The sequence below is a fragment of the Rhizobium sp. BK418 genome, from assembly GCF_004341105.1.
In the GTDB taxonomy this organism is placed as follows: domain Bacteria; phylum Pseudomonadota; class Alphaproteobacteria; order Rhizobiales; family Rhizobiaceae; genus Rhizobium.
The window spans coordinates 647,908-704,176 of record NZ_SLZK01000002.1; the positions used below are offsets into that span (position 1 = coordinate 647,908).

The 56,269-nt window shown below is 60.1% G+C and carries 56 protein-coding genes, 1 tRNA gene and 1 pseudogene (2 of these 58 running past the window's edge); 27 read left to right on the forward strand and 31 right to left on the reverse strand.

Going from position 1 to position 56,269, the window contains the following annotated elements:
• Positions 1-971, forward strand: partial view of a glycosyltransferase family 39 protein gene (locus EV281_RS09185; protein ID WP_132653221.1) — the 3' portion only. Its footprint begins 538 nt before the window's first position; 971 of the gene's 1,509 nt are visible here — the last part of the coding sequence; the start codon falls outside the window, past its left edge; it ends in the stop codon at positions 969-971.
• Between the two features lie 33 nt (positions 972-1,004).
• Here the strand turns inward: EV281_RS09185 and EV281_RS09190 are convergent, their stop codons facing one another.
• Positions 1,005-1,508 carry a hypothetical protein gene (locus EV281_RS09190; protein WP_132652778.1) on the reverse strand — a complete coding sequence of 168 codons (504 nt, stop codon included), beginning with the start codon at positions 1,506-1,508 and terminating at the stop codon, positions 1,005-1,007.
• 78 nt (positions 1,509-1,586) lie between these two features.
• Positions 1,587-2,429: a glycosyl transferase gene (locus EV281_RS09195; RefSeq protein WP_132652779.1), complete on the reverse strand. Its 843-nt coding sequence runs from the start codon at positions 2,427-2,429 to the stop codon at positions 1,587-1,589.
• Positions 2,430-2,796: 367 nt separating this feature from the next.
• On the opposite strand from EV281_RS09195, the gene EV281_RS09200 reads away from it, so the two are divergent.
• Positions 2,797-4,287 (forward strand): MDR family MFS transporter, encoded by a 1,491-nt coding sequence (locus EV281_RS09200; RefSeq protein WP_132652780.1) that lies wholly within the window; start codon positions 2,797-2,799, stop codon positions 4,285-4,287.
• Positions 4,288-4,903: 616 nt separating this feature from the next.
• Here the strand turns inward: EV281_RS09200 and EV281_RS09210 are convergent.
• Complete coding sequence (locus tag EV281_RS09210) at positions 4,904-5,800, reverse strand: GntR family transcriptional regulator (protein WP_132652782.1); 897 nt, start codon at positions 5,798-5,800, stop codon at positions 4,904-4,906.
• A 260-nt stretch (positions 5,801-6,060) separates the two neighbouring features.
• Between EV281_RS09210 and EV281_RS09220 the strand changes: the two genes are divergently transcribed.
• The 7 genes from EV281_RS09220 to EV281_RS09250 all read left to right on the forward strand — a co-directional run bounded on the left by EV281_RS09220 (position 6,061) and on the right by EV281_RS09250 (position 14,012).
• Positions 6,061-7,563: an altronate dehydratase family protein gene (locus EV281_RS09220; RefSeq protein ID WP_132652784.1), complete on the forward strand. Its 1,503-nt coding sequence runs from the start codon at positions 6,061-6,063 to the stop codon at positions 7,561-7,563.
• A gap of 30 nt (positions 7,564-7,593) precedes the next feature.
• The gene (locus EV281_RS09225) at positions 7,594-8,613 is read left to right on the forward strand and encodes an aldo/keto reductase (protein WP_132652785.1); all 1,020 of its coding nucleotides are present in this window, start codon (positions 7,594-7,596) and stop codon (positions 8,611-8,613) included.
• A 9-nt stretch (positions 8,614-8,622) separates the two neighbouring features.
• Positions 8,623-9,069 carry an RbsD/FucU domain-containing protein gene (locus EV281_RS09230; RefSeq protein WP_132652786.1) on the forward strand — a complete coding sequence of 149 codons (447 nt, stop codon included), beginning with the start codon at positions 8,623-8,625 and terminating at the stop codon, positions 9,067-9,069.
• A 212-nt stretch (positions 9,070-9,281) separates the two neighbouring features.
• Positions 9,282-10,271 (forward strand): ABC transporter substrate-binding protein, encoded by a 990-nt coding sequence (locus EV281_RS09235; protein WP_132652787.1) that lies wholly within the window; start codon positions 9,282-9,284, stop codon positions 10,269-10,271.
• 101 nt (positions 10,272-10,372) lie between these two features.
• The gene (locus EV281_RS09240; RefSeq protein ID WP_132652788.1) at positions 10,373-11,926 is read left to right on the forward strand and encodes a sugar ABC transporter ATP-binding protein; all 1,554 of its coding nucleotides are present in this window, start codon (positions 10,373-10,375) and stop codon (positions 11,924-11,926) included.
• Positions 11,927-11,952: 26 nt separating this feature from the next.
• The gene (locus tag EV281_RS09245) at positions 11,953-12,927 is read left to right on the forward strand and encodes an ABC transporter permease (protein ID WP_132652789.1); all 975 of its coding nucleotides are present in this window, start codon (positions 11,953-11,955) and stop codon (positions 12,925-12,927) included.
• 65 nt (positions 12,928-12,992) lie between these two features.
• Positions 12,993-14,012, forward strand: a complete 1,020-nt coding sequence (locus tag EV281_RS09250) for a zinc-binding alcohol dehydrogenase family protein (protein WP_132652790.1) — start codon at positions 12,993-12,995, stop codon at positions 14,010-14,012.
• Here EV281_RS09250 and EV281_RS09255 read toward each other — a convergent pair.
• Both EV281_RS09255 and EV281_RS09260 read right to left on the reverse strand, forming a co-directional pair.
• Entirely contained in the window at positions 14,009-14,731 is a 723-nt protein-coding gene (locus tag EV281_RS09255; RefSeq protein WP_132652791.1) for a copper homeostasis protein CutC, read from the reverse strand. The two genes, EV281_RS09250 and EV281_RS09255, sit on opposite strands and share 4 nt — an antisense overlap.
• Positions 14,732-14,930: 199 nt before the next feature.
• A pseudogene (locus EV281_RS09260) lies at positions 14,931-15,059 on the reverse strand (arginase family protein); the annotation flags it as partial.
• Between the two features lie 88 nt (positions 15,060-15,147).
• On the opposite strand from EV281_RS09260, the gene EV281_RS09265 reads away from it, so the two are divergent.
• Positions 15,148-16,014 carry an alpha/beta hydrolase gene (locus EV281_RS09265; RefSeq protein ID WP_132653222.1) on the forward strand — a complete coding sequence of 289 codons (867 nt, stop codon included), beginning with the start codon at positions 15,148-15,150 and terminating at the stop codon, positions 16,012-16,014.
• A gap of 13 nt (positions 16,015-16,027) precedes the next feature.
• On the opposite strand, the gene EV281_RS09270 is transcribed toward EV281_RS09265, so the two are convergent.
• On the reverse strand, positions 16,028-17,278 hold the full coding sequence (locus EV281_RS09270; protein ID WP_132652792.1) for a LysR family transcriptional regulator: 1,251 nt from the start codon (positions 17,276-17,278) through the stop codon (positions 16,028-16,030).
• A 46-nt stretch (positions 17,279-17,324) separates the two neighbouring features.
• On the opposite strand from EV281_RS09270, the gene EV281_RS09275 reads away from it, so the two are divergent.
• The 7 genes from EV281_RS09275 to EV281_RS09305 all read left to right on the forward strand — a co-directional run bounded on the left by EV281_RS09275 (position 17,325) and on the right by EV281_RS09305 (position 24,646).
• Positions 17,325-17,513, forward strand: a complete 189-nt coding sequence (locus tag EV281_RS09275; protein ID WP_245508243.1) for an acetyltransferase — start codon at positions 17,325-17,327, stop codon at positions 17,511-17,513.
• A 200-nt stretch (positions 17,514-17,713) separates the two neighbouring features.
• Positions 17,714-18,622, forward strand: coding sequence for an ABC transporter substrate-binding protein (locus EV281_RS09280; protein ID WP_132652794.1), 909 nt, complete (start codon positions 17,714-17,716; stop codon positions 18,620-18,622).
• Between the two features lie 160 nt (positions 18,623-18,782).
• Positions 18,783-19,949, forward strand: a complete 1,167-nt coding sequence (locus tag EV281_RS09285) for an ABC transporter permease (protein ID WP_132652795.1) — start codon at positions 18,783-18,785, stop codon at positions 19,947-19,949.
• Positions 19,946-20,890, forward strand: a complete 945-nt coding sequence (locus EV281_RS09290; RefSeq protein ID WP_132652796.1) for an ABC transporter ATP-binding protein — start codon at positions 19,946-19,948, stop codon at positions 20,888-20,890. The genes EV281_RS09285 and EV281_RS09290 overlap by 4 nt, the downstream gene beginning before the upstream one ends.
• Positions 20,887-21,636 carry an ABC transporter permease gene (locus EV281_RS09295; RefSeq protein ID WP_132652797.1) on the forward strand — a complete coding sequence of 250 codons (750 nt, stop codon included), beginning with the start codon at positions 20,887-20,889 and terminating at the stop codon, positions 21,634-21,636. Before EV281_RS09290 ends, EV281_RS09295 begins: the two co-directional genes overlap by 4 nt.
• Positions 21,637-21,784: 148 nt before the next feature.
• Positions 21,785-22,180: a VOC family protein gene (locus EV281_RS09300; protein ID WP_132652798.1), complete on the forward strand. Its 396-nt coding sequence runs from the start codon at positions 21,785-21,787 to the stop codon at positions 22,178-22,180.
• A gap of 15 nt (positions 22,181-22,195) precedes the next feature.
• Positions 22,196-24,646, forward strand: a complete 2,451-nt coding sequence (locus EV281_RS09305) for a glycoside hydrolase family 2 protein (RefSeq protein WP_132652799.1) — start codon at positions 22,196-22,198, stop codon at positions 24,644-24,646.
• A gap of 49 nt (positions 24,647-24,695) precedes the next feature.
• Here the strand turns inward: EV281_RS09305 and EV281_RS09310 are convergent, their stop codons facing one another.
• Entirely contained in the window at positions 24,696-25,088 is a 393-nt protein-coding gene (locus EV281_RS09310; protein ID WP_132652800.1) for a PRC-barrel domain-containing protein, read from the reverse strand.
• 249 nt (positions 25,089-25,337) lie between these two features.
• Here EV281_RS09310 and EV281_RS09315 point away from each other — a divergent pair, with 249 nt between their 5' ends.
• The 3 genes from EV281_RS09315 to EV281_RS09325 all read left to right on the forward strand — a co-directional run bounded on the left by EV281_RS09315 (position 25,338) and on the right by EV281_RS09325 (position 29,726).
• Positions 25,338-27,038 carry a long-chain fatty acid--CoA ligase gene (locus tag EV281_RS09315; protein ID WP_132652801.1) on the forward strand — a complete coding sequence of 567 codons (1,701 nt, stop codon included), beginning with the start codon at positions 25,338-25,340 and terminating at the stop codon, positions 27,036-27,038.
• 140 nt (positions 27,039-27,178) lie between these two features.
• Positions 27,179-28,804, forward strand: a complete 1,626-nt coding sequence (gene pgi / locus EV281_RS09320) for a glucose-6-phosphate isomerase (protein WP_132652802.1) — start codon at positions 27,179-27,181, stop codon at positions 28,802-28,804.
• A 118-nt stretch (positions 28,805-28,922) separates the two neighbouring features.
• A complete protein-coding gene (locus EV281_RS09325) occupies positions 28,923-29,726 on the forward strand; it encodes an alpha/beta hydrolase (protein WP_132652803.1) in 804 nt (267 codons plus the stop codon).
• Between the two features lie 3 nt (positions 29,727-29,729).
• Here the strand turns inward: EV281_RS09325 and EV281_RS09330 are convergent, their stop codons facing one another.
• The 3 genes from EV281_RS09330 to EV281_RS09340 all read right to left on the reverse strand — a co-directional run bounded on the left by EV281_RS09330 (position 29,730) and on the right by EV281_RS09340 (position 32,142).
• Positions 29,730-30,656: a carbohydrate kinase gene (locus EV281_RS09330; protein ID WP_132652804.1), complete on the reverse strand. Its 927-nt coding sequence runs from the start codon at positions 30,654-30,656 to the stop codon at positions 29,730-29,732.
• A gap of 61 nt (positions 30,657-30,717) precedes the next feature.
• Positions 30,718-31,413: an orotate phosphoribosyltransferase gene (locus EV281_RS09335; protein ID WP_132652805.1), complete on the reverse strand. Its 696-nt coding sequence runs from the start codon at positions 31,411-31,413 to the stop codon at positions 30,718-30,720.
• A gap of 75 nt (positions 31,414-31,488) precedes the next feature.
• A complete protein-coding gene (locus EV281_RS09340) occupies positions 31,489-32,142 on the reverse strand; it encodes a TetR/AcrR family transcriptional regulator (RefSeq protein ID WP_132652806.1) in 654 nt (217 codons plus the stop codon).
• A gap of 102 nt (positions 32,143-32,244) precedes the next feature.
• Here EV281_RS09340 and EV281_RS09345 point away from each other — a divergent pair, with 102 nt between their 5' ends.
• The 3 genes from EV281_RS09345 (at position 32,245) to EV281_RS09355 (ending at position 34,292) form a co-directional block, all read left to right on the forward strand.
• Positions 32,245-33,069 carry an NmrA family NAD(P)-binding protein gene (locus EV281_RS09345; protein WP_132652807.1) on the forward strand — a complete coding sequence of 275 codons (825 nt, stop codon included), beginning with the start codon at positions 32,245-32,247 and terminating at the stop codon, positions 33,067-33,069.
• 2 nt (positions 33,070-33,071) lie between these two features.
• Positions 33,072-33,554 (forward strand): anthrone oxygenase family protein, encoded by a 483-nt coding sequence (locus tag EV281_RS09350; protein ID WP_132652808.1) that lies wholly within the window; start codon positions 33,072-33,074, stop codon positions 33,552-33,554.
• 96 nt (positions 33,555-33,650) lie between these two features.
• Positions 33,651-34,292 carry a glutathione S-transferase family protein gene (locus EV281_RS09355; protein WP_132652809.1) on the forward strand — a complete coding sequence of 214 codons (642 nt, stop codon included), beginning with the start codon at positions 33,651-33,653 and terminating at the stop codon, positions 34,290-34,292.
• A 1-nt stretch (position 34,293) separates the two neighbouring features.
• On the opposite strand, the gene EV281_RS09360 is transcribed toward EV281_RS09355, so the two are convergent.
• The 7 genes from EV281_RS09360 to EV281_RS09390 form a co-directional block, all read right to left on the reverse strand.
• Complete coding sequence (locus EV281_RS09360; protein ID WP_132652810.1) at positions 34,294-34,830, reverse strand: glyoxalase superfamily protein; 537 nt, start codon at positions 34,828-34,830, stop codon at positions 34,294-34,296.
• Between the two features lie 186 nt (positions 34,831-35,016).
• Positions 35,017-36,195, reverse strand: a complete 1,179-nt coding sequence (locus EV281_RS09365) for a GGDEF domain-containing protein (RefSeq protein WP_132652811.1) — start codon at positions 36,193-36,195, stop codon at positions 35,017-35,019.
• 178 nt (positions 36,196-36,373) lie between these two features.
• Positions 36,374-37,414, reverse strand: a complete 1,041-nt coding sequence (gene pyrC / locus EV281_RS09370; protein WP_132652812.1) for a dihydroorotase — start codon at positions 37,412-37,414, stop codon at positions 36,374-36,376.
• 63 nt (positions 37,415-37,477) lie between these two features.
• Positions 37,478-38,110, reverse strand: a complete 633-nt coding sequence (locus EV281_RS09375) for a nucleoside triphosphate hydrolase (RefSeq protein ID WP_132652813.1) — start codon at positions 38,108-38,110, stop codon at positions 37,478-37,480.
• A complete protein-coding gene (locus EV281_RS09380; protein ID WP_132652814.1) occupies positions 38,107-38,889 on the reverse strand; it encodes an ATP-binding cassette domain-containing protein in 783 nt (260 codons plus the stop codon). The genes EV281_RS09375 and EV281_RS09380 overlap by 4 nt, the downstream gene beginning before the upstream one ends.
• 2 nt (positions 38,890-38,891) lie before the next feature.
• Positions 38,892-39,956 (reverse strand): ABC transporter permease, encoded by a 1,065-nt coding sequence (locus EV281_RS09385; protein WP_132652815.1) that lies wholly within the window; start codon positions 39,954-39,956, stop codon positions 38,892-38,894.
• Between the two features lie 155 nt (positions 39,957-40,111).
• The gene (locus EV281_RS09390) at positions 40,112-41,131 is read right to left on the reverse strand and encodes a sugar ABC transporter substrate-binding protein (protein WP_132652816.1); all 1,020 of its coding nucleotides are present in this window, start codon (positions 41,129-41,131) and stop codon (positions 40,112-40,114) included.
• Between the two features lie 232 nt (positions 41,132-41,363).
• Between EV281_RS09390 and EV281_RS09395 the strand changes: the two genes are divergently transcribed.
• Together EV281_RS09395 and EV281_RS09400 are read left to right on the forward strand one after the other, a co-directional pair.
• On the forward strand, positions 41,364-42,611 hold the full coding sequence (locus tag EV281_RS09395) for an ROK family transcriptional regulator (protein WP_132652817.1): 1,248 nt from the start codon (positions 41,364-41,366) through the stop codon (positions 42,609-42,611).
• Positions 42,595-43,071 (forward strand): RbsD/FucU domain-containing protein, encoded by a 477-nt coding sequence (locus EV281_RS09400; protein WP_132652818.1) that lies wholly within the window; start codon positions 42,595-42,597, stop codon positions 43,069-43,071. Before EV281_RS09395 ends, EV281_RS09400 begins: the two co-directional genes overlap by 17 nt.
• Before the next feature lie 4 nt (positions 43,072-43,075).
• Here EV281_RS09400 and EV281_RS09405 read toward each other — a convergent pair whose 3' ends face one another.
• The 4 genes from EV281_RS09405 to EV281_RS09415 form a co-directional block, all read right to left on the reverse strand.
• Positions 43,076-44,113 (reverse strand): 4-hydroxyproline epimerase, encoded by a 1,038-nt coding sequence (locus EV281_RS09405; protein WP_132652819.1) that lies wholly within the window; start codon positions 44,111-44,113, stop codon positions 43,076-43,078.
• A gap of 85 nt (positions 44,114-44,198) precedes the next feature.
• The gene (locus EV281_RS09410; protein WP_132652820.1) at positions 44,199-45,449 is read right to left on the reverse strand and encodes an FAD-binding oxidoreductase; all 1,251 of its coding nucleotides are present in this window, start codon (positions 45,447-45,449) and stop codon (positions 44,199-44,201) included.
• 417 nt (positions 45,450-45,866) lie between these two features.
• A complete protein-coding gene (locus EV281_RS31575; protein ID WP_245508244.1) occupies positions 45,867-46,082 on the reverse strand; it encodes a hypothetical protein in 216 nt (71 codons plus the stop codon).
• 39 nt (positions 46,083-46,121) lie between these two features.
• On the reverse strand, positions 46,122-46,745 hold the full coding sequence (locus tag EV281_RS09415) for an SDR family oxidoreductase (protein WP_245508245.1): 624 nt from the start codon (positions 46,743-46,745) through the stop codon (positions 46,122-46,124).
• A gap of 107 nt (positions 46,746-46,852) precedes the next feature.
• Here EV281_RS09415 and EV281_RS09420 point away from each other — a divergent pair, with 107 nt between their 5' ends.
• Complete coding sequence (locus tag EV281_RS09420) at positions 46,853-47,770, forward strand: LysR family transcriptional regulator (protein ID WP_132652821.1); 918 nt, start codon at positions 46,853-46,855, stop codon at positions 47,768-47,770.
• A gap of 34 nt (positions 47,771-47,804) precedes the next feature.
• Here the strand turns inward: EV281_RS09420 and EV281_RS09425 are convergent, their stop codons facing one another.
• Positions 47,805-48,686 (reverse strand): aldo/keto reductase, encoded by an 882-nt coding sequence (locus EV281_RS09425; protein ID WP_132652822.1) that lies wholly within the window; start codon positions 48,684-48,686, stop codon positions 47,805-47,807.
• A 26-nt stretch (positions 48,687-48,712) separates the two neighbouring features.
• Positions 48,713-49,549 (reverse strand): oxidoreductase, encoded by an 837-nt coding sequence (locus tag EV281_RS09430; protein WP_132653223.1) that lies wholly within the window; start codon positions 49,547-49,549, stop codon positions 48,713-48,715.
• A 132-nt stretch (positions 49,550-49,681) separates the two neighbouring features.
• Here EV281_RS09430 and EV281_RS09435 point away from each other — a divergent pair, with 132 nt between their 5' ends.
• On the forward strand, positions 49,682-50,611 hold the full coding sequence (locus tag EV281_RS09435; RefSeq protein WP_132652823.1) for a LysR family transcriptional regulator: 930 nt from the start codon (positions 49,682-49,684) through the stop codon (positions 50,609-50,611).
• 11 nt (positions 50,612-50,622) lie between these two features.
• Here EV281_RS09435 and EV281_RS09440 read toward each other — a convergent pair whose 3' ends face one another.
• The 8 genes from EV281_RS09440 to EV281_RS09475 form a co-directional block, all read right to left on the reverse strand.
• On the reverse strand, positions 50,623-51,276 hold the full coding sequence (locus tag EV281_RS09440) for a TetR family transcriptional regulator (RefSeq protein ID WP_132653224.1): 654 nt from the start codon (positions 51,274-51,276) through the stop codon (positions 50,623-50,625).
• 16 nt (positions 51,277-51,292) lie between these two features.
• Positions 51,293-51,958, reverse strand: coding sequence for a methyltransferase domain-containing protein (locus EV281_RS09445; protein WP_132652824.1), 666 nt, complete (start codon positions 51,956-51,958; stop codon positions 51,293-51,295).
• A 311-nt stretch (positions 51,959-52,269) separates the two neighbouring features.
• A complete protein-coding gene (locus EV281_RS09450) occupies positions 52,270-52,545 on the reverse strand; it encodes a hypothetical protein (RefSeq protein WP_132652825.1) in 276 nt (91 codons plus the stop codon).
• 154 nt (positions 52,546-52,699) lie between these two features.
• Positions 52,700-53,071: a cell surface protein gene (locus EV281_RS09455; protein WP_132652826.1), complete on the reverse strand. Its 372-nt coding sequence runs from the start codon at positions 53,069-53,071 to the stop codon at positions 52,700-52,702.
• Positions 53,072-53,271: 200 nt separating this feature from the next.
• Positions 53,272-53,586 carry a hypothetical protein gene (locus EV281_RS09460; protein ID WP_132652827.1) on the reverse strand — a complete coding sequence of 105 codons (315 nt, stop codon included), beginning with the start codon at positions 53,584-53,586 and terminating at the stop codon, positions 53,272-53,274.
• 174 nt (positions 53,587-53,760) lie between these two features.
• A tRNA-Arg gene (locus tag EV281_RS09465) sits at positions 53,761-53,837 on the reverse strand.
• Positions 53,838-53,960: 123 nt separating this feature from the next.
• On the reverse strand, positions 53,961-55,481 hold the full coding sequence (locus EV281_RS09470; protein ID WP_132653225.1) for a HAMP domain-containing sensor histidine kinase: 1,521 nt from the start codon (positions 55,479-55,481) through the stop codon (positions 53,961-53,963).
• A gap of 154 nt (positions 55,482-55,635) precedes the next feature.
• Positions 55,636-56,269, reverse strand: partial view of a methyl-accepting chemotaxis protein gene (locus EV281_RS09475; RefSeq protein ID WP_132652828.1) — the final stretch only. Its footprint extends 1,358 nt past the window's final position; 634 of the gene's 1,992 nt are visible here — the last part of the coding sequence; the start codon falls outside the window, past its right edge — the gene reads right to left on this strand; the stop codon is at positions 55,636-55,638.

Sequence of the window (56,269 nt, forward strand, 5' to 3'; positions counted from 1 at the left end):
CTTTCCTTGCGGTATTGCCGGACAGCCAATGGCGCCGCCATCTTTTTGACTGGCGAATGCTGGTGGCGATTGCCGTCGCCATTCTCATCGTTCTGCCGCATGCGCTGTGGCTGCCCGACAACATCCAGAGCGCTTCAGCCGCAACTCTCGAGCGGATGGGCGCCAGGCACGAAGCGGGCAGCGCCATCCTGCGGATCGGCAAGGGGCTTGTCTCACTGCTCATTGCCGTCATTGGTTTCTCAGCACTGCCGATCGTCCTGTTTGCAGCCTGCTTCCGGCGCGATTTTTTCCGCGCGCTCAAGGCAACCAGCCCAATGATACGGCTGATCGAACGCATGATGGCAGCAAGCCTGCTTTCGGTCGTCATCGTGATCATCGGCGGCGCAAGTCATATTCACGAACGGTGGCTTGACCCGTTCCTTCTCGTCCTGCCGATCTACCTGTTCCTGAAAATGCAGGCCGCAGGCTTCGACATGTCGGCCGGGGTTCGCCGTTTTCTGCCGGTCGTGCCGGCGGCGATGGTGATAATAATGTCGGTGCTGACCCTCAGGATCGTCGGGGCCGGCTTTCTTGGAAGCTACCCGATCCTCAATGTGCCCATGGCGGAATTTGCATCAAAATTGGGTGAAAGCCGCAAGCCGGTTCTCGTGATTGCCTCCAGCAAATACCTGGCCGGCAATATTCGCTTGCAATGGCCTGATGTGCCCACCGTCTTGCCCGATTTTCCCGATCGTCAGACGAGCAGCTACGCGCGCGCCGACGGACCCGTGCTCATTGTCTGGCGCGGCCGCACGGCGAGCGATGCGACCATTCCACCAGAGTTTGCGGCCCGCCTGCAGGCAGCCGGCATCGAATTGCCCCAAACACAGGCCCTGACGCTGCCTTATCTCTTCGGGAATCCGAAACATGCCTTTTCCCTCGGTTATGCCTGGGTCGAGGGCCGGCTGTCGGATGGATATGCGGTGAAGTGATCGCCGGCGTCGATTGCGTGCCAATAATGGCAGTCACTGCCGCTGCAGATCGATGCGGCTCGTCACCACCGACTGGCCGGACGCCGGATCGCGATCGACGGTCTGCAGGCGAAGGCCGTTCTGCCCCACTTTTTGGATCATCATGTTTGCGCTCCGATCGCCATTGGTGACGCGCGCCCAGGTGACATTGAAGGTGAGGGCATCCCCTCGCCTGCTGCCGACAAGCCGGGAAGGCAGACCCGAGGGGCCTGTGTAATTGCCGGTATACCGTTGGCCGGATGCCTTCACATTTGCCGAAAAGCTTCTCGTGATGAAGGCGAGACCGCGACAGCTGCCATTCATGGCAACGGCCGAAGCGCTCGCATCGGATTTGAGATTGCACGATACATTGACCTTCGCGCCGCCGATCCTGGTCAGGACCATTCCGCCTCCGCTCCAGTCGCCCGCCAATGAATTGAGGAAATCCGCTTCGGACGCGTTGGCGCCGGCAGCGAGGCCCGTGAGCGAGAGCACTGTTGCGAAAAGAGCAGGACGCATGAGAGCACCCAGGGAGTTTTCCTGGGCTGACAACAGTCAAAGCGAGAAATTGTTCCGCCGAAATCGGAACTTCGGCCGTCACTCGTGCCAGTGCTCAGCCACCCAGGGGGTCGGGAGAATATAGTGGCGCAGGTAGCGGAAGGGCGGCTTGCCGTCGCGTTTGCTGATATCGAAGACGCCCCTGACATGCTCGAGCCTCGTTTCGGCCCGGCCTCTCGGGCCGAATTTCCCTTCGATGGCGTTCTGCGGGTGGAAGCCGCGCGGGAAGAGGACAACGCGAGCGCTGGATGGCAGGCGCGGGGCAAGAAAGTAGTTCAGCGGAAAGGCCCAGTGGCAATCCTGCCGGAAATGCAGTACCCACCGGCGCGGAAAGAATTTGACGCCTCCGGGCGCATTGCGGGTTACGAAGCGCTGCTCATACTTATATTCATCGGCCACTTTCTGCGGGTCGGCCCTGAACTTTTCCTGCAGCGGCACGAGCTTGCCGACCGGAAAGCGAAAGAGCGAGCTCTGGCCGAGCCTTTCGAAAGGCGTCGTCTGGTTGCGGGCCATGACGACATCATCAGGCCCCCCGACTTTGAAGAAGTCATCGAGGGAGGCAACGACGACCAGGTCGAGGTCCAGATAGAGGACAGGCCCGCTCAGGCTTCCGAGCTTCGGCCCCCAAAGCCTCGCCTTCGGCCAGATGCCCCGCGTATTGACCGGCATTTCGACGTCGAGCGGCGGCAGATCCTCGCACAGGATGCCGGGATGGAGATCGTCCCGGGAGTCGGTGAAGCATGTGAAGGTAAAGGGCGGCGTGATGTTGCGCGCCACCATCGCATACAGCCGGTTGACGAAAGTCGGTCCGTATTTTGTACCCCAGTTGATGCAAATTACCTGTTTAACGCCGCCGCTCGCAGCCAAAACATGCGCCATCATATCTCGCCATTTCCGTGCCCGGATCCGAACCCTTCGCATCCGCGATGGAGCGGTTCACAGGCCTGCATCAGGTTCCACTTGGGAATAACCTGGCGGAAATGCAATCCTGACATCCGAGAGCCCAGGCAGCCTGCCAGATCTCCATTTTCCGGCGGATAGCCACCGAAACTTCCTTCGCAAAACGCCTTGTATTTGAAATTTGCCGGCGCCGGAAGCGCTTTAAAGCGTCGACATCGAAGAAAGCTATGACTTGCGCTTTACCTGCTACCAGCAGGAGCATAAAAGACTGCCGACACCCCCCATTGCACCTGGCCCATCAGCACAAAGCCGTTTTTCCGTTTCGCTGAGAAAGCTCGAGAGGTCCATCATGTCCGCACCATCGAAGCAATCCAACCGCACGTTTGTCGTTGCCACCATCATGCTCGCGACCTTCATGGTGGCGATCGAGGCCACGATCGTTGCGACCGCGATGCCACGCATCGTCGGCCAGCTCGGCGGCTTTTCCTATTACAGCTGGGTCTTTTCCGCCTTCCTGCTGGCGCAGTCGACGACAACGGTCATCTACGGCAAGCTTTCCGACATTTTCGGCCGCAAGCCGGTGCTGATCGGCGGCATCCTGGTTTTCCTCGTCGGCTCGCTCTTCTGCGGGCTGGCCTGGTCGATGGCCTCGCTCATCATCTTCCGTCTGGTGCAGGGCCTTGGCGCCGGCGCAATCCAGCCGGTGACGATGACTGTTATCGGCGACCTGTTCACGCTGGAGGAGCGCGGCAAGGTACAGGGCGTGATGGCGACCGTCTGGGCAGCCTCGGCTGTCGTCGGACCGCTTGCCGGCGGTATCATCGTCGATACGATTTCCTGGGCCTGGATCTTCTGGATCAACCTGCCGATCGGCATCTTCTCGATCATCGCCTTCCTGATCTTCCTGAAGGAGGACGTGGCGCACAAGCAAGCGAAGATCGACTATCTCGGCGCCATCCTGTTTTCGATTTCCATCATCGCGCTCTTGACGATCCTGACGGAGACGACCGCACCGGCCTGGATCCTCATCGCGCTTGCCGTGGTCTTGATCGTGACCGGCATCCTTTTCGTGCTGCAGGAGAGGCGCGCGCCGGAACCGATCATTTCCATCGCGCTCTGGAGCCGGCGGCTCGTCGCGACCAGCAATGCCTGCATGCTGCTCGCCGGCATGGCGCTGATCGGCCTCTCGACGATCCTGCCGATGTATGTGCAGGGCGTGCTCGGCCGCTCGCCTGTTGTCGCCGGTTTCACGCTGACCATGCTCGTCGTCGGCTGGCCTCTGTCGGTGATGCTTTCGAGCCGCTTCTTCCGGGCATTCGGCATCCGCAATACGCTCAGGGTCGGCAGTTTCATGTTCCCCTTCGGCGCCTGCTTCCTGCTGTTCCTCACGCCGGAAAGCCACCCGGCGGTTGCGGGCGCCGGCTCCTTCTTCATGGGCTTTGGCATGGGCCTCATCAATCTCACCAGCATCGCGCTGGTGCAGGACAGCGTGGAGTGGTCGATGCGCGGCAGCGCCACAGCCTCGATCATCTTTGCCCGCAGCCTCGGCAATACGCTCGGCGCCACCGTGCTCGGCGCCATCCTCAATGCCGGGATCGACCACTATGCGACGGGTGAAGCGGCAAACAGCCTGCACAATGTCCTGAACGAGCCGACCGGTCTTTCGGAACTCGCCGGCGATGCGACGGTACGCGGCATTTTTGACGCCGCACTCCACTGGAGCTTCTGGGGCGTCGTCCTCGTGGCGGTACTGACCTTTGCGACGACCTGGCTCATTCCGATCGGCCGCGGCGTGAAGGCGCAGGGTGGGGGTGCGGCGAGCGAGGCAGCCTCCCATTAGACCTGATCTTTTTCCCGAAGTGCAAAAATGCAATAACAAAGGAATGACGCTCGCCCGGGTCATTTACAACCGCTCATTCCTTGGATAAGGCGAATTATAGCATCAATAAAACCGGGAGCTGAAATACTAATGATTGTTTCGGGATTTTTCAGACAAAGTCATATTTCAATTTTTGTGCTCTCTACAATGTTAGGTCTGTCGGGATGCGTCACAAATAATAATGGTATCCAGAATTCCGAAGATCATAGTCGAGCTCTAAGTGGAGAGCGGACAAAAATGGGCCAGTCTTACATGCTGAATCCAGATTGCAGCCCAAGAACAATGCCGAGTGTAAAACTAATGCAAGCCCCGGAGCACGGATCCGTCGAATTCGTGAGGGAAAATATTTTCGCTAACTATACGAACGCCCCGCAGAGCAGGTGCAATTCCAGGAAATCTCCCGGAGTATCCGAATACTATACTTCCAAGAGCGGCTATTCTGGAAAAGATATGTATAAAGTGAGAGTGTCTTACGGGGAAGGGACCATCAAGGACGTGACCGTCAACATCAACGTGATCAAGAATTAGAGAGGGACGAGCGTCGGCGGTCGCGTGAGCCGAGGCGTCGCTCGGCAGTTCACGCAGTCTCAGCCGCCTGCGGGATGGACTGCAGCAGCGTTTGGCGGGCCGAGCGAAGGTGGATGCGGCAGGCGGCCTCGATCCTTGCCTGATCGCGGGCTTCGAGTGCTGCGATATAATCGAGGTGTTCGTGGATGGCGCGCTCGTTGCGTTCGCGGGCGGCCGCCTTGTTCCACTGGTAATGATAGTGGAAGATGATGGCGATCGCGTCATAGAAATCGGCAATGAAGCGGTTCTTCGAGGCGCGGTGGATCAGGAGATGGAAACGCTCGTCGAGGGCCGAGAATTCCTTGAAGCGATTGTTGATATCGGAGAGCACCGAAACGTGCTCCTTCTTGATCGCCGCAAGATCGGCCCATGCCTGATGCCCGGCAGGCAGCTTGCCGAATTCGGCGGCCGAATGCAGCTCGAACATTTCGCGCACGTCGGCAAGCTCCAGCGCGAATTCGCGGGTAAAGCCCTTCAGCGTCCAGTGGCTGTTCGGGCGTTTTTCGATCAGGCCGAAACGCGAGAAGCGGATCAGGAATTCGCGCACGCTCGTCGTGCCCGTGCCGATCTCGCGGGCGAGCTCCAGCTCGTTGATCTGCATGCCGGGGGCGGCTTCATCCGACAGGATGCGCTGCATGAAACTGCGCTCGATGATGTCGTGCAGGGAATCGGTTTCTTCCGAGGGGAAGAAGTCGCGGTCGGTCGGCTGGCGCAGGACGATCTTCTGGCGCTTGTTCCAGCGGATGATGCCCTCGTCGCTGAGGCGGGTCAGGATAGCGCGTGCCGTGCTGCGGCTGACGCCGAGCTGGGCGGCAATCTCAGGCTCCGAAGGCAGCGCGGTATCCATGCGCAATGCTGCCGCATATCGATTGTAGGCTTCCTTGAAGACCGTATTCTGTCTTGCCATCAGACCCCGCTTTCCGCCCGACGATACGGCCCAAGAGACACGGCCATCATGCCCGCCGCCAAGAACGGGCCTAGCCGGACCAGGAGCCTCTTCAAGCGACCTTTATCTTATTTTCAGTCGCATGCGGCCGTTTGCCTCCCTCGTCCACAGGATCAATATTCCCGTTGACTTGAAAATGTTTATTGTAGATAAAAAACAAAATCAATGCGCAATTGAGGCAACAAGCGCCGATCAACGGACGCTTCCTCAGGGAGAAGAAATTGGACAGACAGCCTTGGATCATCCTGTCGGCAGGAGACAATGTCGCGGTCGCAACGGCACCGATCGCTGAAGGATCCGATGTCGCCAATGTGACGACGCGGCAGAAGATCGACGCCGGCCACAAGATCGCCATAACGGACATCCCGCAGGGCATGCCGGTGGTGAAATACGGCCAGGCGATTGGCCGTACCACGGCGGATGTGAAAGCCGGCGACCATGTTCACAGCCACAACCTGCATTTCGAAAACGACCGCCTCGCCGCAACGGCCAATTCCGCTCCCGAAGAAGCCAGTGCCGAAGACAGGGCGCGCACCTTCATGGGCTATCGCCGTGCCGACGGGCGGGCTGCGACGCGCAACTATATCGGCATCATTGCCAGCGTGAACTGTTCCACCACGGTCTGCAGGGCGATCGCCGACGAGGCCAACCGCACGATCCTGCCGCATTATGACGGGATCGACGGTTTCGTGCCGATCGTTCACGACCAGGGCTGCGGCATGAGCTCGACCGGCGACGGCATGAATGTGCTGCACCGCACGCTCGCCGGTTATACGCGGCATGTGAATTTCGGCGGGGTGCTGATGATCGGCCTCGGCTGCGAGGTCAACCAGCTGACGCTCTACGGCCAGAGCGGCGCGGGCGCCTCCAAGCGGCATTTCAACATTCAGGATGCCGGCGGTTCGCGCCGCGCGGTCGAGCGCGCCATGGGCGTACTGCGCGAAATCGCCGCCGATGTCGGCCGTGAAAAGCGCGTGCCGATGTCTGTCAGCGAGATCATCATCGGCCTGCAATGCGGCGGTTCCGACGGCTTTTCGGGCATCACCGCAAATCCGGCGCTCGGCGTTGCAGCAGACCTGCTGGCGGCCGCCGGCGGTACGGCGATCCTCTCGGAAACCTCCGAGATCTATGGCGCGGAGCATCTGCTGCGCAGCCGCGCCGTTAGCGAGGAAGTCGCAAAGAAGCTCGATGAGAAGATCGCCTGGTGGGAAGACTATGTCGCCCTGCACGGCGCCTCGCTCGATAACAATCCGTCGCCGGGCAACAAGCGCGGCGGCCTGACGACCATTCTCGAAAAGTCGCTCGGCGCTGTCGCCAAGGGCGGCCGCTCGCCGCTGACTGCCGTCTATGGTTATGCCGAGCGCGTCACGGCTCCCGGCCTCGTGTTCATGGACACGCCCGGCTACGATCCGGTCTCCGCCACCGGCCAGGTGGCCGGCGGCGCCAACATGATCGCGTTCACGACCGGCCGCGGCAGCTGCTTCGGCTGTCGCCCCGCCCCCTCGCTGAAGCTCGCCAGCAATTCGGCGCTCTATGCCTCGATGGAAGAGGACATGGATATCGATTGCGGCACCATCGTTACGGGTGACGCGACGATCAGCGCCAAGGGCCGCGAGATCTTCGATCTGATCGTCGAGACGGCCTCGGGCAAGAAGACGAAAAGCGAAATCTTCGGCTACGGCGATAACGAATTCGTTCCGTGGCATCTCGGCGCCACGCTCTAAGTGATATTAAGGTCTTCACGGGGAGGAATGATGAAGACGAGGAGAATCGGCAAGACGGCGCTTGAGGTGACCGAAATCAGCTTCGGCGCCGCGGCACTCGGCGGCCTTTACCGCGCCTGCCCGCGCGAGCAGGCGATGGAAACGCTGGAAACGGCGTGGAACCACGGCATCCGCTATTACGATGTGGCGCCGTGGTACGGCCTTGGGCTCGGCGAACGACATGTCGGCGATTTCCTGCGCGGCAAGCCGGAAAATGACTATGTGCTGTCCACCAAGGTCGGCCGCCTGCTGCGCCCGGTGCCGACCGGCAGCGTTCCGGATTACAGCTATGTCGATCCGCTCTCCTTCGATGCCGATTACGATTATTCCTATGACGGCATCATGCGGTCGGTCGATTTCAGCTATGCGCGGCTCGGCCTCAACCGCATCGATATTCTCTATGTCCACGATATCGGCGGCTATACGCACGGTGCTGCCAAGAATGCGGTTCATCTGAAGAATTTCCTCGACAGCGGCATCAAGGCTCTGGAGCAGCTGAAGTCATCTGGCGCGATCAAGGCGTTCGGTCTCGGCGTCAACGAAGTGCCTGTTTGCCTCGACGTGATGCGCAATGCCGATATCGACGTGATCCTGCTTGCCGGCCGCTACACGCTGCTCGACCGGTCGGCGGTTGCCGAGCTCATCCCGCTCTGCCGGCAGAAGGATACGTCGCTGGTCGTCGGCGGCGTTTTCAATTCCGGCATTCTGGCAACCGGTCCGGTGCCGGGATCGCATTTCGACTATATGCCGGCAAATGACGAGGTGCTCGGCAAGGTGGGCGCGATGGAAGCGGTGGCCAAGCGTCATGGCGTTCCGCTTGCCGCCCCCGCCCTGCAATTTCCGCTGCGCGATCCGATCGTCTCCTCGGTGCTGATCGGCACGGCAAGGCCTTCGAGCCTCGTGCGCAACATGGAAAATTTCGAACCGCAGCTTCCCGCCGATATCTATTCCGAATTCGAGCCCTACACGCTGGTCGCCGCACCGCTTGGCGAAGAAGCCGTCCGGGTCTGAGGAGACAACATGCTTAAAGGTATTCACCCGCTTCTCGGTCCCAATCTGCTCTATGCGCTGAAAAGCATGGGGCATGGCGACGATATCGTCATTGCCGATGCCAATTTCCCGGCGAGCAGCATGGGACCCGACGTCATCCGGGCCGATGGCGTCAGTGCCACCGATATGGCCGAGGCGATCCTCACCCATATGCCGCTCGATACATTCGTGCCGCAGTCGGCATGGCGGATGGAAGTGGTCGGCGATGCCAAGGCCGTGCCGGAAGTCTGCGCCGAATTCCAGGAGATCGTCACCCGGCGCGCCGGAAATTTTCCCATCGCATCTGTCGAGCGCTTCGCCTTCTACGAGATGGCGCGGAAGGCCGCTTATATCGTCGCGACCACCGAATTCCGGCTATACGGCAACCTTATTTTGAAGAAGGGCGTCGTGCATCCGCACGAGGTGCGATTCGACTAAAGACCTTATTTTAGGTCTTTATGTATTTGAAATAAAAACAAATGCTTGGAAGGCAATTTGATGGGCTACGAAGGCGAAATCAGCGCACTTGCAATTTGATCGCGCCTCGGCTAGCTTCTTCCTGCAAATGTTTTTTATCGATAAAAATCGTCCGCTCGCGTTCAGCGGTCTGGTTTCATTGGAGGAGAACGCACCTTGAGAGGAGAACCCTTATGAGCATCGTGAAAACCCTTCTGTCCCGCCGGGCCTTTACGGCACTTGCGGGCGCCGCCGTCATTGCGACGGCGATGCCGGTCACGTCCTTTGCTGCCGACGTGACGATCCCGATCATCGTCAAGGACACGACGTCCTTCTACTGGCAGATCGTTCTGGCCGGCGCTCGCCAGGCCGGCAAGGATCTCGGCGTGAAGGTACCGGAACTCGGCGCCCAGTCGGAATCCGACATCAACGGCCAGATCTCGATTCTGGAAAATGCCGTTGCCGGCAAGCCAGCCGCCGTCGTCATTTCGCCGACCGAATTCAAGGCACTCGGCAAGCCGATCGATGAAGCCGCCAAGTCCGTTCCGGTCATCGGTATCGATTCGGCAGCCGACTCCAAGGCATTCAAGTCGTTCCTGACGACGGATAACGTCCAGGGTGGCCGTATCGCTGCTGACGGCCTTGCCGCCGCCATCAAGGCCGCGACGGGCAAGGAAGAAGGCGAAATCGCCATCATCACCAGCCTGCCGGGCGTTGGCTCGCTCGACCAGCGTCGCCAGGGCTTCCTCGATGAAATCAAGTCGAAGTATCCGGGCCTCAAGGTGATCGCCGACAAGTATGCCGACGGCCAGGCAACCACCGGCCTCAACATGATGACCGACCTGATCACGGCAAACCCGAAACTCGTCGGCGTCTTTGCGTCGAACCTGATCATGGCACAGGGTGTTGGCCAGGCGATCGCTGAAAACAAGCTCGGCGACAAGATCAAGGTCATCGGCTTCGACAGCGACGACAAGACGGTCGGCTTCCTCAAGGACGGCGCACTCGCGGGCCTCGTCGTTCAGGACCCCTATCGCATGGGTTATGACGGCGTGAAGACGGCTCTTGCCGTTTCCAAGGGTGAAAAGGTCCCGGCAAATGTCGATACGGGTGCAAACCTCGTCACCAAGGCGAACATGAAAGAGCCGAAGATCGACGCGCTCCTGAACCCGAAGATCAAGTAATAACGACAGACGAGCCGCGCCGGCTTCAAAACCGGCGCGGCTTTTTCCATCCATGGTATGTTTGGGATGGAGAGCAGACGTGACAAGAGGAGGAGAGGTCCATGACCGGACTGGAAGAGGTCAGTCATCGCCACGATGACAGCGCGACGCTGAAAGAAGCCAATCGAATTCCCGCCGGATCGCCCATCCTCGAACTGAAAGGCTTGCAGAAGAATTACGGTCACGTGCAGGCGCTGAAGCCGGCGACGCTGACCTTCTTTGCCGGCGAAATCCACGCCATCGTCGGCGAAAATGGCGCCGGCAAATCGACGCTGATCAAATTGCTCACCGGCGTCATCACCCGCACGGCCGGCGAAGTGTTCTGGTGCGGCCATCCGGTGGGGCTGTCGACGCCGAACGAGGCGATCGCCCGCGGCATCAATGCCGTCCACCAGGAAGTCGTGCTCTGCCCGCACCTGACTGTTGCCGCCAATCTCTTCCTCGGCGACGAGGTCAATCGCTACGGCCTGATGCGCAAGAAGCAGATGGAGAAGATGGCGCAGTCTGTGCTCGACGATCTTGGCTTCGGCCTGCCAGCCGGTGCGCTGCTGAGCTCGCTGACGATCGGTCAGCAGCAGCTCGTCGCCACCGCGCGCGCGGCGATGCGCGGCACGCAGTTCCTGATCTTTGACGAGCCGACTGCCTATCTCACCCGCCAGGAATCCGCGCAGCTCTTCAAGCTGATCCGCCGGCTGCAAGGCGAAGGTGTTACCATCGTCTATATCAGCCATCGCATGGAAGAAGTCTTCGAACTGGCAGACCGCGTCTCGGTGCTGCGCGACGGCACGCATGTCGGCACGCGGCTGATCGGCGAGACCAACGAGGCCGAGCTCATCGCGCTGATGATCAACCGCACGATCGAACAGATCTACCACAAGGAAGACATTCCGATCGGCGAGACGATTCTCGATGTCAGGGGCCTCACCGGCCCGGGCTTCGAAGACGTGTCGCTGAGCGTCAAGGCAGGACAGATTGTCGGCCTTTATGGCCTGATCGGCGCCGGGCGCAGCGAATTCGCGCTCGGGCTCTACGGACGCCAGCCGACAAGCGCCGGCGAAATCCACTGGAAGGGCAAGCGCGTCAACATCCGCAACGAACGCACCGCCATGGAGCTCGGAATTGCGCTGGCACCGGAAAGCCGGCGCGACCAGGGGCTTTGCCTCAACCAGTCGATCGGCCTCAACATCAACTTGCCGGTCTTCGGGCGGCTGAGCCACGGACCGGTCATCAATCATACGCGGGAGTCGGCCAATGCCGACAAACAAATCCGCGATCTCAGCATCAAGACGCCGAGCCGGCGCGTGCCGGCCTCCAGCATGTCGGGCGGCAACCAACAGAAGATCGTCATCGGCAAGTGGTTGAGCCACGGCGCCCGGCTGTTCATCTTCGATGAGCCGACCGTCGGGGTGGACGTCGGCACCAAGGCGGAAATCTATCGGCTCTTCGCCAAGCTGCTGAAAGAGGGGGCAGGCATCATCCTGATCTCCTCCTACCTGCCTGAGGTCTACGAACTGGCCGACCGGCTGCACGTCTTCCGCGGCGGCAAGCTCGTCGCGAGCCATGATTTCCACGCGGCGACGCATGAAGAAGTGCTCAGCGAAGCGATCGGCGTCTGAGCCAGAAGAATAAGAGGGAGAAAATCATGACTGCCACCCCCACCGAAATCGTCGCGCCGCCGCCGCGCCGGAAGATGAATATTCTGTTCGGCCTGACGCTGATCGGCTTGCTGATCTTCCTCTGGGTCGTGCTCGGCTTCGTCACCCCGAGCTTCTGGACGCCGCTCAACATTTCCAACCTGCTGCGCCAAGGCGCGATGACGGCGATCCTGGCGCTCGGCCAGACCTTTGTCATCATTACTGCGGGCATCGACCTTTCGGTCGGCGCGATCGTCGGCTTCTGCACCGTCATCATCGCCTGGCTCTTACAGACCGGCGTACCGCTCTGGGCGGCGATCGTGCTGACATTGGCAATCGGAGTCGCGATTGGCGCCTTCCATGGCTTCGGCATCGTGCATATGGGCCTGCCGCCCTTCATTATCACGCTGGCGACGCTGACGTCGCTGCGGGGCATCGGCCTCTTGATCACCAACGGCTCGACGATCAGCATTACGGACGAAGGTTTCAGCAATTTCGCCCGCGCCGATTTCCTCGGCGTTCCGAGCCTGTTCTGGATGGTCATCCTGGTGGCGGTCCCCTCCTTCGTCTTCCTGCATCTGAGCCGCTGGGGCCGCTATCTCTTCTCCGTCGGTTCGAATGCAGAAGCCGCGCGGCTTTCCGGCGTCAACGTCAAGGGCATGATCTACCTTGCCTATATCCTTTCGGCCTCGTTTGCCGCCTTCGTCGGCGTGCTGCTCGCCTCGCGCATTGCGATCGGCAACGCGACACAAGCCGACGGCTGGGAATTGCAGGCGATCGCTTCATCCGTTATCGGCGGCACGTCGCTCTTCGGTGCAGTCGGTTCCGTGCACGGCCCGCTGATCGGCGCCTTCATTCTGGCGACCATCAACAACGGCGCCAACCTCCTGAACGTCAACTCGTTCTGGCAGCGTATCATCACCGGCCTGCTGATCATCGTCATCGTCTATTTCGACCAGCTTCGCCGGCGCCGGGCAGGCTGAGCGGGACGCAAAACGAAGCCGGCCCAAAGGCCGGCTTTCTTCATTTCAGCAATGCGAGACCTATCATGAAAGCAGTGCTCTGCCGCGAACCAGGCGTCCTCGATCTCGTCGAGCGCCCTTCTCCCGAAACACCTGATACTGGTTGGGTACGGCTTGCCGTCAGCCATGTCGGCATCTGCGGCACGGACTATCACATCTTCGAAGGCAAGCACCCCTTCCTCGAATATCCGCGCGTGATGGGACACGAGATCTCGGCGACCGTGCTGGAGGTCGGCGACGGGGTGGCGATGGCCATTGGTACACCTGTTATCGTCAATCCCTACCTCTCTTGCGGGACCTGCGTCGCCTGCCGCCAGGGCAAGCCCAACTGCTGCACCAATATCAAAGTTCTCGGCGTACATACGGACGGTGCATTCTGCGAGGAAATCGTCGTGCCGGCGGGTAATCTCTATGCCGCCAAGGGTCTCAGCCTGGAGGCCGCGGCGACCACCGAATTCCTGGCGATCGGAGCACATGCCGTGCGCCGCTCCATGGCATCAGCCGGTTCCCGCGCGCTTGTGATCGGCGCAGGTCCGATCGGCCTCGGTGCGGCGATCTTCTCGCGTATCGCCGGTCATGACGTGACGCTGCTCGACACCAGCGCGGACCGGCTGCAGATGGCATCGGAACGCTTCGGCTTCACATCCGGCATCGTCGCTGATGACGGTACCCTCGATGCCGTGAAGGCTAAGACTGACGGTGACGGTTTCGATGTCGTCTTCGATGCGACGGGCTATGGACCTTCGATGGAGAAAGCCTTCAGCTTCGTCGCCCACGGCGGCGCGCTTGTGCTCGTCAGCGTCGTGAAGGACGATATCCGCTTCTCCGATCCCGAGTTCCACAAGCGGGAAATGATGGTGATCGGCAGCCGCAATGCGACGCGGGTCGATTTCGAGCACGTCGCGGATTCGATCGCCGGGGGTCTCGTGCCGGTCGACAAGCTGATCACGCATCGCACGACACTTGCCGATGCGCCGCGCGATCTCGCCCGCTGGGCGCACGAAAAGAGCGGCCTCATCAAGGCTGTGATCAAGGTCGCTGATTAAAGCGTATCGATTGCGGCGCGCATCTGCCTGACGACCGCGACATCCGTCCGGTTCGAGGTCGGCACATCGAAGCCGAACGAGACGGCGCGCGGATCGGCACTGGCAACGGGTGAGCTGCAGGAGCCGTGAATTTCGTGAGCACCGGTCGCCCGCAGGATTTGGACGGCATTGCTCGGGCGCACACCGCTGCCCGGCATGATCGAAATGCGGCCGGCTGCCTTAACTGAGATGCACTTCAGCGTTTCCAGTCCGTCCATCGCCTTCGGCACACAGCCCGAGGTGAGGATGCGCTCGCAGCCGAGCTCGACCGCCTGTTCGAGAGCGGCATCCGGATCGGGCACGAGATCGAAGGCGCGATGCAGCGTCGAGCCGAGGCCGGCGGCATGCGCCTTCAGGCGACGAATGAGCGGCATGTCAAGCGCGCCGTCCGGCCGGTTTGCGCCGATGACGACGCCGGCGAGGCCAGCGGCCCTGACAGCATCGATGTCGGCCAGCATCGCCTTCTCATCCGTCGCGTCGAAAATGAAGGGGCCGGCATGCGGACGGATCATTGCATAGACGGGGATCGGAGCTTCGGCGGCAATCCGCATCAGGCTCGGGAGTGGCGTCAGCCCGCCGAGTTCCAGCGCCGAGCAGAGCTCGATACGGCCGGCGCCGCCCTCGATCGCAGCCGTGAGGCCCTGAGCGCTATCGACGCATACTTCCAGCAAAACGGCCATGGTCCGAACCCTCTTCTTCCGCTAGCACCGCCGATTGTCCGCCAACCGCCGATTCCACGCTATAGCCTGATTATTTTGCCGGGATCAAACCAATGCATCGTAATAACGGCGGCTCTCGACCTCATCTCGACCGTTCAGAGCGCGCTCCCTTCGCTGGAACGTAGACGTTATGCCGTGTTCATGGCGCTGCCGTTCCGAGCGCCGGCATGATGACATCGTCGATGCAGTCGGCATCGACGTGGATGAAGAAGCCATCCAGCTCCTCTCGCGTCAGGTGATCGACCGCTTCGCGCGCGGCGGGCTCGATGCGCATCGCGCGTACGGGCAGGCCGCCCGTCATCTAACCACCACGCACTGTGCAGATGCCTTGGAACCCTGACCCTGAAAAGCGCTTTATCTACGAAGGAGGCGAACACATGGACACGCGCGTCAGACATTGCAGGGTTCAGATCGGACCGGTGGACACTTTCTACCGAGAGGCAGGACCAGAACGTGCGCCTGTCGTTCTCCTGCCGCACGGCTATCCCTGTTCATCCTATGAATTTCGCAATCTGATGCCGAGACTAGCCGACAAATGGCGGCTGATCGCTCCTGACTATCCCGGGTTCGGCTATAGCGGTACACCCGATGACTTCGACTACAGCTTCGACGGTTATGCCATGTGGCTCGACCAGTTCGTGACGCAGCTGAAGATCGAGCGCTTCGTGATCTACCTTCACGATTTCGGCTCGCCGGTCGGGGTTAGGCTGGCGATCATGCGGCCTGAAAGGGTTGTGGCTCAGATCATTCAGAACGGTGACATACCTTACGAAGATGCGCTTGGCCCGAAGTACGCCGATATCGAGAAATTCTGGTCGCTGCCCGATCAAGAGATGCGTGCGGCGATGAGAAAGGCTGTTACGGAAGAAAACTTCCGCGACGAGTTCTTAAATGATGTCCGTGCAGATTTGGTTGGATTCATCGCGCCGGACCTTTGGCAATTGCACTGGTCGCTGGTGACCGAGCGGCGAAAGGACGCCGCCGCAGACATTCTGTTTGACCTCAAGGCGAACCGCCGATGGTTTCCTGAGCACCGCCGATATCTTCAGCAGTACAAGCCGCCGACATTGATCGTGTGGGGGCCGCAAGATCACTACATGCCCGAAGAGTCAGCGCGAGCCTATCTGCGCGACCTGCCAGATGCCGAATTGCATCTCCTGGATGGCGGCCATTGGCTGCTTGAAACCAACCTCGATGAGGTTATTTCGCTTATGCGATCATTTCTCGAACGGATCGAGTCCTAACCGGCAACGGCAGTTATCTGTTTTTATCGCCAAAAGCTGCCTGTCCGCTTCCCGTGAGGGCGGGACTTTGCTCGACAGGCATGGGAACAATTTTTGCCGCCGTCGCAATCAGCAGGTCGCAAGCGTCAGCCGCGGCTTTCCGATGGTTGAAGGCCACGTGGTAGGACATGGGCATCGGTTCGGCGAGTTCGACAATGCGTACCCGATCGGCGATCGGCATGGCACTGACGCGGCCGAGGAAGGAGACGTAGCCGTGATTGGCGACGAGATCGACGATCACAGGAAGCGAATCCGCCGCGGTGATGTCCCGGTCGCGGAGGCGGCGATGCAGGGTGCGGTCATAACCGAAAGCCATGGCGGCATGGCCGATGCCGGTCCGCGGGCTCGGCGTGCAGATGGGATGACTGGCGACAAGCTCGGCGGCGGTGGCTTCCGTGCTGTCGGGCGGGGCGATCGCCACCATATCCGTGCGCAGCAATTCACGATGCCGGAAGCTGTCCAGGCCGAAGACGGAATCGAGGATTGCCACATCGATGCGCCCGGATTTCAAGGCCTCGCGCAAATCGTCAGCGGTCATCGAGACGAGCGACAGGGCGTTCTTGTTGCGCCCGGCATTCCACTCCGCAACGAGGCTGCCGAGGCAGCGCGCGACCCAGCTTTCCGCGCCCGTGGGAATGATGGCGCCGATGCGCAGCGAACGCGCTGTGCGCTGATAACGTTCGTCCGCGGCGGATTTCAACTCGTTCCAGGCGAGGCTGATCGTCGAAAACACTGTATAGGCAAGACGGCCCTCCTCCGTCAGCGCCGAGCCCTGAGCCTGGCGCTCGAAGAGGCGGGCGCCGAAGAATTTCTCAAGATTGGCAATCTGCAACGAAAGCTGCGGCTGACCAAGGCGAAGACGACGGGCTGCTCTGTTGATGCTGCCCTGATCGGCAACTTCCAGATAGCGCTCGATGGTGACGAGCTTGACGGGAATGCGGGCGGCCCACTGACCGTAAGCTTCCGGTTCGCGATGGCCAAGCCTGCCGCCGAGCTGCTCAATTGCGGTTAGGATCGGCGTCAATCCCTCCAGAGCCCTGCCGCCGGCGAGCAGGATGACCAGCTCGCCCGAAGAACGTTCGGCAAGTTTCAGGGCAAGCTCCGTTTCCAGATTGTCGATCGCCGCAGACACGGTCGACACGGAGATGTCGAAGCGGCGCGCCGTCTCGCGCATGGAGCCGGAGGACAGGACATGGCTTGCGATGAAAAGGGCGCCGAGATGCACGGCTTTCTCCGGAAACTACTGAAAAGGCGGAGGATATGACGTGTTCGTGAAAAAAGATATCCCTGCTCACAAGGGTGCAGGCTATCGTTCACCTAAACAAGAAGTCCGGTCGGCGGCAGAACCGAAAATAAGCAACCGGAACATCGTGGAAACACGCAAGGGGACAAAAACAAATCGCGCCGGCCTTGGAAAAGGAAATGCAATTCCGCGAACGGTTTTGCATTCGCCGCCATAATCGCGCCGCGACAGCGAATACTGGAGGGGGCTGCTTCGATTTTCGGGCATCGAATTTTCGAGGATGCACACTATTTCCATGACGCACGTATTTCCGGCATGATGGCCTGAGAGCCAGCCTGCCGGCCAGGGTTTCATGCGCGCAGGCTTCGCATCCGGGGCTTTCGCGACGTTTAACGGTGTTCAACCAAGGGGATAATCATGCTTAGGAAATTCGCACTTGCCGTCTCGCTTTCCGCTTTTGCGGTCGGCGCGGCCCACGCCGCAGACGTCGTCGTTTCGTCGAAGATCGACACCGAAGGCACGCTGCTCGGCAATGTCATCGCTCTCGCCCTGGAAGCCAACGGCATCAAGACGCAGGACCGTATCGCGCTCGGTGCCACGCCGGTCGTGCGCAAGGCGATTACCGCAGGCGAAATCGACATCTATCCGGAATATACCGGCAATGCCGGCTTCTTCTTCAACAAGGCCGATGATGCTGCCTGGAAGAACCTCGACCAGGGCTATCAGATGGCCAAGAAACTCGACTATGACGCCAACAAGATCGTCTGGCTGACACCGTCGCCGGCCAACAATACATGGGCGCTGGCCGTGCGCAGCGACGTTGCCGGTCCGAACAAGCTCAAGACCATGTCCGACTTCGGCAAGTGGGTTTCGGGCGGCGGTGCTGTCAAGCTTGCGGCATCCGCCGAATTCGTCAACTCCGCCGGCGCCCTGCCCGCCTTCCAGACCACCTATGGCTTCACCCTGAAGCCGGATCAGGAAGTCGTGCTTTCGGGCGGCGATACGGCCGCAACGATCAAGGCGGCCGCCGACCAGACCAACGGCGTCAATACCGCCATGGTCTACGGCACGGACGGCGCGATCGAAGCGGCCCAGCTGACGGTTCTCGAAGACGACAAGAGCGTGCAGCAGGTCTATGCACCGACCCCGATCATCCGTGAAGCGGTGCTGCAGGCCAATCCCAAGATCCAGGAAATCCTCGCTCCGATCTTCCAGAGCCTGACGGCAGACGAGCTGCGCAAGCTCAACGCCAAGATCCAGGTCGATGGCGAGCCGGCGAAGTCGGTTGCCGAAAGCTATCTGAAGGAAAAGGGCTTCCTGAAGTAATTGCCTACTGCCTAATTCCTTAAATCGGGATCGATTTGCGGATAAAATTATGCAGCGTTTATAAGTGCTACAGCGCCCTTTGCCCGTCTGAAAAGGCACGCGGCGCTGTCGTGCTCCGCCCGGGATTCGGGCGGGGCCTGTTGCGGACAGGGTTGGATCGATGGAAGAAACCTTAGCGGTCCGCAAGCTGGACCGGCTCGGCGTGGTACTCGTGGCAGGCGGCATTGCGGCGACGGCTCTTCTGCCTTTCATCTATGTGAAGGCGAACCGTATCGCCGCCGGCAAGCCGATGCTGCTGACGCAGCTCATCCCCCAGACTTCCGTGATCATCCTGCTGGTGCTTTTGGTTGCCACCGCATTGACAACGCTTTTCCTGCGCAGCGCTCTTGTCCGTCTCGGGCTCGGCACACTCTGTCTCGCCGCCTTGATTTTGGCGATCGGGCTCGTGGCAACGGCTGCGACACCGCCCGGCAGCACCGTGGCGCGCATGACGCCCGGCGGCAGTTTCTGGGTGCTCTTCGGGGTCATCGGCCTCATCATCTCCGATGCGCTGGCGAAGATCCGGCTGACGCCCTGGATGCGCGTCCTGACCCTTGTCGCCTATACCGCCCTGCTCGGCATCTGCCTTTCATCGGGCCTGCTCGACAGCCTGTCGATCCTCAGGGAATTTTCCACGCGTTCGGCGCAGTTCTGGACCGAGGCCTATTCCCATCTGCTTCTGGCGTTCGGCTCGCTTGCGATTGCCATCGTGCTCGGGTTGCCGCTCGGCATCCTCTGTTTCTGGGTGCCCAAACTGCGTGCAGTCGTGCTGCAGACGCTGAGCCTCATTCAGACTATTCCGAGCCTGGCGCTCTTCGGCATATTGATGCTGCCGCTCGGCTACCTTGCCGCGCATGTGCCGCTTGCCGCCGATATCGGCATTCGCGGCATCGGCACGGCGCCGGCGCTGATTGCGCTGGTGCTCTATTCGCTGCTGCCGATCGTCGCCAATACGGTCGTCGGCCTTGAAGGTGTCGATCCATCCGTGCGCGACGCTGCCGCCGGCATGGGGCTGACGCGCCGGCAGATCTTGACCGGTATCGATCTGCCGCTTGCCTTTCCGGTCATCCTCACGGGCATCCGCATCGTGCTCGTGCAGGCGATCGGCATGGTGACGATCGCCGCGCTGATCGGCGGCGGCGGCTTCGGCATTTTCATCTTCCAGGGGCTTGGCCAGACGGCCATGGACCTCGTCCTGCTCGGCGCCGTGCCGACCGTTTTCTTCGCCTTCTCCTCGGCCGTCATCCTCGATGCGGTCATCGAAAGCATCCAGGGGCCAGCCACATGAGCATGATCGAGATCAGGAATGTCACCAAGCGCTACGGCTCGGCCACTGTCGTCGACAATGTCTCTGTCAATGTCGAGAAGGGCTCGATCACCGTGATCGTGGGCACGTCGGGCTCCGGCAAATCGACGCTCATGCGGATGATCAACCGGCTGGTACCGATCACCGAGGGTCAGATCTTCGTCGGCGGACAGAACATTATGGACGTGCCGGCGACTGAGCTTCGTCGCAAGATCGGCTATGCCATCCAGGGACACGGCCTGTTTCCGCACCGGACGGTCGCACAGAATATCGCCACCGTGCCGCAGCTGCTCGGTTGGGATGCTGATCGTACCGACAAGCGCGTCACCGAACTGCTCGGCCTCTTCAATCTCGACCCGGCGACGTTCGCGGAAAAATATCCGCATCAGCTTTCCGGTGGCCAGCAGCAGCGCGTCGGCGTTGCCCGGGCGCTGGCGGCCGAGCCGGAACTCCTCTTGATGGACGAGCCTTTTGGCGCGCTCGATCCCGTCATCCGCGGAAAGGCGCAGGACGATCTGCTGGCGATCCAGAAACAGTTCGGCACGACTGTTGTCCTCGTCACGCATGACATGGACGAGGCCTTCCATCTCGGCAACCAGATCGCCGTCATGAGCGGCGGCAGGATGCTGCAATGCTCGACGCCGGAAAAGATCCTGACGGAGCCTGCCGATCCCTTTGTGCAACAACTCACCGGCACATCCGATCGGGCGCTGAAGCTGATGTCGCTGACGCCGCTGAAGGACAGCATGCAGCCTGCCAAACCCGGCCTGCCCTATTCGCTGGCACAGTCGCTCAGCTTGCGCGACGCGCTTGCCGAAATGATCTGGCAGGGCGTCGACGAGGCGGCCGTACAGGATGCGAACAAGGCGCCGGTGGGTTCGATCACCATGGAGCGGCTCCTCGAATTGGGCCGCAAGGCATGAGATTCATCGTCGCCAACCTCTTTCGCGCGCTGGCACTGGTGGTGCTGCTTATCCTGATCTTCAGGACGGAGTGGCTCTCCTTCATGCTGGTGCCGCTCACCAACAACAATGCGCCGCCGGTCTATACGCAAAACAGCCTTGCTTCGCTGGCGCTCGGGCATCTGGAGCTGGTTTTCGTCTCCATCATCGGTAGCGCAGTGCTGGCTGTGCTCGGCGGCATTTTCGTCACGCGTCCGAGCGGAGCGGATTTCCTGCCGCTGTCGCGGGCGATTGCCAATGCCGGTCAGACCTTTCCGCCGGTCGCAGTTCTGGCGCTCGCCGTCCCCGCCACCGGTTTTGGCGCCACGCCGACGCTGATCGCGCTCTTCCTCTACGGGTTGCTGCCGATCTTCGAGAATACGGTCGCGGGCCTCAAGCAGGTATCGCCGCAGGTGCTGGACGCCGCCGACGGCATGGGCATGAACGGCACGCAGCGCCTCTTCAAGGTCGAACTGCCGCTGGCACTGCCGCTGATCCTCGAAGGGCTGAAAGTCGCGACCGTCATCAATATCGGCACGGCGACGATCGGCTCGACCGTTGCGGCAAAGGGCCTCGGCGAGGTGATCATTGCCGGCCTCATCTCCGACAATACGGCTTTCATCCTGCAGGGCGGTTTGATCGTCGGCCTCATGGCGGTGCTGATCTATGATGTCGTCGGCCTGCTCGAAGGCGCGATTACCCGCAGAATGGGCTTGCGTCCCGCTTGAGAGGGCGGCTACCAAGGCAGATAGAGCGCACCTTCGTTTTCTTCGAATCACGAAAGTGCTCTATCTGCTTGTTTTTACGCAATTCCGGATGCAAAGCCGCTGCACATTTTGCTGGAATTGCTTTGGATATCAGCGATGGGAGACCGCCTTGGCCAAGATGATCCATTCCATGATCCGCGTGCTGGACGAGGCGCGCTCGGTCGATTTCTACAGCAAGGTCTTTGGACTCAAGGTTGCCGACCGCGTCGATTTCGAGACCTTCACGCTGATCTACCTAAGCAATGACGAGACCGGCTTCGAGTTGGAGCTGACAGTCAACAAGGGCCGCATCGAGCCCTATAATCTCGGCGACGCTTACGGACATCTCGCCGTTTCTGTCCAGGAAGTGCAGGTCGAGCACAAGCGGTTGACGGATCTCGGCCTCAATCCCGGCAAGCTCGTGGAACTCAACCGCGACGGCAAGCTCTTTGGGCTGTTCTTCTTCATCACCGATCCCGACGGCTACAAGATCGAAGTGCTGCAGCGCCACGGTCGTTTCCAATAAGATAAGAGGCTTGTCATGATTGGGAGGAGAGAGCTTCATAACGGCTGGACGCTTTCCTGTAACGATACAGGAAGAGGCGCTCTGTCAAAGACCATTCCGGCCACGGTGCCCGGCTGCGTGCATCTCGATCTGCTGGCGAACCGGCTGATCCCCGATCCCTATCTCGATATCAACGAGATCACAAATGACTGGATCGGCAGGACGGAATGGGCCTACCGGCTGAATTTCGAGGCCGAGCCTGACGCCGGCAAAGTGCAGGAACTGGTCTTCGACGGGATCGACACGATTGCGACGATCTGGCTGAACGGCGAGGAGATCGGCCGCACTTTCAACATGCACCGCACCTATCGCTTCGATGTCTCGTCGCTGCTGCGGCATGGTGAGAACGAGCTCAGCGTCACCTTCCATTCCGCCTATGCCTATGGCGCCGAAATGGAGAAACACTACGGTTACCGTCCCAACAACTATCCGGGTCCGGGTAACCTGATGCGCAAGATGGCCTGCAATTTCGGTTGGGACTGGGGTCCGACGCTGGTGACCGCGGGGCTCTGGAAGCCGGTGCGGCTGGAAAGCTGGGATCGCGCGCGGCTTGCTGAAACGCGAGTCTCGGGAGCACTTGCCGGTGGCGACGGGCTCGTCAAGGTGCATATGCGGCTGGCGAGGCATGGCGATGCCGGGCCGGCGAAGATCACCGCCGAGATCGGCGGCGTCACGCAGACGCTCATGGTCGAGGCGGATGCGGAGGAGGTTTCGTTCGAAGTCCGCGTGCCCTCGCCGCAGCTCTGGTGGCCGCATCATCTCGGCGCGCAGCCGCTTTATCCGCTGGAGATCCGGCTGGAAGACGAGAGCGGCAACGTACTCGACACCTATGCGAAGAAAATCGGTTTCAGGTCGCTGCGGCTCGATACGTCGCCGGATGCGCATGGCTCGGCCTTCACCTTCGTCATCAATGACGTACCGATCTTTGCCTGTGGCGCCAACTGGATACCGGATGACTGCTTTCCCTCGCGCGTAACGGCGGAGCGCTATGCGGCGCGGATCGAGGAAGCCAAGGCCGCCAATATCAACCTGCTGCGCGTCTGGGGCGGCGGGATCTTCGAGCGGGACGAATTCTACGAGGCTTGCGACCGGGCCGGCATGCTCGTCTGGCAGGATTTTCTCTTCGCCTGCGCCTCCTACCCGGAAGAAGAGCCGCTGCGGAGCGAGGTCGTTGCCGAGGTGCGGGACAATGTCGTGCGGCTGATGCCGCATGCGTCATTGATCATTTGGAACGGCAATAACGAGAATATCTGGGGCTTCGACGAATGGGGCTGGCGGCCGATCATCAAGGACGGCGTGAGCTGGGGGCTCGGCTATTATCTCGATGTCCTGCCAAAGCTCTGCGCCGAGCTCGACCCCGACCGGCCCTATTATCCCGGCAGCCCCTATTCGGGCTCCATGGAGATCGAGCCGAATGACGATCGGCACGGTTGCAAACATATCTGGGACGTCTGGAACGACGTCGGTTACGAGGTTTATCGCAATTACATTCCACGCTTCTGCTCGGAATTCGGCTGGCAGGCGCCGCCCACATGGGCAACGCTCCAGGAGAGCGTGCATGACGAGCCGCTGACGCCGGAATCGCGTGGGGTTTTTCATCATCAGAAGGCGACCCAGGGCAATGACAAGCTCGTCAAAGGGCTTGCCGGGCATCTGCCCGTGCCGCAGACGATGGATGACTGGCATTTCGCCACGCAACTCAATCAGGCCCGCGCCATCCGCTTTGCCGTCGAGCACATGCGTTCGCATCGCGATATCTGCAAGGGCGCGGTCGTCTGGCAGTTCAACGATTGCTGGCCGGTCACATCATGGGCAGCTCTCGATTCGGCCGGACGGCGCAAACCGCTCTGGTATGCGATGCAGCAGGCCTTCCACCCTCGCCTGCTGACGATCCAGCCGCGCAGAAATGGCCTTTCGGCGGTCGCCGTCAACGAGCAGACGCTGTTCTGGCGCTCGAAGATCAGCGGCAAGCGCATGCGGCTTGATGGCACTGTGCTGGCGGAGTTCGAATTCTGGCGGCTGCTCTGCGATCGGTTCGAGGCGAGGGAATTTCCTTTGCCCGATGATGTTGCGAAAGCCGGTTCGGTGAATGAGGAAGTCATCGTCGTGCAGATGCTTGACAAACGCGCCTTCCATTACTTCGTCGAGGATGTCGATCTTAAGCTCCCGGAACCAGAGATCGATATTGCGTTGGCAAGATCGACTGGGGGCTACGAGGTCACGGTAAGCGCCAAGGTTTTTCTGAAAGACCTCTGTCTGATGGCGGATCGGCTCGATCCTGCGGCGGTGGTCGATTCCATGCTGGTAACCCTGCTCCCCGGCGAGAGCCATGTCTTCCGCCTAGTGACCGAGAAACAGCTGTCGGCCGAGGAGATCGTTGTTGGAACCGTACTGCGCTCCGCCAATGATCTCTTGAACGCAAACTGAAAGGCCCCGCTCTGGCGGGGCCTCTGCCGGCTCGTTCTCGCGGATAACGTTACATCCAGTAGGGTGGCACGCCGTAGTAGTCATAAACGCGGCGACCGTTGTCGTTGTACCAGGTGTCGTCATCATCCGCGTAGCTCGGCGCGCCTTCGATCTGCTCCTTCGTGAGATCGATGCGGTAGCCGTCCAGCTGGGTATCGTAGGTCAGCTTTGCCCATGGCAGCGGATAGTGGTCATGGCCGATGCCGAGGAAGCCGCCAAAGCTCAGAACGGCATAAGCCACACGGCCGTCCTGCTTCCCGAGGATGAGGCGCTCGATGGAACCGATGTGTTTGCCATCGGCGCCATAGACGCGGGTGCCTTCCACGCGGTCGCTGGCAATCAGCGTCGGCGTATCCTTTACATTCGGGTCACGGCGGGTGGCGTCGGTATCCTCATTCAACATTGTGCACCTCCTTTGTTGTTTCCTCGTGGGTTCATCCACACCAATCAAACGTGTCCTACGCTTCAAAGTTCCCTGTTGCAGGCTGCCCCGTGTGCCCTCGGGATATTGACGTTTACGTCAAGGTTATTGTAGCCTCAAGTTGCTTGAACCGTTCAAGCAATGGCATAAGCTGCCTTTGACGGAGGATGGAGGAATCTTCCGATTCAGACCGGATAAATCCGGTTTCGGCGGCCGAATGGGAGAGAGAAAATGAACAGCATTTCCGCCCACCCAAGCGGTGCGAAACCGGAAAAACCATGGCTTGCTACCTATCCGGACGTCGTTCCGGCCCAGATTCCCCCGCTGGAATTCACATCGCTTCCCGACCTTCTGGAAAAGAATTGTGCACGTTTTGCCGGTCGCAAAGCCTTTTCCAGCATGGGCAAGGCAATGACCTATCGCGAGCTCGAGGCGCAAACCCGCAAAGTGGCTGCCTGGCTGCAGAGCGTCGGCCTGCAGAAGGGCGACCGTGTCGCTGTTATGATGCCGAACGTGCTTCAGAACCCCGTCGCAGTCTATGGCATCCTGCGCGCCGGGCTGATCGTGGTGAACGTCAACCCGCTCTATACGCCGCGCGAGCTCGAACACCAGCTCAACGATTCCGGCGCCAAGGCCATTTTCGTTCTCGAAAACTTCGCGCGCACCGTCGAGCAGGTGATCAACAAGACGGACCTGCGCCATGTCGTCGTCACCTCTCTCGGCGAAATGCTCGGACTCAAGGGGCATATCGTCAACTTCATCGTCCGCCGGAAAAAGAAGCTGGTGCCATCCTGGTCCATTCCGGACCATAAAAGCTTCCGCCAGGTGCTTGCCGAGGGCGCGAAGAAGACGCTGGCGCCTGTCGCGCTCTCCGGGAGCGACATCGCCTTCCTGCAATATACTGGAGGTACGACTGGAATTGCCAAGGGTGCGGTGCTCACACACCAGAACCTGCTTGCCAACAAGCTGCAGCTGCAGCTCTGGCTGAAATCCGCCTTCGACAAGAAGAAGCAGCCTGATGTGCTGAACTTTCTTTGCGCGCTGCCGCTCTATCACATCTTCGCGCTGACGGTGAATTCGCTGATGGGCATGTCGCTCGGCGCCCATAATGTGCTGATCGCCAACCCGCGCGATATTCCGGGGCTTGTGAAGGAATTCCAGAAGTCCGATATTCATATCTTCCCCGGCCTCAACACGCTATTCAATGCGCTGCTCAACAATGCCGATTTCGCCAAGCTCGATTTCTCATCGCTCGTCATGTCGCTCGGCGGCGGCATGGCCGTACAGAGACCGGTGGCGGAACGCTGGTTGAAGGTGACCGGCTCGCATATCACCGAGGGTTACGGACTTTCGGAGACCTCTCCCGTCGCCACCGCCAACCGCTTCGATTCTCCCGAATTCACTGGCTCGATCGGACTTCCCATTCCCTCGACGGAACTCGACATCCGCGACGAGGCCGGCAATTCTCTGCCGCTTGGCGAGATCGGCGAGATCTGCATCCGTGGGCCGCAGGTGATGACCGGCTACTGGAACAAGCCGGAGGAAACGGCGCAGGTGATGACGCCGGACGGCTATTTCCGCAGCGGCGACATGGGCTTCATGGACGAGCGCGGTTACACCAAGATCGTCGACCGAAAGAAGGACATGATCCTTGTCTCCGGCTTCAACGTCTATCCGAACGAGATCGAGGAAGTGGCCGCCATGCATCCAGGCGTCCTCGAAGCCGCCGCGATCGGCGTGCCGGACAGGCATTCCGGCGAAGCGGTGAAGCTCTTCATCGTGCGCAAGGATCCTGATCTCACCGAGGCCGAGGTGAAGGCCCATTGCATGGCCAATCTCACCAATTACAAGCGGCCGCGCTTCATCGAATTCCGAGCCGAGCTGCCGAAGACGCCAGTCGGCAAGATCCTGCGCAAGGACCTGCGTGGCTGAATTTAACGGTCTCGTGAAATTGAGAGCCATCCGCTTGTCGCGGGTGGCTTTTTTCATATTTCGACAGATGGCTGAACTTGATTTGAACCGGAGAAAGGGAATAGTTTCCGCAGCCCTCTCCGCCTCCAAAGGAGCCTTCCATGAATGCCATCGTCGAACAACTGAAGAGCATCGCTGTTGCCACAAAGGCCACCGATCTGCGCGCCGCATTTGCAGCCGATCCGCAGCGCTTCTCTCACTTTTCCGTATCGCTTGACGACCTGCTGATGGATTATTCCAAGACGGCCGTGAACGACGAGATCCTGAAGCTTCTGGTGAAGCTCGCCGAAGAAGGCGGCGTCGAGAAGAAGCGCGAGGAGATGTTCTCCGGCAAGGCGATCAACTTCACAGAAGACCGCGCCGTGCTGCATACGGCGCTGCGCAACCGCTCCAACACGCCTGTTCTGGTCGACGGCAAGGATGTCATGCCCGACGTGAACGCCGTGCTTGCCGCCATGGGCAAGTTTGCCGACGGCATCCGCTCCGGCGAGCTGAAGGGCGCTACCGGCAAGAAGATCACCGATGTCGTCAATATCGGCATCGGCGGTTCGGATCTCGGCCCGGCTATGGCGACGCTGGCGCTCGCCCCGTTTCATGACGGCCCGCGTGCCCATTTCGTCTCCAATATCGACGGCGCTCATATCGGCGACACGCTGAAGCTGGTGCAGCCGGAGACGACGCTGTTCATCGTCGCCTCCAAGACGTTTACGACCGTCGAGACGATGACCAATGCGCAGACGGCGCGTAAATTCATCGCCAGCGCTCTCGGCGAAGCTGCCGTTCAGCACCACTTCGCCGCAGTGTCCACAGCGCTAGACAAGGTCGCAGCTTTCGGCATCGAAAGCGAACGCGTCTTCGGCTTCTGGGATTGGGTCGGCGGCCGCTACTCGATCTGGTCGGCCATCGGCCTGCCGCTGATGATCGCTGTTGGCCCGGTTAATTTCGGCAAGTTCCTCGATGGCGCACACGCGCTCGACAATCATTTCCGTCAGGCGCCGATCACCGAAAATCTGCCTATGCTGCTCGGCCTGATCGGCTTCTATCACCGCAACGTGCTGGGTTATCCGACGCGCGCCGTGCTGCCCTATGACCAGCGCCTGTCGCGCTTCCCGGCCTATCTGCAGCAGCTCGACATGGAATCGAACGGCAAGGGCGTGACCATCGACGGCACGCCCGTCGAAAACAATTCCGGCCCGGTGGTCTGGGGCGAGCCCGGCACCAATGGCCAGCACGCCTTCTTCCAGCTTATCCATCAGGGCACGAGCATCATCCCGGCCGAGTTCATGATCGCCGCGAACGGTTTCGAGCCGGAGCTGCGCCACCAGCATCAGCTTCTGATGTCGAACGTCCTCGCCCAGTCGGAGGCCCTCATGAAGGGCCGCACCTTCGCGGAAGCCAAGAAGCAGCTGACCGACAAGGGCATGGACGACAAGAAGGCCGATTTCATCGCCCCGCACCGCGTCTTCAACGGTAACCGCCCGTCGATCACCTTCGTCTATGACAAGCTGACGCCTTACGCGCTCGGCCGCCTGATCGCGCTCTATGAGCACCGCGTCTTCGTCGAAGGCGTACTCTTCCGCATCAACTCCTTCGACCAGTGGGGCGTGGAGCTCGGCAAGGAGCTGGCGACCGGCCTTCTGCCGGTCGTCGAAGGCAAGGAAAGCGCTGCAGGTCACGACTCTTCGACACAGGGGCTCGTTGCTGCACTGGCAAAGCTCGCCAAGTAATCCCGGCGATTGCGCCGCTATCGAAGCCCATCCGCCGCGCGGGTGGGCTTCTTTGTTTGACCCTGTCGAAATGCAGCGCATCTCGTCGTCTATAGGGAGAATGACAACGGAGGAGGCGATGACTGCCATGGATCACGAGCTGGTGAAATTCGAAGCCGAGGGCGCACTGCCATTGCCCCCCGCAAACGAGGAGGGTTTCGTCGAGAACAAAGGCGCGCGCATCTGGTATGCGAGTTATGGCGCTGGCCCAGCGGTCATCCTGCTGCATGGCGGGCTCGGCAATAGCGGCAACTGGGGCTATCAGGTGCCCGATCTCGTCGCGGCCGGGCATCGGGTCATCGTGGTCGACAGCCGCGGGCATGGCCGCAGCACGCGTAACGAGCGCCCCTACACCTATCACCTGATGGCTTCCGACGTGCTGGCCGTCATGGATCATGCCGGGATCGAAGAGGCGGCCTTCGTCGGCTGGAGCGATGGCGCCTGCACGTCGCTGATTCTCGCCGATCAGCATCCGGATCGGGTTTGCGGCGTGTTCTTCTTCGCCTGCAATATGGATCCCAGCGGCACGAAGGAATTTAAAGCGACGCCCGTCATCGACCGCTGCTTCAGCCGTCACCGGAAGGATTACCAGGCGCTATCGGCGACACCTGACCAGTTCGAGGCTTTCGTCGGCGACGTCTCGAAAATGATGGCGACGGAGCCGAATTATACGGCCGAGCAGCTGGCCGGCATCGAGGTGCCGGTCTCGATCGTGCTCGGCGAGCATGACGAATTCATCAAGCCGGACCATGCCGATTATCTGGCAAGGACGATCCCGGACGCGGAATTCGTGCTGCTGCCCGGTGTCAGCCATTTCGCGCCGCTACAGCAGCCGGACCTCTTCAATTGCGAGGTCCGGGCCTTTCTCGACCGGATCGAATGAGGCTCAAAGGCCGATTTCGCGTGCCCAGGGCGGATTTGCGCCCGCGCGGGAGACGGTGACTGCCGCGGCCTTGGCGCCAAGAGCCAGAGCATTGCGCAGGGCCTGTTCATCGAGATTGGCAACCTGCGCCTTGGTCAGCAGATTGTCCATCTTCAGCGAGGCGAGGACGCCGGCATCGAACGTGTCGCCAGCGCCGACGGTATCGACGACCGTGACCCGTTCGCTCGGCACGGTAACCTTGCGCGCGCTCGTATAGCCGGTCGCGCCTTCGGCACCCTTGGTGATGACCACGAGCTTGGCGCCGTGGTTCAGCCAGTGGGCGGCGAGCGCGTCATGGTCGCCTTCCAGGCCGAACCATTCGAGATCCTCGTCAGAGAATTTCACGATGTCGGACTTGGCGGCCATGCGCTTGATACGGGCCATATGCGCGGCCTTATCCTTGATGAAGCCCGGGCGGATGTTCGGATCGAGCGAGATGACGCGCGTGGCCGCTTCGCGATCGAGGAGCGCCTCGTAGGTTTCGCCGCAGGGGCTGGGGATGAGGCTGATCGCGCCGAAATGCAGGGCTTCGCAGTCATCACCGAGGGTTGGCAGATCATCTGTGGTGATCATGCGGCCAGCGGTGCCCTCATCATAGAAGGCATAGGTCGCGTGGCCATTGACGAGCTTGACGAAGGCGATCGTCGAGGGGCGCGGCGTGATGGCGCAAGGGCTGTAATCGACATTGCTGGCCTTCAGCGTATCGAGCAGGATTTCGCCCATCATGTCATCGGCGATGCCGGTGAAGAAAGCGGTCGGGATACCCAGGCGGCCAAGGGCGATCGCCGTATTGAAGATCGCGCCGCCGGCATAGGGTGCAAAGCCCTTTTCGCCCAGAGTCGTATCTCTCGGCAGCATGTCGATCAGAGCTTCGCCGCAGCACAAAATCATCGAATTCCTCCCAACGGACTTGCGCGTTCTTCAATCGATTAAGCGAGCTTTTGTCAAAAGGCTAGAGCGAAAGCTCACTCACGCCACCATTTCTCGCCGACCAGGCAAGCGGCGCATCGAGGAACGCCTCGACTTCCTGCAGCGTCCTGTCGTCGAAGAGCTTCTGCTGCTTGGCGATCGCCAGAACTTCGCGCCAGGTGGCGATATGGTGGAACTGGACCTTGCCATTGGCAAAACGCTGATGTGCCTCTGGGAAGATGCCGTAGAAGAAAAGCGCAATGCCGTGATCGACGATGCCGCCGGCGGCTCTGACGGCATCGATGAACGTGAACATGCTGCCGCCGGCGGTCGTCAGATCCTCGATGACGAGAACGCGGGCGCCTTCCTTCATGTCACCTTCTATCTGCGCATTGCGGCCATGGCCCTTGGGCTTCTTGCGGACATAGATCATCGGCAGGCCGAGGCGATCGGCGAGCAGTGCGGCGAAGGGAATGCCGGCGGTCTCGCCGCCGGCGATGCAGTCGAACTGCTCAAAACCGGCGTCGCGCAAAAGTGTGCTGGCGGCAAAATCGATCACGGTCGAGCGGATGCGCGGGAAGGAGAGAAGCTTGCGGCAGTCGATGTAGACAGGGCTCATGATGCCGGAGGCATATTTATAGGGCGTCTCGGCGTTGAAATGCACCGCCTTGATCTCCCAGAGCATCTTTGCCAGCAGCTCTGCCATAGTGGCGCGGTCGGGAAATGTGGTCTGGATCATGCGGCTCTCTCCTTCGGCTGACGTTCCAGCGGCAATAGCAGCAAGAGCGGCCGGTTTCCAGACAGAACAGGGCCGTCAGCCCAGCAGACGGCCGATATCCGCAACCTGCATCTTCTTGAAGAGCGCGATTGCCTGCGCACCCTCTGCCTCTTCCAGCGAAACCGCGTAACGGACAGCGGCAGCGAGAAGCTGCATTGTCAGCCGGGAAATGGCCAGAAGCTCCACCTTGGTCCGCTTGGGCCACAGCTGTTGTAGCACTGAAAGAAGGGCCTGGGCATGGAATTCCATGTCTTCGGCATCGACCTCTTGAAGAAGCTTGTCGGTGTGGGTCGCATGCCAGATATCGCGCATGACGGGTTCGCGGCGGAAGAAGGCGTAATATTCATCCGCGATGACACAGAGCGCAGTGCGCAGATTGTCAGCATTCGTCACCTTGGCCAGTTCGGCGGCCACGCACTGACGACCCTCCTCGTTGAAACGTTCGGCGAGCGTGCGGATGATCGAGGTCTTGTCCGGGAAATATTGGTAGAGAGCACCAAAGGAAAGATCAGCCCTTTCAACAATTTCGCTCATTTTCAGCGCATCGCTGCCATTCTTTTCGATGAGCTCCGAGGCGACCGCCAGGATTTTCTCGAAGCGTTCACGTCCACGCTGCTGGGTCGGGATACGGCGTGGCTGACCGGTCGGCTCCTGCTGACGCTTGCGCCTTGCGATCATTCCTTCTGCCATCGGTGCTGCCCTCTCAACTGTTGACAAAGAAAATAAGAGAAACTATCTCATTTTGCAAATGAGAGAGTTTCTCTTATTTGCAAACCGAGGAGGAGTTTCGACATGCAGAATTCCGAAATCGTATTGATCGGCGGATCAGGAAAAACCGGCGGGCGCATTGCCGCTAAGCTGGAGGAGCTTGGACTTGCGGTGCGCAAGGCGTCCCGCTCCACGTCACCAGCCTTCGACTGGGAGGATCGCTCGACCTGGCGCAGCGCATTGAAGGGCGCAACGAGCGCCTACGTTGCGTTCCAGCCGGACCTCTCCGTTTCCTGGGCCGCTGAAGCCATCGGAGAACTTTGCAGGATCGCGCTGGAGTGCGGGCTGCAGCATATCGTGCTGCTTTCCGGCCGCGGCGAAGAGGGAGCGCGGCGCAGTGAGGAAGCATTGAAAGCATCCGGGATCGACTACACGATCCTGCGCGCCTCGTGGTTCTGCCAGAATTTCAGCGAAGGCGCTTTTCTCGAGCCGCTCGTTGCCGGCAGACTGGAGCTTCCGGCGGGCGATGTCAGGGAGCCTTTCATCGATGCCGGCGATATTGCCGATGCAGCGCTGGCGGCACTGACTGATATCAGGCACCGCAACAGGCTCTATGAGTTGACCGGTCCCCGCGCCCTCACCTTCCGCGAAGCCGTCGCCGAAATCGCCGCCGCCTCGGGGCGTCCGATCGACTACGAGCAAGTATCGATGGCGGATTTTGCAGCAGGACTTTCGGCAGTGGGAACGCCTGGGCCAGTCATCGCGCTTCTGGAGGAACTTTTCGGCCAGGTGCTCGACGGCCGCAATTCGGAAGTTATGGGCGGCGTTACCGATATTCTCGGCCACCCGGCGCGTGATTTCACTGACTATGCGCGGAAGACCGCAGCAACCGGAATATGGAGGGCATGACCATGCAGATCGCTCTTGTCCTATGTCTCGTTGCCGCCGCCATTGGCAGCGGCCTTGTGGCCGGCATCTTTTTTGCCTTCTCGACCTTCATCATGACTGCTTTCTCGCGCATTCCGGCCGAGCAGGGTATTGCGGCGATGAATTCCATCAACGTGACGATCGTGCGCTCGCCCTTCATGCTGCTCTTCGTGCCCACCGCGATCCTCTGCATCGTCATTGCTGTGCTGGCCGTCCTGAATTGGCGCGGCGGCGCCTCCTCGCTGATGTTAAGCGGAGCGGCGCTCTATATCGTCGCGCCCTTCCTCTCCACCATCATCTTTAACGTGCCAATGAACGATGCGCTGGAGAAGGTGAGCGGCAGCGAGCCGGAAGCGGTTGCGCTCTGGACGACCTATCTCCGGGACTGGACCTGGTGGAACCATGTGAGGACGATCGCCTCGCTGTTCGCCTCCGTCGCCTTCGTCCGTGCCCTGATGATCGTCTGAATGATTGTTTGCCGAACGACGCGGCGTTCGCAGGAATCGGGTGGCTGGTTTCGAGCCGGCATGCGAATGTCGACCAGTTGCAGCGAAAGGATCGCCATGTTCACGCTTCATGATTATCTGCCGTCGCAGAATGGCTGGAAAGTCAGGGTTTTGCTTGGCCTGCTCGAAATGCCCTACAGCAGCCGCGATGTCTCGATCTTCGAGGGCGAGAGCCGTACCGAGGCTTTCCTGAAGCTCAATCCGGTCGGCGCCATTCCGGTTCTCGAGCTCGACGATGGGCGTGCAATTGCCGAATCCAATGCAATCCTCACTTATCTCGCCGAGGGCACACGTTTTCTGCCATCGGACCGCTACCTGCACGCCAAGGCCATGCAGTGGTTGTTCTTCGAACAATATCATGTCGAGCCGGTCATCGGCTCGCTGCGTTTCTGGACGCTGACGGGACGGCTGGAGCGTAATCAGAGCATGGTCGCGGGGAAACGCGAAGCTGCAACCCGTGCTCTCGCCGCAATCGAACGCGGCCTCGCCGACAACCCGTTTCTTGTCGGCGAAGAGCTGACCATCGCGGACATTGCCGTCTACGCCTATAGCCATCGGGCCGAGGATTGCGGCTTTTCTCTCACCGCCTATCCCGCGTTCGCCGCCTGGTGTGGCCGCGTTCTCGACGCCATCGGTCCTGACTATCCGGTGTATCCCTATAGCCTCGACCCGCATTCCGGTGCCCGCACGGAGCTTTAGACTAGGTCTGCTCGCAGAAAGCGATGCGATTGCTGAAGGGGTCGATGACGGTCATTTCCAGCCCCCAGGGCGCTTCCTCTACGCCGGGCTTCATGTAGCGGTAGTCCTTGCCGGCGAGTTCGGCGTGATAAGCCCGCACATTGGCGACACGGACGAAGGCCTTGGCACCGGGGCTGGCATCCCCCGAATGCTCGCTCAGGTGCAACTGCATGTTCTCGCGGGAGACTTGGCAATAAAGCGGGAAATTCTCGCCGAAACGATGCTCCCAATCCAGTGTAAAGCCCAGGAAGCCACAATAGAATTCCATGGCTTTCTCCACCGAAAAAATGCGGAAGATCGGCACAGGCGGTTCTATCCCCACAGGAGATTTGACGCCTTCGGCCTCATCCAGTTTTGCAGAAAGAATGTTCCACTGCGTGAAGCCGAATTGTCGGGCGACGATTTCGAGTGTTTCGCTATGGGTGAGGGAAATGCCGCGGTCGGCAAGCGCCTGCCGTAAAGTCTTGGCCATAAGCTTGGCATCGCGAAAATCGCGCATGAGTTCATCCTTCCGTTGGCGGCAAACAGGAAGATCAGTGCCCGCGTCTGCTGACCCGTTCGCCATCGATTGCCAGAAGCAAGGATGTGAAGGTGGATATGGATGCATTCACCATAATGCTTGCGCATCGCGGAGCGGCTGGCTGCATCCGGCCTATTGACAGCTTACGAAAGACAAATGTGGGGATCAAGAGGCCGATCGCGCGGCACCCGATGGTACCGAATGCAGATGGCTGGCGAGTTCGACGCGATTGCGGCCGGCGCGTTTGGCGGCATAGAGCGCCTTGTCCGCCTCGCCGAGCATGGCGTCGAAATCCAGCGGCTTGGAACGGCCGGGGGCGACGCCGACACTGACGGTGCATTTCAGCACCTCATCGTCGATATAGATGTCTCGATCCTCGAAGGCCTTGCGGATGCGCTCGGCGACCAGTTCGGCGCGGCCGGGCATGATCTCCTTCAACACCAGTGTAAATTCCTCACCACCGAGGCGAGCGGCCGTATCGCCGTTGCGGCAATTGGCGGAGAGTTCACTCGCAAACACTCTAAGGACGTGATCACCGGCGGCATGACCATAGCGGTCGTTGACCGATTTGAAATGGTCGATGTCGAAGACGATGACGGCGGTGGAGACGCCCATGGTCCGGGTGCCGTACCGATCGAACAGGGCGCGGCGATTGAGCAGACCGGTCAGCGGGTCGGTTATCGCGTCTATGCGGTGACGGGCAGCAAGCCGCCATTGATGCAGCGCCAGCGACAGGGCACCGATGCCAGTCATGCCGGCGATGCACATGGCAAGGCTGAGATTTTCCGCCCAGTTGTTGGGAGCGGCGTCCAGCACCAGCTTGCCGTCCCAGATCAAAACCGAAGCACAAAGCACGAAGGAAATCGCGGTCAACGTATAGAGCGCGGTGATGCCGGAAATGGGTGCGGGTGCTTCCGCGCGACCGAGCCAATATTGCCGGGCAGTGGCAAAGAGCAGGAAGGCAATGGCGAGGTTATCGGCCATGAAGGCGAGGCCATTCAATCCGGCGATCATTGGTGGGATAGTGACAGCCATGGCGATGAGTGCGCGAATGACGATGCCTGATATCGGTAGCCTGTTCGTGCGGAACTGGTAGCCTGCACCCCAGATGATGGCGAAGCCGGCATGGAACAGCACGAAGTTGCCGGTGCCGAGGACAGGCCCGGGCCGTTCCACATAAAAGCCATAGACGAAAATGCCGACGACGACGAGAACGAGGCCGAATGTGCCCGTGAGAAGAACGGTTTCGGCCCGGCGCGCGAGCCAGCTTCCCATGAGCGTTACGGCAAGGCAGGTAGCGGAAACGCCAAGCGCCAGCAGCAATAAATTATAGTCAAGCATCATGCTTTTGAATCCCCGCGGCTACTGCCGCGCCGATAACATTCTAAAAATCTATCGCGTCACTGCTAAGGAATGTCTTATGCATTCTGTTAAAAAGTCATGCATTGCGCAGCGTAATGTTACAAATTCAACATTACGCCACAACTATAAGAAGAGAATATTTAAGCTTGTATTGCCGTTCTCAGGTTCTGACCTGCCAATGCAGTGGGAACATGGGATCGAAGACAGTGACCGGACCGGCGCCGGTTTCGATCTTGGCGGGGAAGACCACGGGCTCGGCCTGTCGCTCCAGCGTGATGCGCTCCTCATTCGGCTCCAGCCCATACCAGACCGGGCCATTCAGGGAGACGAAGGCCTCCAGCCTGTCGAGCGCGCCCTCCTGTTCGAAGACATGGGCAAGGCAGCTCATCGTATTGATCGAAGTATAGATTCCCGCGCAGCCGCAGGCGCATTCCTTCAGCGGATCGACATGCGGAGCCGAGTCCGTACCAAGGAAGAACCTGGCGTCGCCGCTTGTGGCGGCGGCGCGCAGCGCCAGCCTGTGGTTCTCGCGCTTGGCAACGGGCAGGCAGTAATAATGCGGGCGAATGCCGCCGACGAGGATGGCATTGCGGTTGATGATCAGGTGATGCGTCGTGATGGAGCCGGCGAGATTGGCCTTGGCCGATTTGATGTAATCGATGCCGTCAGCCGTCGTGACATGTTCCATCGTCACCTTCAATTCCGGCAGGCGCTTGCGCAACGGGTCGAGCACCGTCTCGATGAAAACAGCCTCGCGATCGAAGATATCGACATCCGGCGTCGTCACCTCGCCATGGACACAGAGCGGCAGGCCGATCTTCGCCATGCGCTCCAGCACCGGCATCGCCTTTTCCATGTTGCGCACACCGCCATGCGAATTTGTCGTGGCACCGGCCGGATAGAGCTTTACGGCGGTGACGAGCCCACTCTTCTTGCCCTCTTCTACATCGTCGGCGCTCGTATGCTCCGTGAGATAAAGCGTCATCAGCGGCTGGAAGCGATGACCTGATGGAAGCGCCTTCATGATGCGTTCGCGGTAGGCCGCGGCATCGGATGTCGTGACGACCGGTGGCACGAGGTTCGGCATGATGATAGCGCGTGCGAAGGTGCGGCTCGTATCACCGATCACGCCTTCCAGCATGGCCCCGTCGCGCAGATGCAGATGCCAGTCGTCAGGACGGCGGATGGTGATCGATTGCATGGGAGCCTCCGAAGCTATGCGATTGCGCCTCGATAGCACCAAGACCGGCCTGGAAACAACTGTTCAGGCCAGCGCAATTTCCAATGTCATATCGGCAGGACGGCGGTTTTCGAGAATCAGGCGGCCGTTCGGCAGGTCGTTGCCATAGACCTTGGCGCTCGCTTCTTCCTCGGTCAGCTTATAGCCGCGCCAACGATCCCAGAGACGCTCTTCCAGCACTTCCATAGGTGGGGCGAGCATGATCGTGTAATCGAAGATGCCGTCGAGCTCGGCCCATTTTCCCTGTGTGAAAAGCAGATAATTACCTTCGATGACGATGAAGCGGTCTTGGGGATCGATCGGCCGGGCCGAGGCGATGGCAAGCTCGCGTGCACGATCGAAGACGGGAACAAGGACTTCCTGATCAGCGAGGCGCACAGCCTTGATGATATCGAGAAAGCCGCGCACGTCGAACGTTTCCGGAATGCCCTTGCGGGCCAGCAGACCGCGCTCGATGAGAACCGCATTGTCCATATGGAAGCCGTCCATGGGCAAGACGGCTGCGCTCTCGCCCATCGCCTTCAGGGCGCTCACGACATTCTCAGCCATAGTGGATTTGCCGGCGCCGGGCGGGCCGGCGATCGCGATCAGAAAGCGGCTGGAATTGCCGGCGCGGTCCAAAACCTCGCCGACAATGTCGTCAATTCTTGCACTCATGCAGCAACGGGCTCCGCAGGGGCTGCTTTGGCGCCGGTCATGAAGGCGACGGCGTCGGACATTGTGTATTCCTTGGGATTGATGACCGTCAAGCGGCGCCCAAGGCGGTGGATATGGATGCGATCGGCCACCTCGAAGACATGCGGCATGTTGTGCGAAATGAGCACAATCGGGATGCCGCGGGCGCGCACATCGAGGATAAGTTCCAGCACGCGGCGGCTTTCCTTGACGCCGAGAGCTGCGGTCGGCTCATCCATGATGATGACCTTTGAGCCGAATGCTGCCGCACGGGCAACGGCGACGCCTTGGCGCTGACCGCCCGATAGAGTTTCCACCGCCTGGTTGATGTTCTGGATGGTCATCAGGCCGAGTTCCGACAGCTTGTTACGCGCCTGCTTTTCCATCGCCGGCCGGTCGAGCATGCGAAACCAGGAGCCGAGCGGACCTGGTTTGCGGATCTCGCGGCCGAGGAACATGTTGTCGGCGATCGACAGTGCCGGCGAAAGCGCAAGGTTCTGATAGACAGTCTCGATGCCCGCTTCGCGCGCTTCCATCGGCGATCTGAATTGCACTTGCTGGCCTTCCAGAGTGATCATCCCCTCATCGGGCGTGATCGCGCCCGATATTGCCTTGATGAGCGAGGATTTGCCGGCGCCGTTGTCGCCGATGACGGCAAGGATTTCGCCCGGATAGAGGTCGAAATCGGCATTGTCGAGCGCGGTCACGCGTCCGTAACGCTTGACGAGGCCCCGAGCAGTGAGAATGGGTTCGACAGCCATGATTATACCGAAACCTTTCTGATCCACTGATCGATAGCGACGGCGGCAATGATCAGCACGCCAGTCAGCAGGACTTTCCATTGCGGGTCGGCGCCGAGCATGTTGAGCCCCATCGACACGACGCCGACGATCATGGCACCGAAAAGCGTGCCGAGAATGGAGCCGCGGCCGCCGAAGAGTGAGATTCCGCCGATCACAGTCGCGGTGATGGCCTGGAGATTGTAATCGGTGACGGCCGAAGACGGCGAGATCGAACCGTTGCGGCCGATGGAAACCCAGGCGGCGAAGGCGGCGATGACGCCCGATATCGTGTAGACGGTCAGCAATACCTTCTTGGCTTGGATACCCGAAAGCTTGGCCGCTTCAGGATCATCGCCAACCGCATAAACGTGCCGACCCCAGGCCGTGTGATTGAGGACATACCAAAGCAGCAGGACGAGCAGTACCATGGCGATAACGCCAAGGGTCAGGACTGCGCTGCCGACTTTGAAACTTGCGGCGAAGAGATGAAGCAGCGGCGCCTGTTCGTCGACATCGGTGTCGCGGATCGTCTCATTGGCGGAATAGATGAAATTCGTCGCCATGACGATATTCCAGGTGCCGAGCGTCACGATGAACGGCGGCAACTTCATGAAGGCGACGAGGAACCCGTTCAGCAATCCGCAGGCACCACCCACAATGAGGCCGGCGACAACCGCGATCGGTGTCGGTATGCCGTAGGTGATGGCGACATTGCCCATAATGACGGCCGAGATGACCATGATGACGCCGATCGAAAGGTCAATACCGGCGGTCAGGATCACCAGCGTCTGGGCCGCGCCGAGAATACCGACGATGGCGATCTGTTGCAGGATGAGCGTCAGCGTGTAGGACGAGAAGAAACGTCCGCCGATCGCTATTCCGAAGATCACGATCGCAAGCACCAGCACGATCAGCGGCACGGCGGCCGGCGTCGAATGCAGAAAATGCTGCGCGCGCTTGATCAGCGAGATACTCTCGTGCTCAAACGAGGCGACGCTCTTGTCGCTGTCGTCGAGGACGCGTTCAAATTCCTGTGCTCCGGTCATTGTTCCTCCTTCGCATCCGCGCGCCGAACCCACGCGGAAGCCGCCGCCGATATGTTTCCGGTCTTGCTTAGCCGGTTTGTCGGGCGACGGCGTATCGTCCGCCCAAAACGGCCGGGGATCAAGCCCCGGCCTTTCTACTGTCAATCAGGCAGGGCTCAGCCCCAGCACTTGGCCGTGCCTTCCTTGGTGTCGATCGACTTGAGGCCCGAGACTGGCTTGTCGGTAACGAGCGAAACGCCGGTGTCGAAGAAGGACTTGCCTTCGGTCGGCTTCGGCTTTTCACCGCTATCGGCGAACTTCTTGATCGCTTCGATACCGAGCGACGCCATCAGCAGCGGATATTGCTGTGAGGTGGCACCGATCACGCCTTCCTTGACCGACTTGACACCCGGGCAACCGCCGTCGACCGATACGATCAGCACGTTCTTTTCCATACCGACGGCCTTCAGTGCCTGATAGGCGCCGACAGCGGCCGGTTCGTTGATCGTGTGGATGACGTTGATGCCAGGATCCTTCTGCAGAAGGTTTTCCATAGCCTTGCGGCCGCCTTCCTCATTGCCGTTCGTTACGTCATGGCCGACGATGCGCTTGTCATCTTCATCGCCGATCTTGTTCGGATTCTTCGGGTCGATACCGAAGCCCATCATGAAGCCCTGGTCACGCAGGACGTCGACCGTCGGCTGCGACGGCGTCAGGTCGAGGAAGCCAACCTTTGCGTCCTTGGCCTTGTCGCCCAGCGTTTCCTTGGCCCACTGGCCGATCAGCTTGCCGGCGAGCAGGTTGTCGGTGGCGAAGGTGGCGTCGGCGGCATCGGCCGGCTCAAGTGGCGTGTCGAGCGCAATGACCAGCAGACCGGCATCGCGAGCCTTCTTGACCGACGGGACGATGCCCTTGGTGTCGGAAGCGGTGAGCAGGATGCCCTTTGCGCCGTCGGCAATGCAGCTTTCGATCGCTGCGACCTGGCTTTCGCTGTCACCGTCGATCTTGCCGGCATAGGACTTCAGCGAAACGCCGAGTTCCTTTGCCTTGGCGGTCGCACCTTCCTTCATCTTGACGAAGAAGGGATTGGTGTCCGTCTTGGTGATCAGGCAAGCGGAAACATTTGCCGCCATTGCCGGAGCGGAAAAGGCGACGCCGAGTGCGAGCGCGCCGAAAGCGAGAACTGATTTCTTCATGAACTCCTCCCAGAGATTGGCCGGCCCGCCCCCAGGCGGCACCGGAATTCGTGCACGGCGAGACTTTCAGGATGCGACGTTAGCCCCTCCCAAAGCCATCCCGTGCCTTGACGATGCCAATTAAGAGCGAAAGAAAACGGCTTGTCAATAAATAAATCCAATTGAATTATTAATTCGATATGGCATGCTGATCGAAATTAGGGCATAGGCCGTTAAACGGGAGGAGTGGCCAATGTCGTCCTTGGAAGGTCCGGATTCCATGCCGGTTCCGCCACCAATTCTGAATCCATCGGGAGGTGCGAACCAGATCAGGGTGCGCGCCTATAACGAACGGCTCGTGCTGTCGCTGGTGCGTCTCTACGGCGCATTATCGAAGGCCGATATTGCGCGCCGCAGCGGGCTTTCGGCCCAGACCGTTTCCGTCATCATGCGGGCGCTCGAGAAGGAAGGCCTGCTGTCGCGCGGCGAACCGATCCGCGGCCGCGTCGGCCAGCCATCCATTCCGATGCGGCTCAATCCGGATGCCGTCTATTCCTTCGGCGTGAAGATCGGCCGGCGAAGCGCCGACCTGGTGCTGATGGATTTCGTCGGCAAGATCCGGCTTCAGTTGCACAGGATCTATGCCTATCCCCTGCCCCACGAGATCCTGTCCTTTGTCACCCAGGGGATCAAGGAACTGGAAGGAAAGCTCGACGAGCGCGAGCGCGGCCGCATCGCCGGACTTGGTATCGCAGCACCTTTCGAGCTCTGGAACTGGGCAGACGAAGTGGGGGCGCCTGCGGGGGCCATGGAGGTCTGGCGTGACTTCGATCTCCAGGCCGAAATCGCTGAACAAGTTTCCTATCAGGTCTTCCTGCAGAACGACGCCACCAGCGCCTGCGGCGCCGAACTGGTGTTCGGCATCGGCCCCTCCTATCCGGATTTCGTCTATTTCTTCATCGGCTCTTTTATTGGCGGTGGGATCGTGCTGAATTCATCGATCTTTTCCGGCAAGACCGGCACGGCGGGCGCGATCGGTCCACTGCCGGTGCGCGGCAAGAATGGCGAAACGCTGCAGCTTCTGGAGATCGCATCGATCTTCGTCTTGGAAAACATGCTGCGTGAGCGCGGCATAGACCCGCAACCGCTCTGGTATTCGGCCGACGATTGGGTGGATTTCGGCGAACCGATGGAGGCCTGGATCCAGGATACGGCTAAAGCTCTGGCGCAGGCAATCGTGGCGGCCGCCTCGATCATCGACTTCAGCGCTGCCGTCATCGATGGCGGTTTTCCCGACTGGGTTCGCCGGCGTATCGTGCAGGCGACGATCTATGAGGCCGAAAAGCTCGACCTGCAGGGCGTCGTCATGCCGGATATCGTCGAAGGCGTGGTTGGTGCTCAGGCGCGTGCCATCGGAGGCGCAAGCCTGCCGATCTTCGCGCGTTATCTCACCGACCAGAATGTACTTTTCAAGGAGATCGACAATGCTGAAAGGGCTTGACCCGCTGCTGAGCCCCGAACTGCTGGCGACGTTGCGCGGCATGGGCCATGGCGACGAGATTGCCATCGTCGACGGCAACTATCCGGGCATCGAACATGCACGGCGGCTGATTCGGCTCGACGGGCACCATCTCATTCCAGTTCTCGATGCTGTGCTCAGCATACTGCCGATCGACGATTTTGTGGACGAGGCGATCTTCCGCTCAACCGTGAAAGCCGAGCGTGACAAGCTCGATCCGGTGCATGAGGAAATGATTGCCTGCTGCGCCAGATACGAACCGGAGCGAGAGGTCATTCCACTCGTGGGGCAGGATTTTTACGTCCGGGTGCGCGCGGCGCACGCCGTTATCCAGACCAGCGAGCCGCGGCTCTATGCCAATATCATCCTGCGGAAGGGCGTGATCTATCCTTCGGCCGCTGACGAACCAGCCAAGGCTGAAGTTGATCCCTTCGTTTACTGAATTGTCAGATTTCGCCCGCCGATGGTCCCCAGACATCCGTCAGGGCAAAACCGAGGGGATGCGGGTCGAAGGGGTCGAGCGCGACCTGAGACAGGCCGAAGGTGAAACCGCGGCCTGATATCGTCGGGATGACAGCCGGCTTACCGGCGACTTCCGTCAGCGCCTGCAGGCCGACCTCGAATTCCGAGCCGATGATCGACTTCGACTTGAAGACGTCGCCAACCTTTGCCTTTCCGCGTGCGTAAAGCGTTGCAAGGTTCGCCGAGTTACCGGTGCCGCACGGCGAACGGTCGGCGCGCCCCGGCCACATGGTCGTGCAGGTGCGCACGGTGCCATCCGACTCGATATCGCGGAACATGACATAGGCCACACCGGAGATTGCCGGGATTTCCGGATGAACGACAGGCATATGGCGGTTGATGAGCTCCTTCAGGATCATGCCGGCCTGCACCAGGGCTGCGGCGTTGGCCTTCTCGATCGTCAAATTGACCTGAGCGACGTCTACAAGCGCATAGAAAATGCCGCCGTAGCAGATGTCGGTCTTGATCTTTCCCCAGTGCGGCGTGTCAATCTCGACATCCAACTCGTGAACGAAGGACGGCACCATGGTGAGCTTGACCTTCTCGCATCGACCGTCGCGGCAAGTCGCAGTCGCCTTGACCAAGCCGGCTGCGGTTTCCAGCGTAACGATGGTCTCCGGCTCCTTCATCTCGACGATGCCGGATTCCAGGAGAGCGGTCGTGACACAGATCGAATTCGAGCCGGAGCTCGCATGCGCCTGATCGGGCTGCAGGATGATGAAGGCAGCGTCTGCATCCGGATGTTTCGGCGGCAGGAGCAGGTTGACCGAACCGATCGGCGCGCCGCGCGGCTCGAGGCAGAGGAAACGACGGAGCTCCTGGCCCTTGGGATCGGTGTTCAGCCAGTGAAGCTGGGCGGCGACCGTCTCGCCTGGGATCTTCGGCACGCCGCCGATTGCGACCTTGCCGATTTCACCTTCAGCATGAACATCCAGAAGCTGGATCGTACGCTTCCATCTCATCTTTCGAACTCCAGGTCAGACATGAAGCGGGATGCCGCCATCGCCGCGATTTTCCGGTCGTCGACAGGTGCCGACATGACTGCTCTCAATACCTGTCGATACGGAACGGCTTAATATCGACAGGCGTTTGGACGCCCATCACCATATCCGCGATCAACCGCGCTGTCGTTGCCGAATAGGTAAGACCCAGATGGCCGTGGCCGGTGGCATAGAAGACGCCTGATATTTTCGAAGAGGGCGAGATGATCGGGATCGTATCCGGCAGTGCCGGACGGTGGCCCATCCATTCGCTGGTGTCCTGAACCTTGAGGTCTGGCAGGATGCGCTGCGCGTGGCGCACGAGCACACGCGGGCGCCGGAAATCAGGTGCGGCCGTCAGGCCGGCAAGCTCGACGTTGCCGCCGACGCGGATACCGCCTGCGGTCGGTGTCACCATGAAGGCGCGATGCGGCCAAATCACCGAATAGCGCATGGAAATACCGGGCTGCATGATCTGCGTATGATAACCGCGCTCGGTTTCGAGCGGGATAGGCTCGCCGAGGGTCTCAGCGAGGAAACGGGTATGGACCCCGGCGGCCAGGACCACCTTATCTGCTTCGATGCGGTTGCCGCCTTCGAGAAGGACAGAGGTCTTGCCGTCATTCTTACGCTCCACGCCCTTTACCTGGCCGGAAACAAAACCGGCACCGGCAGCCTTCGCCGCATCGGCGAGCTTCACGACCAGCTTATAGGGATCACGGATCGACTTGTTGTCCGGCAGCAGCACCGCCTTGGCGATTTTCGGCGACAGCGTCGGCTCGTAATATTGGATCGCGCCATTGCTCAGCACTTCGAATTCCATGCCATAGCGGCGCATCAGCTCGAGGTGGCCGCGGTCTGCATCGAATTCGGCCTCGGTCTCGTAGATTGCCAGGCAGCCTTCCTCGGTCATCAGGTCCCGTGCACCGATGGCATCGAGCATGGCACTGATATCGCCGAGGGCGATCTTGGAGAGACTCATACCCGCATCCTCGATTTCCCTCAGGCGTGCGGGACGGCCGGCGGCGAGGAAGCGCAGGAACCAGGGCAGGATTTTTGGCGCGTAGGACGGCCGCAGCCAGACCGGACCTTCCGGATCGATCAACCAGCGCGGCAGCTTCTTCCAGGTCGAGGGGCCGGAGCCGGCTGCGAAATCGAGCGCGATGCTCGCCATATTGCCAAAGGAAGTTCCCCTGCCTGGCTCGCCCTTGTCGATTAAAGTGACCTGAAAGCCACGCCGCTGCAGCTCGAAAGCAATCGAAGCGCCGACCACACCGGCGCCGACAACGGCCACCGTCTTATTTGTTTCATTCGCCATGTCTTGTCCACCGCACGGCAGTCGATTGCCGTTCGAGATGTGATATATCACAACGAAGCGGATGCCTATGATTTTTTAAATGCGCTTCTTGGGCGCGATATGCCCCGCGGCCATGAAGGCTTTGCGCGAAACGCCGCACCCGCCGATCATGGCATCCCTGTCACGCCCACAGAGGGAGCGAAGGCTTAAGGAGAGATTCGATCCAGAAAAGAAAAGAGCCCGACGCGGGAGGAGGTGCGTCGGGCTCTTGATCCTGACTGACAACTGGGAGGAGGAGTGTTGTCAGTCCGATGAAGGGAGCGCTGGGAGGAGGAGTGCGCTGCCTTCGTCATTATTAATACCCAATTCATTTGATGGAGAATAGCGAAATTACCGCAATGCAGCAATGCATTGAACGCAATGCTTGCCTCAAAAGTGTCAGGCCTCCGCCTCATTTTGCAGCATCTTTGACCAAATGATCAAAACTATTCCGCAAATTGTGCCCGCATAAAATCCACATAGAGCTTGATCGTCCATGTCGCGGCGCGCTTTCACGAATCCACGCGCATCATCGCCGACAAGGTAACGCAGCTGGTCCTTGCCATCTGTCGCGGCTTCGTAGACCACCTTGGCGACATCAGAAGAGGTCATCATCTTTGCAGCAACCATGGCTGCAAAGGCGCGCTGAGCGCGCTACAGGAATTCGTTATAATCTGGCAGGCCCGCGGGATCGATGGCGAAATCGGCGCCGGCGCGCTCCCGGAAACTGGTCTCCGCGACGCCGCCATGCGGGATCACCGACTTCACGCCAATGCCAAGGGCCAGCAGCTCATAAGACAGGGCCTCGGTGAAGCCTTCGAGTGCGAATTTGGAGGCACAATAGATCGACAGCGTCGGCAAGGTGAAAAGACCAGCGCCCGAGCTGACATTGATGACGAGGCCAGCCTTGTTTGCCCGGAAATGCGGCAGGATCGCCCTTGTCACATCCATAACACCGAAGACATTGACGTCGAACTGCTGCTGGATCTTTTCGCGCGACGTCGCTTCGAAAATGCCGTTCTGGCCATAACCGGCGTTGTTAACGAGCACATCAATGCGCTCGAACTTTTCGATGCCGGCCTCGACGGCGGTGTCGATGCTGCCGCGGTCCTGAACGTCGAGCCTGCTCACCAGGACACCGGCGAGCTCCGTCAGCTCGGTTTCTTTTTCCGGGCTGCGCATAGTGGCAATGACATTCCAGCCATTGGCGTGGAAGAGCCGGCTTGCCGCCTTGCCAATGCCGGAGGACGCGCCGGTGATGAGAACTGTCTTTTTCATAATCTGCCTCATGGGTTTTGAGATTGATCCCGGAGGGCTAGATAGGTTCGACCTATTGTCCTTATAATCCGCATATTTGCGGATGACCCATTGCAGGATTTAGGACAATGCAAAAGACCGGTCTGGTTGAGCTCAATGCAGTCGTCGCTGTTGCGGCCGCGAAGAACTTCCGCGCAGCTGCGAGCGAGCTCGGCATGTCGACTTCGGCGCTCAGCCATGCGGTGGCGGCATTGGAAAGCCGGATTGGCGTCAGGCTGTTCAACCGCACGACCCGCAGCGTTTCGCTGACCGAGGCTGGCGAACAGTTTCTCGGCAAGATCGGTCCTGCGCTGAAGGATATCTCGGCGGCGATGGAAGCGGCGACACAGGCGCGCGCCACGCCGGCCGGAACGCTGCGCATCAATACGTCGGAAGGCGGAGCGCGACGGATCCTCATGCCGATCGTGCTGGAATACGCCAGGCGTTTTCCGGACGTGCATGTCGATATCGTCAGCGACGGGCGCATGGTCGATATCGTCGCCGACAGTTTCGATGTCGGCATCCGGCTGATCGAAACCGTGCCGCAGGACATGATCGCTGTGCCGCTGAAAGCGGAGGAGCGCTTCTTCGTCGTCGGCGCTCCCTCCTATTTTGATAGGCGCGGAAAGCCGCAGACGCCGAGCGATCTTCTCCATCATGCCTGTCTGCGTCTGCGGCTGCCGAGCGGCGCGGTCTACCGCTGGGAGTTCGAGCGGCACGGCCAGGAAATCCGCCTTGATGTGAAGGGGCCGATGACGCTGCAGAGCATGGACCTGATGCTGGAAGCAGCCGTCGGCGGCGCGGGGCTTGCTTATATGACGCGACAGAATGTGGAGGCCGATGTTGCCGCAGGCAGGCTGATCACCGTACTCGAAGACTGGACGCCGCCCTTCCCCGGCATCTGCCTCTATTATTCCGGCCACCGGCATGTACCGCCGACGCTGCGTGCGTTTCTGGACGTGGCACGCGAGATGACGCGAGCCCGAAACGAAAACGGCCGCGGCTGAAACCGCGGCCGCTTCGTGGTCGGTCTAGACCTTATCAAGCGGCCTTGAAGAGCTTCTTGCCTTCGGCGTCAAGGGCGGTGAACTCCTCATCGGACAGCGTGATGTCGACGGCCGCGACGTTTTCTTCCAGATGCTTGACCTTGGAGGTGCCGGGGATCGGCAGCATGACGGGGCTCCGCTTCAGCACCCAATCGAGTGCGATCTGGCTTGGCGCCGCATTGTGCTTCCTGGCGATCGTATCGAGCAACGAGCCGGGCTTGGCGAGATCGCCGGCGGCCAGCGGATACCATGGGATGAAGCCGATATTATTCTTGGCACAATAATCGAGCACATCTTCGCTGGTGCGGTCGACGAGGTTGTAACGGTTCTGGACCGTGGCGACCTTGAAGACCTTGGAGGCAGCTTCGATATCCGCGACCGAGACTTCGCTGAGGCCCGCATGGCGGATGAGGCCTGAATCGAGCAGCGACTTGATCGTGTCGAACTGCTCCTTGGCCGGGACCTTCGGGTCGATACGGTGCAGCTGCCAGAGATCGATCTGATCGACACCGAGGTTGCGCAGGCTCTTATGCACCTGCTGGATCAGATATTCCGGACGGCCGAGCGGCAGCCAGATATTCGGTCCATGGCGCGTCAGGCCGCCCTTGGTGGCGACCACGAGACCTTTCTTGTAGGGGTGAAGCGCTTCCTTGATCAGCCATTCGGAAACGTCCGGACCATAGGAATCGGCCGTATCGATGAAGTTGATGCCGAGTTCCGGCAAACGCTTCAGCGTGCGGATCGATTCATCGTGATCGGCTGGATTGCCCCAGATCCCGTCGCCGGTAATGCGCATGGCGCCGAAGCCGAGGCGGTTGACCTCCATATCGCCACCGATCTTGAAGCTACCGGATTTCGCTGCATTGTAATCGCTCATCGTCTTTCCTCTCTTGGTCAATAAAATCACTCAAAATCGGTGGAGCTGGAAACCTGCTCCCAGGCGTCGAATTCGGCCTTGAGAGACCCAAGCTTCTCGCGAACGAGGTTGATCGCGTCGCGCCCAAGCAGGAGATGGGCTGGCGGATTGTCGGATGCAATGAGCTTAAGCATTGCAGCCGCTGCCTTTTTCGGATCGCCGGGCTGATTGCCGTTGCGTTGGAGGCGGCGCTGGCGCAGCGGCTCGAAGACCTGGTCATAATCAGCGATCGAGCGCTCAGCACGCACCATCGAGCGGCCGGCCCAATCGGTCCGAAAGCCGCCGGGCTCGACGGCCGTCACATGGATGCCGAAGCTTTTGATCTCCTTGCCGAGGCTTTCGGAAATGCCCTCGAGGGCAAACTTGCTGCCATGATAGAAAGCGATGCCCGGCATGGTGATGATCCCGCCCATCGAGGTGACATTGAGGATATGGCCGCTGCGGCGCTTGCGCATATAGGGCAGCACCGCCTGAATGACAGCCACCGGGCCGAAAACATTGACTTCGAACTGGCGGCGCAGATCTTCCATCGTCGATTCCTCGACGAGACCCTCATGGCCATAGCCGGCATTGTTGACGAGTACGTCGATCGGACCGACCTTGCTTTCGATCTCCGCGACAGCAGGGGCGATAGAGGCGGTATCGGTGACATCGAGAAGCTTGCCGAAGGCAAAACCGGGTTTCAGCGCTTCAAATTGCTTTCGGGCTTCTTCATTGCGCAAGGTCCCGACCACCTTGTGGCCTTCGGCAAGGGCGGCTTCCGCAAGGGCACGGCCGAAACCGGTGGAAACGCCTGTGATAAAAAGGATTTTGGATTTGGATATCAAAATCTTCACTCCGTCGGGTTGGCTGGTCGCGGGAAGATAGGCTCATCCGATAATTTCGATAACCTCATTAAACGGCGATGGCCTTTTTAGAGAAACTTATTAATCTGGGACTTGAAAACGGAGATGAGTATGCGTCAGGACATGCTTGACGGCATGGTGACCTTTGTCGTCGTGGCCGAGGAAAAGAGCTTCTCAGCCGCCGCCGTCAGGCTGGGAGTGTCGCCGTCGGCCATCAGCCAGACGATCAGCAAACTGGAGAGCCGGCTGCGGTTGCCGCTGTTCAATCGGACCACCCGAAGCGTGAGCTTGACGGAAGCCGGCAATCGCTATCTGGAGCGGATTCTCCCCGCCTTGGGTGAGCTTGCGGCCGCCAGCAAGGACCTGGACGCAGATGTCGGCCGGCCGGCCGGTCTTCTGCGGCTCAATGTGCTGCGCGCAGGCTATATGATCGCCATCCAGCCGCTGCTTCGCGATTTCCTGGAGGCCTATCCCGATATTCAGGTCGAGGTGAAGATGGAAGCCTCGATGAGCGACATCGTCGCCGAAGGTTTCGATGCCGGTATCCGCTTCGGCGAGACGGTGGCCAAAGACATGGTCGCCATTCCGATCGGTCCGCAGATCACCGCCCATGTCATCGCCTCGCCGGAATATCTCGGCCGGCGTGGCATGCCGAAACACCCACGCGACCTGCTGCATCACGATTGCATCGGCTTCCGTTTCGTCACGAGCGGCCAGGTCGAACGCTGGGAATTCGAGAAGGATGGTGAGCGCATCGATATTACGCTCCATCCGCGGCTGATCCTCAACGATTCCGCAGCATTGACGCAAGCGGCACTAGACGGGATCGGCATTTCCTACATGATCAACGGCTATATCGAACGGTTCCTCGAAGACGGCAGATTGGTGCGGATCCTATCCGATTGGAGCCCACCGCTCTCGGGCCTGACGCTCTATTATCCGGATCGGCGGCGGGTGCCGGCAAAGCTGCGCGCGCTTATCGACTTCCTGAAACGGCATCGCTCCGAGGCGCCGCCAGCGACTGAAAGCGTGATCGTCTAGACAATGAATTACTAGAGACCGGCCTTCGCCTCTTCGCCGAATTCGGCCAGCATCTTCCAGAGTTCACCAAAGATTTCGCGTGCGAAGGCTTCCATCGAGACGCCTTCCTTCGAGCCGCCGGCGATCCGCTCCTGCCAAAGCTCACTACCGACGCGCAGCGCGCCTATGACGATTGTCGAAAGCAGGCGCATGCGCATCCCCGCGTCCGGGCCACTAACCTCGCGGACAATCAGCGCCCCGGTCAGCTTCTGCTCCAGCTTGGCATATTTGAGCTGGTCGCGGGCCTTAAGGGTAGGCGTACAGTGAATCAGTTCGCCGAGTGCTAGGGTGCGCTCGTCGCCAGCCGACGCAATCGCCGTGGCGATAAGGGCTTCCTCGACGGCCTTGACGGGAGATTCGCTGGCCGGGCGGGCGGCAATCGCCGCCATCAGGCGATCGGCAAAAGCATCCTGCCAGGCGAAGACGACCTCCTCCTTTGACGGGAAATAATCAAAGAAACTGCGCTTTGAGACGTCAGCGGCTTCCGTGATCTCCTCAATCGTTGTCGCATCGAAACCACGTTCCAGAAAGAGGCCCATCGCAGCCTGCTCGATGCGCTCGCGGGTCTGGCGCCGCTTGCGCTCACGCCTGCCCTCCACGGGCTCGGGCTGTTTCTTCTCAGTCACTTCCATCAGGTGTCATTCAGTCATCCCCATCGGAGAAAACGGCGATCTCCATATCCGCTTCGCTGGTGCGATATTTGAAGCGATCGCGCGACAGCTCAAGCGGCTTGCGACGCGAAATCCGATAGACGGAGGCTGGCGGCAGGTTGCGGACCGTGCCGCCGATGCGCGTCGCCTTCAGGCCGAGGCGATCAAGGATCGGGCGTGGGACGGGACAGCGGGGCCCATAGGTAAACTGATAGAAAGCACCGCCGGCCCGCATATAGACAAACGCGCCTGCCAGGATCGAGGCGATCTTGCGCGGCGACATGGACAGCAGCGGAAGGCCGCTGATGACGGCGCCGACGGGTTCGCCTTCGAAAATTTCGGCCTGTGCCAGATGGGCGGCATCCATCTGCAGAACGCGCGCATCGGGGAAACGCTTCCGAAGCGACTCGATGAATTCAGGGCCGTATTCGATGAGTGTCAGGTCGCTCTCACTAATGCCCCGCGCAAGCAGCGCGCGGGTGAAGACGCCGGTGCCGGGACCAAGCTCGATGATCGGGCCATCCAGCGCAGCAATCTCGCTGGTCATGATCCGGGCGAGCGAGTCGCCGGATGGCGCAATCGCGGCAACCCTCAGCGGGTTGTTCAGCCAGGAGCGGAAAAAATGCAGGAAATCGGAGCATGCACTCTTTGCGATCATGATTATCCCACCTGTCTGAAACGTGGCCGACTACGACGATCTCCCGCAGCATGGCAATTCCAAGGCAGGCACGTCAATCCGTCGTCTTTGCACACGTCTTTCTCGTCGCCATTCCCCGTATTTTCGTACCGAGTGATTCGAACGGCGAAAGACCTCAAGACATGCGATGTCCATTAGACGGCACTTCCGCGCCACCGGCTCCAGTGCAACCGAAAACATGTCTGGAACGGAAAAGGCAGCCACGAAGGCTGCCCTCTTTTCGCGGCAGGGACATCAATCCCCTTCCCCCGTCTTATGCCATTAAATTGCTTTTAGTAGTTGCAGCCCGAGCTGCTGGTCGGGTTGAAGCGGAGGCTGCAATCCATGTTGAGCGGCTTCTTTGGGCTGTACTGGTAAGGTACGGAGCTGCTGGATGCGCCATTGACCGAACCGGTCGCGCGGGGCTCCTGGCGAGCGTTGGTGCTCTTCTGCTGCTTTACGACCTGCTGATGCTGAGCGGGAGCTGCATTCGCAGGTGCAAAAGCCGAAACGCTGATGATTGCGCCGAAGGCCACGGCCACGAGCCCATTCTTCATTACGTTGGTCATTTCTTGTCTCCTTGGGAGGATGGTTGGAATTTACGCCAAGGAGCTAGGAAGCGGATTTGTCACATTCCACTGCGCTGCAACAGAGATCACGAATACGTGACATTCGGTTGCGCACAAATAAAAGGCGGCTTTTCGCTGCCTTTTATTTGCCGGCTCAGTAGCCGTTATCACACGGCATGCTGCCGGGACCGATCGATCCACCAAACGTACGGTTGCACATCGTTTTGGGTTCGGGACTGTTCGAGGGCTGGCGGCCAATAGAGCCCGTGGTACCGGATTCAACCCCGAACGCAGCGAGGGGATACCAATAACCATCAGAGTGACGACGGGTACCGGGGCGTTCCGTGCGGAAGCCGCGATAGCCATGCCAATAACCGGCATGTTGTTTATATTGCACCATTTCCATGTTCGACGGGACCGGGGTTTGGGTCTGTTGAACAGGCGCCGCCAGCGCAGGAACGGTAGACGAGAGGGCGAGAAGAGCGCTGAGCGCAACGGCGGATGGGGCTAGATTAAGCATTTTCATGATAAACCCTCCTTACTGGATTTACGTATGAAAAATGCGTTCTGCGCGCGCGAAGTTCCAACGTCACACGCGACTTCCTACACTCGTGATTGCAGGCGATCCGGCGTGACTCGAAGCCAAAAAAATCAAAAAATGTAATCTTTCAAAGCAGTGAGAGCAGAGGCCCGCGACAATTCATCGGATGTTTGAATTCACTGTTCTCAATTCGCGTACAAAGGACGGTAACCCTGGCTTGCGATACAGGAGACATATTGCCGATGGGCGGCACCGCTTGCATTCGATTCCCGTTCTGCGGGATCGCGGTGGCCGGTCATCTGCGCACGCAGGTCGTACTGCCTGTTGGACTCGTCATACATCGCGTTGGCATCGGACACGCAGAGGCCATGTGCGATGTCAGGCGGATTGACGGGGGAAGCAACCGGTACAAGCACCGGCGCATTGGCACGGTCAATGCAGCCGGCTAGGGCGACCATCATCGCGATGAGGCCTACCGCACCAAAAAATCCGCTCTTCATGCAATCCTCCGGCCGCTCGCCTGACACATCCATCGCTTCCGCAGATAGACACCGAAGATTGCGCGAAACTAGGCAGGAGGATCCGATGGAAAACTTGCTCGCAGACTTCACGGTAAAGCCGGAAGATAACCGCGGACGCTGCGGACAATGAGTTATATTATTTCAGGAAAAGAATGGCGCACCCGAAGAGATTCGAACTCCTGACCCCCAGATTCGTAGTCTGGTGCTCTATCCAGCTGAGCTACGGGTGCGCTTGCAGAAGCGGCCGTGCCGCTTGCGTGGGCGGTTCTCTAAAGGGTCTTTTCGGGCAATGCAATAGCAATTCGAAAAAAATCGCGACTTTGATTCCGCAAAGCACATTTGCGGAAATCGCATCACTTTTCGGCGTGCGACCGGCTGCGGTAATCTTCCAGCGAAACCGGGCGATCCGGAATTTCGATGCGGAACTGCGTGCCGACCGACGGCTTTTCCACAAGGGCTATGGTCCCGCCATGCGCCAGCACCAGCTCCCGGGCGATGGTGAGGCCGAGGCCCGTGCCGCCCGAGCGTGCCGAGCCACGGAAGGCGGCAAACAGGTTTTGCCGAGCCTTCAGCGGCATGCCGGGGCCTGTATCGTCCACGGTGATGCTGACGACGCTGCCGACGCGCTGAGCGGCGACGGTGATGCGTCTGACGCCCCCGGTTCGCTCTTCGCCCGGTGAAGTCAGCGCCTGCAGGGCGTTGCGGCAGAGATTGTGGATGATGCGGAACAGCTGCTCGCTATCGCCATCCACTTCCAGATCCGGCCCCATCTGCTCGACGAATTCGACGCCGCTCTGCGGGTCGATCGCGAGGATATCCTTCACCTCCTGCACAAGTTCGTAAAGGCGGACGCGGCGGCGGCGCGGCGCCGATTCGGTTGCCTTGCCATAGGAGAGGACCTCGGTCGTGTAACCGACGGCGCGATCAATGGTGCGCAAGAGTTTTGGTGCAAAGCTCTTCACCATGGGATCGTCGACATCGACGAGGCGGTCGGACATCAGCTGGGCTGATGCCAGGATATTGCGCATGTCATGATTGATTTTAGAGACCGCCAGGCCGAGGGCGGCGAGGTTTTTCTGCTGCTTCAGCGTCTTCTGCAGTTCGAGCTGCATGGACGTCAAATTGCGGCCGGCAACGGCCAGTTCATCGCGCCCGCCATCGCCGACATAGACGTGCTGGGGATTTTCAGGATCGGAGGCGAACTGCTGCATGCTGCCCGTCAGCTTGCGGATCGGTCGGATGAGAATGCGGTTGATGGCGAAGAAGATCAGCGTCGCGGTGAAGAACGAGATCAGGATAGAGAGAAGCAGAACATTGCGGGCGTAGGCGAACATGGCCTTGCGCAGCGGCTTGTCCTTCATGACCACCTCTACGCCGGTATCGGTCTCGCCCACCGCACCGTAGACGCGGATCATGCGATTGCCGCCGAAGATCATCGTGTCCAACGCATCGCGCATCGCGGTCAATGGCGGAATGTCACTGAGGTCGTAGGATTCGTCGACCGAGGTCGGCATTTCGCTCATGGCAAGCAGGCGGGAGGTTCCTTCCTTGCGCAGCACGATCGCCTTGGTGCCTGTTGCTTCCAGCGTCTCCTTCTGCAGCGCGCGCGGCAGCTCTACCGGCTGCAGCCCGTCGATAACGATGGCAGCTGCTGCGGCCGTATTCAGCCGATCTTCGAGCCAGCGGACGCGCATGCTCGCAATCGAGGGGAAGAAGATCAGAATTTCCGCCAGCATGATGAAGACCACGGTAAGCCAGAGCAGCTTGCCCGAAAGGCCGCCGAATTTGCCGGCACTCAGATACGGGCCTTTTACAGCCTCACCCGCAGCCGTGTTTTCCGTTGTGGAAATTTCGCCCTGGTCTTGAACCGGCATCTCGTCCTGTCCGTGCGGCGAATGGCCGCTCATCAGAATGAGCTCTTATAATAGACGAGAATGCTCCGCTTTCAAATCTTTGCGAGGAGCGGCAATCATCACAAATGAAAACGCCGCCCGCAGGCGGCGCTCCGAATCCTTTTCGGGACCGGGATCAGAACTCTTCCCAGTTCTGCTCCGCAACAGCCGCATTGCCACTGAACGCACGCGTGACACGGCCAATTGTGCGGCGGGCAGGAGAGGCGATCGGCTGATAATGGTCCTGACGGACAACCGCGACCGGTGCTTCGTTCGAAACCTTGAAGCGAGAGATGAGGCGCACGAGGCCATCGGCTTCGGCCGACAACTTATGCGTCGCGGCCGAGGTCTCTTCCACCATCGCTGCATTCTGCTGCGTGACCTGGTCCATCTGGTTGACGGCTGTGTTGACTTCCTTGAGGCCGGTCGACTGTTCCTTCGCCGCAGTCGCGATCGAATGGATATGATCGTTGATGGCGATAACCCGGGTGCCGATTTCGGACAATGCCTCACCCGTTGCCTGGACGAGCTTGACGCCAATCTGCACCTCATCGCCAGATTTGGTGATGAGCGCCTTGATATCCTTGGCTGCGGTGGCCGAGCGCTGGGCAAGCTCGCGCACTTCCTGCGCGACAACGGCAAAGCCCTTGCCGGCCTCACCCGCGCGGGCAGCCTCGACGCCGGCATTCAAGGCAAGCAGATTGGTCTGGAAGGCGATTTCATCGATGACGTTGATGATCTGGCTGATCTCACGGGATGCCTGCTCGATA

Bases quoted from the DNA above. Each gene is read 5' to 3' on its own strand.
- EV281_RS09235 (WP_132652787.1), top strand. From the start codon at position 9,282: ATGAGCATCGTGAAAACCCTTCTGTCCCGCCGGGCCTTTACGGCACTT.
- EV281_RS09385 (WP_132652815.1), bottom strand. From the start codon at position 39,956: ATGACCGGAGCACAGGAATTTGAACGCGTCCTCGACGACAGCGACAAG.
- EV281_RS09400 (WP_132652818.1), top strand. From the start codon at position 42,595: ATGCTGAAAGGGCTTGACCCGCTGCTGAGCCCCGAACTGCTGGCGACG.
- EV281_RS09230 (WP_132652786.1), top strand. From the start codon at position 8,623: ATGCTTAAAGGTATTCACCCGCTTCTCGGTCCCAATCTGCTCTATGCG.
- EV281_RS09410 (WP_132652820.1), bottom strand. From the start codon at position 45,449: ATGGCGAATGAAACAAATAAGACGGTGGCCGTTGTCGGCGCCGGTGTG.
- EV281_RS09460 (WP_132652827.1), bottom strand. From the start codon at position 53,586: ATGAAGAGCGGATTTTTTGGTGCGGTAGGCCTCATCGCGATGATGGTC.
- EV281_RS09195 (WP_132652779.1), bottom strand. From the start codon at position 2,429: ATGATGGCGCATGTTTTGGCTGCGAGCGGCGGCGTTAAACAGGTAATT.
- EV281_RS09405 (WP_132652819.1), bottom strand. From the start codon at position 44,113: ATGAGATGGAAGCGTACGATCCAGCTTCTGGATGTTCATGCTGAAGGT.
- EV281_RS09450 (WP_132652825.1), bottom strand. From the start codon at position 52,545: ATGACCAACGTAATGAAGAATGGGCTCGTGGCCGTGGCCTTCGGCGCA.
- EV281_RS09395 (WP_132652817.1), top strand. From the start codon at position 41,364: ATGTCGTCCTTGGAAGGTCCGGATTCCATGCCGGTTCCGCCACCAATT.
- EV281_RS09295 (WP_132652797.1), top strand. From the start codon at position 20,887: ATGAGATTCATCGTCGCCAACCTCTTTCGCGCGCTGGCACTGGTGGTG.
- EV281_RS09360 (WP_132652810.1), bottom strand. From the start codon at position 34,830: ATGCGCGATTTTCGCGATGCCAAGCTTATGGCCAAGACTTTACGGCAG.
- EV281_RS09375 (WP_132652813.1), bottom strand. From the start codon at position 38,110: ATGAGTGCAAGAATTGACGACATTGTCGGCGAGGTTTTGGACCGCGCC.
- pgi (WP_132652802.1), top strand. From the start codon at position 27,179: ATGAATGCCATCGTCGAACAACTGAAGAGCATCGCTGTTGCCACAAAG.
- EV281_RS09350 (WP_132652808.1), top strand. From the start codon at position 33,072: ATGCAGATCGCTCTTGTCCTATGTCTCGTTGCCGCCGCCATTGGCAGC.
- EV281_RS09335 (WP_132652805.1), bottom strand. From the start codon at position 31,413: ATGATCCAGACCACATTTCCCGACCGCGCCACTATGGCAGAGCTGCTG.
- EV281_RS09425 (WP_132652822.1), bottom strand. From the start codon at position 48,686: ATGAGCGATTACAATGCAGCGAAATCCGGTAGCTTCAAGATCGGTGGC.
- EV281_RS09290 (WP_132652796.1), top strand. From the start codon at position 19,946: ATGAGCATGATCGAGATCAGGAATGTCACCAAGCGCTACGGCTCGGCC.
- EV281_RS09190 (WP_132652778.1), bottom strand. From the start codon at position 1,508: ATGCGTCCTGCTCTTTTCGCAACAGTGCTCTCGCTCACGGGCCTCGCT.
- EV281_RS09420 (WP_132652821.1), top strand. From the start codon at position 46,853: ATGCAAAAGACCGGTCTGGTTGAGCTCAATGCAGTCGTCGCTGTTGCG.
- EV281_RS09355 (WP_132652809.1), top strand. From the start codon at position 33,651: ATGTTCACGCTTCATGATTATCTGCCGTCGCAGAATGGCTGGAAAGTC.
- EV281_RS09280 (WP_132652794.1), top strand. From the start codon at position 17,714: ATGCTTAGGAAATTCGCACTTGCCGTCTCGCTTTCCGCTTTTGCGGTC.
- EV281_RS09390 (WP_132652816.1), bottom strand. From the start codon at position 41,131: ATGAAGAAATCAGTTCTCGCTTTCGGCGCGCTCGCACTCGGCGTCGCC.
- EV281_RS09255 (WP_132652791.1), bottom strand. From the start codon at position 14,731: ATGGCCGTTTTGCTGGAAGTATGCGTCGATAGCGCTCAGGGCCTCACG.
- EV281_RS09445 (WP_132652824.1), bottom strand. From the start codon at position 51,958: ATGATCGCAAAGAGTGCATGCTCCGATTTCCTGCATTTTTTCCGCTCC.
- EV281_RS09265 (WP_132653222.1), top strand. From the start codon at position 15,148: ATGGACACGCGCGTCAGACATTGCAGGGTTCAGATCGGACCGGTGGAC.
- EV281_RS31575 (WP_245508244.1), bottom strand. From the start codon at position 46,082: ATGATGACCTCTTCTGATGTCGCCAAGGTGGTCTACGAAGCCGCGACA.
- EV281_RS09285 (WP_132652795.1), top strand. From the start codon at position 18,783: ATGGAAGAAACCTTAGCGGTCCGCAAGCTGGACCGGCTCGGCGTGGTA.
- EV281_RS09210 (WP_132652782.1), bottom strand. From the start codon at position 5,800: ATGGCAAGACAGAATACGGTCTTCAAGGAAGCCTACAATCGATATGCG.
- EV281_RS09200 (WP_132652780.1), top strand. From the start codon at position 2,797: ATGTCCGCACCATCGAAGCAATCCAACCGCACGTTTGTCGTTGCCACC.
- EV281_RS09240 (WP_132652788.1), top strand. From the start codon at position 10,373: ATGACCGGACTGGAAGAGGTCAGTCATCGCCACGATGACAGCGCGACG.
- EV281_RS09315 (WP_132652801.1), top strand. From the start codon at position 25,338: ATGAACAGCATTTCCGCCCACCCAAGCGGTGCGAAACCGGAAAAACCA.
- EV281_RS09310 (WP_132652800.1), bottom strand. From the start codon at position 25,088: ATGTTGAATGAGGATACCGACGCCACCCGCCGTGACCCGAATGTAAAG.
- EV281_RS09415 (WP_245508245.1), bottom strand. From the start codon at position 46,745: ATGAAAAAGACAGTTCTCATCACCGGCGCGTCCTCCGGCATTGGCAAG.
- EV281_RS09340 (WP_132652806.1), bottom strand. From the start codon at position 32,142: ATGGCAGAAGGAATGATCGCAAGGCGCAAGCGTCAGCAGGAGCCGACC.
- EV281_RS09435 (WP_132652823.1), top strand. From the start codon at position 49,682: ATGCGTCAGGACATGCTTGACGGCATGGTGACCTTTGTCGTCGTGGCC.
- EV281_RS09345 (WP_132652807.1), top strand. From the start codon at position 32,245: ATGCAGAATTCCGAAATCGTATTGATCGGCGGATCAGGAAAAACCGGC.
- EV281_RS09330 (WP_132652804.1), bottom strand. From the start codon at position 30,656: ATGATTTTGTGCTGCGGCGAAGCTCTGATCGACATGCTGCCGAGAGAT.
- EV281_RS09250 (WP_132652790.1), top strand. From the start codon at position 12,993: ATGAAAGCAGTGCTCTGCCGCGAACCAGGCGTCCTCGATCTCGTCGAG.
- EV281_RS09245 (WP_132652789.1), top strand. From the start codon at position 11,953: ATGACTGCCACCCCCACCGAAATCGTCGCGCCGCCGCCGCGCCGGAAG.
- EV281_RS09470 (WP_132653225.1), bottom strand. From the start codon at position 55,481: ATGCCGGTTCAAGACCAGGGCGAAATTTCCACAACGGAAAACACGGCT.
- EV281_RS09365 (WP_132652811.1), bottom strand. From the start codon at position 36,195: ATGATGCTTGACTATAATTTATTGCTGCTGGCGCTTGGCGTTTCCGCT.
- EV281_RS09380 (WP_132652814.1), bottom strand. From the start codon at position 38,889: ATGGCTGTCGAACCCATTCTCACTGCTCGGGGCCTCGTCAAGCGTTAC.
- EV281_RS09225 (WP_132652785.1), top strand. From the start codon at position 7,594: ATGAAGACGAGGAGAATCGGCAAGACGGCGCTTGAGGTGACCGAAATC.
- EV281_RS09305 (WP_132652799.1), top strand. From the start codon at position 22,196: ATGATTGGGAGGAGAGAGCTTCATAACGGCTGGACGCTTTCCTGTAAC.
- EV281_RS09325 (WP_132652803.1), top strand. From the start codon at position 28,923: ATGACTGCCATGGATCACGAGCTGGTGAAATTCGAAGCCGAGGGCGCA.
- EV281_RS09455 (WP_132652826.1), bottom strand. From the start codon at position 53,071: ATGAAAATGCTTAATCTAGCCCCATCCGCCGTTGCGCTCAGCGCTCTT.
- pyrC (WP_132652812.1), bottom strand. From the start codon at position 37,414: ATGCAATCGATCACCATCCGCCGTCCTGACGACTGGCATCTGCATCTG.